Genomic DNA, 56,636 nt, shown 5'->3' on the forward strand with positions numbered 1-56,636 from the left:
AGGGACACACGGTGGCGATGGTCGGCGATGGCGTCAATGACGCACCGGCTCTCGCTACGGCCGATATCGGCGTCGCCATGGGTGCTGCCGGATCCGCGGTGGCGGTGGAGACCGCCGACATCGCCCTCATGGGCGACAACCTACTGAAGCTCCCCGAGGCGATTCAGCTGGCCAGGCGCACAGTGAACGTGATGAGGCAGAACATCGCCATCGCTCTGATCACCGTCGTGCTGCTACTCATCGGCGTCTTCACCGGTGGTGTGACCATGGCACTCGGGATGCTCGTGCACGAGGGCTCCGTGCTCGTCGTCATCCTCAACGCGATGCGGCTGCTCCGCAATGCTCAGGGAGCTGCGGCGATGCCCAAGAGTGAGCGATCCATTGCCATACTGAGTGACGATCGAGTGGAGCAGCGATAGGAGTGCCGATGTCGGAGGCCGCAGAGGACCTGTGCGTGAGTCGAGTGCCGCTGTTCCAAGGGCTGACCTACGAGCAGCAGCTGGAGGTCGCCGGCGTCGCGCGCCCGACACACGTCGATCGTGCAGAGCAGGTGTATTCCGCAGGCGGCGACGTCTCGCAGCTGACGGTCGTGCACACCGGACGCGTCAAGATCTCCCGCACGAGCACTGAAGGGCACGAGCAGATCATCCGCGTCCTCGGGCCAGGCGACTTCATCGGCGAGTCGGCTTTTCTCACCGGCATCCGCCCGGATCATTCCGCCAGCGCGCTGGAAGACGCGCAGCTGTGCGTGTTCGACCATGCTGATCTCGAACGACTCGTCGAGAAGCACGCGAGCATCGGCCTGCGAATGCTGCAAGGCGTGAGCAGGCGACTGGGCGAGGCCGAGGCGCGTCTGGCCGCGGTGATCTCGGGAGATGTGAGCTCGCGGGTGGCGAACTATCTGCTCACCCTTCCCGCTCACCACGGTGCGGGCAACAGAATGGAAGTCGTGCTGCCGCTGGCGAAGAAGGACATCGCCTCGCTGCTCGACACCACGCCGGAGTCGCTCAGCCGTCAGCTGCGGGCACTCAGCGACGCGGCGGTGATCGCGCAGGCAGCGCGGGGTCGCATCACCATCCTGGATGCGGATGCGCTCAGCGCGCTGGTAGCAGATTCCGCTCAGTGAGCGGTTTCAGGCTCCGCGCCGCCGGCTTCGGTGACAGGGGCTGCTTCCATCTCGGCAATCGCTGAGGCGACCTTCTCGGCCAGGTAGCGATGGCCCTCAGTCGACGGATGCTTGTTTCCGAGGTCGACGTCGATCACGTCGAGGTAGTTCAGCTCGGTGATCCAGCTCTGCTGAATCGGGGAGATGTACCACCAGCCGCGTGCACTCGCGAGTGCGGCGAGATCCTCATCGATTCGCGCGGTTCCCGCGCCGACTGGAAGCTCATGGGGCGCGGGACCGAGGACGACGATCGATGCCTCCGGGTAGGTCGCGGCCAGAGCATCCCATGCGGCATTCACCGCCTCGCGATATCCCGCAGCGCCTTCGCGGCGGTCGTTGATGGAGCCCTGGATGATCACGAGATCGGGTGCGAGAGATGCGTCGAGCGCTGTGATGCGCTCGCCGACGTCGGGGCCATCGATGCCGGGCTTGAGATACCCGCTGCCGCGGACACCATCGACGATGGTCTGACCGTTCAGCAGGTCGGCGAGCACATAGGCGTACCCGAGCGTCGGGTCGCTTGCGGCTGCCCCGTAAGTCCACGAGTCTCCGAACACGAGAACCTGCGGGTGCTCCGGTAGCACGATCGGTGTCGGAGCCACGGTGACGACCTTGCTGGATGCAAGAATCGGAGCGTCGACGGTCGGGGGTACCCATGGACGCCACACGCCCAGAACCGCCGCGGAGACGGCCGCGGCCAGCACCGCCGTCAGCACCATCGCGCGACCGTGCCGCCGCGTCATTCCCCAAGCCATGGGATGAGGGTAGGCGATCGGAAGGCAGTCACCAACTCGCGCCCTAGAATTGAGGGGATATGAATCCCGATACTCTCGCCGAAGCCATCCTCGCCGTCGTCACACCGATCGCCGCGTCTCTGCGACCGGACGAGGTGCTCGACCTCGACATCACTGATGTTGTGCTGGAGCGCCCCCGTAACCGCGACCACGGAGACTGGGCATCGAACATCGCGATGCGCCTCGCGAAGAAGCTGGGCACCAACCCGCGCGAGCTCGCACAGCAGATCGCCGATGAAGTGGCCGAAGCCGAAGGCGTAGCCAGCGCAGAGGTCGCGGGCCCTGGCTTCATCAACTTCCGTCTCGACGCCGCAGCGGCAGGCGTGCTCGCCAAGACGATCGTCGACGCCGGCGACGCATACGGCACCAACGACTCGCAGGCCGGCGTCAGCGTGAACGTCGAGTTCGTCTCTGCGAACCCCACAGGTCCTCTTCACATCGCTCACACGCGTTGGGCAGCCCTCGGCGATTCGATCGTGCGCCTGCTGCTCGCCAGCGGTGCGCACGCCGTCCGTGAGTACTACATCAACGACGCCGGCTCCCAGATGCAGCGCTTTGCAGCATCCGTTCTCGCGGCCGCAAAGGGCGAGCCGACCCCGGAGGGCGGCTACCCCGGGGAGTACATCACCACCCTCTCGTCGCGCGTGCTCGACGCTCGCCCTGACCTGCTCGAGCTGCCTGAAGCCGAGCAGATGCAGGTCGCAGAGGACCTCGCCTACGAGTATCAACTCGCCGAGATCAAGAGTTCCCTGGCGCGATTCAACGTGCCGTTCGATGCCTGGTTCTCGGAGCGCACGCTGCACGCCGAGAACGCCGACGGCGTCAGCCTCATCGACCAGGCGGTCGACCGTCTCCGCGAGCAAGGACACGTCTTCGACGAAGAGGGCGCCGTGTGGGTGCGCACGACCGATTTCGGCGATGACAAAGATCGCGTCATCCGCCGCTCCAACGGCGAATACACCTACTTCGCCGCCGACGCCGCGTACTACCTGAACAAGGGCGACCGCGGTTTCCAGAACAAGATCTACCTGCTCGGCGCTGACCACCACGGGTACGTTCACCGGCTGAAGGCCGTAGCCGGCGCGGCGGGCGAAGACCCGGAGAAGAACGTCCAGGTGCTCATCGGGCAGATGGTGTCGATCAATGGCGCGCGTCTGTCCAAGCGCGCGGGGAACATCATCGAGATGGATGACCTTCTCGAGTGGCTCGGCACAGACGCGCTGCGGTACTCACTCGAGCGCTCACCCGCCGACTCGCCGCTCGACCTCGACCCCGAGCTGCTGCAGAAGCGCACCAACGACAATCCGGTCTTCTACGTGCAGTACGCGCATGCCCGCACGCACAATGTGGGACGCAATGCCGCAGATTCCGGTGTGGACCGCTCGGAGTTCGCTCCTGAGACCCTCACGCACGAGACCGAGTCGGCGCTGCTCGGAGCCCTTCAGGAGTTCCCGCGCATCGTCGCCTTCGCAGCCTCCGTGCGCGAACCGCACCGGATCGCGCGCTACCTCGAAGAGCTCGCGGGGCTCTACCACCGCTGGTACGACAACTGCCGTGTGACGCCGCTGGGCGATGCCCCGATCGAGAGTGTCCACCGCACGCGCCTGTGGCTGAACGACGCCACCGGCCAGGTGCTGCGCAACGGTCTCGACCTGCTCGGAGTGTCCGCTCCCGAGCGGATGTAGTCGTACGCATGAACGGGGAGTCCATGAACCAGAAGCGCCGTGTGCGCTGGCCGTGGGTTCTCCTGGTGATCATCCTGATTCTTGCGGCCCTCGCAGTGGCTGCAGAGCTGGTCACTCGTGCAGTGCTGCCCGGTATCGCTCGAGGCATCGTCATCGAACAGCTCGCGCTGCCTGCTGACCAGCAGCTCGACGTCGAGGCATCCGGAGTCCTGCTGCCGCAGGTGATCGGCGGTCGCCTGGATGAGCTGCATCTCTCGACTGATTCGGTCACGATCGGCGGCATTACTGGCTCAGCGGATGTCACCGCCATCGGAGTCCCGCTGCGCGGCGGCGACCTCACGGATGCGTCAGGCACAGTGCGTATCGACCAAGAGCAGTTCACTCATCTGATTGCCGCATCCGATCTGCTGATCGATGAGATCCGCTTCTCGGAACCCGACGTCACCGCCTCTGGCAGCTTCTCGGTCTTCGGGGTGCCGGTGCCGATCTCGGCGACAGTGACACCAGCAGCGGATGACGGTGAGCTCCTGCTCACCCCGGTGGGGGCGCAGATCGGCGGTGTGACGCTGAACGCCGCCGAGATCGCCGACCGCTTCGGTACGGCTGCTGCGTGGATCACTGAACCGCAGCGCATCTGCATCGCCGATCAGCTGCCAGCCGGTCTCACGATGACGGGGCTCGAGATCGACGGAGCAGAAGCCGTGATCGACATCGATGTGGATGGCGCGATCGTCACCGACCCCGCGCTCCAGCAGAACGGCGTCTGCAGCTAGCGCGATGTGCGCTCGGCGGCCTCGGCCTTCTCCGCGGCGCGCAACGCCCTCGTCGCGATCACGACGTCCTCCTGAGCGCGTTGCACCCGTCGCTGCGCGAACGTGCGCACACTCTCGGTCGATGAGATCCGATCGTGCGCTTCCTGGGCGCCAGTGGTGATGTAGGCGCAGGCGATGAGGATGACCTGCGATGACAGGTTCATCCAGATCAGCAGCGCCAGCAGCGAGGCGAACGATGCCAGCAGTGGATTGGAACGGGCGCCTCCCACGAACAGGGTCGACAGCTCTTGGAGGACGAGCAGGCCCGCCCCGCCGAGCAGCACGCCAGGCCAGACCGCCCGTGCAGGTGCGCGCACTCCGGACAGCAATCGGTAGATGCCGAAGATCAGCAGCATGTCCAGTGCGAACACGACCAACAGCGAGATGATGCGCAGTGCCCAGCGCGAACCGACCGATTCAGCTGGCAGGCCGAGAAGATCGCTGAGGAACTCGAGTCCGATGCCGGCGACGAAGGTCACCGCGGCTGCGGCGACGAAAGCGAGGGCGATTCCGATCGCGAGCAGAATATTGCGCAGAAGCACCCAGACGAACAGTACGTCTTCGAGCATCGTGCCAGCGATGCTGCGCACCGCGATGCGCAATGATCCGATCGCGCCGAGCGCGGCACCTATCAGCGCGACCAGCGAGATAATGCCCGTGATGGAGAGCCCGACGGGGGCATCGAACTCTGTGGGATCCTTCACGACGCCGTTCGGTCCGATGAGGCCGGGGACAGCCGCGTCGATCGCCTTGAGGATCGCCTGCCACGCTTGCGGATTGCCCGCCAGCCAGATCGAGGCGATCGAGAATCCGAGCAGGAGGCCGGAGAACACGCTGAACAGTGCGCGGTACGTGACGCTGTCTGCGAGCATCGGACCTCGTCGTTCGGAGTAGAGCAGATACGCGCGCACCGCTTTCAACTTCAGCACCCAGGCGATCACAGACTTCACGATCTTCATGCCCTCACCGTAATGAATGGTGATGTTCGCGCGGGAAGGGCTTGCCGAATATGGGCCATCTGTGCGGGTGCCATAGAATCGGGGCAGTCTCGCTCGGCCCGTTTCTGCCGAGGTTTCCCTCCACGATTGGTGCTGTGTGCTTTCACCTGCAGATTCCCTCGCTCCGGACTGGCTGGCCATTCCCGACGATGCGAACACGCTGGCTTCTGGAGTATGGCCCGCGTCCGCGCAGCGCGATGCTGACGGGGAGATCGTTCTCGGCGGGATGCCGGTGAGCGAGATCGTGCGCACGCACGGCACTCCGGTGCTCGTGCTCGATGAGAACGAGGTGCGTGGGCGCGCCAGAGCCTTCCACGACGCTTTTGCCGCTGCCGCAGCGCAGCATTCGACGAGTGCCAGGGTCTACTACGCGGGCAAGGCCTTCCTTTCCACGACGATCGCGCGCTGGGTGACCGAAGAGGGCCTGAACGTCGACGTGTGCACCGGTGGTGAGCTCGAAGTCGCACTCGCAGCGGGAGTCGATCCTGCACGCCTGGGCTTTCACGGCAACAACAAGTCGGTGAGCGAGATCGAGCGGGCGGTATCGGCCGGCATCGGCACGATCATCGTCGACAGCAGGATCGAGATCGAGCGCATCGCCGTCGCGGCCGAGCGGGCAGGCACCGTCCAGCGGGTTCTCGTGCGGGTGAACAGCGGCGTGCACGCCGAGACGCACGACTTCCTCGCGACAGCGCATGAAGACCAGAAGTTCGGTATGCCCTTCGCGGATGCCGAGACCGCAGTGGCGCGAATCCGCGAACTCGCGTCGCTCGAGTTCGCAGGCCTGCACTGCCACATCGGTTCCCAGATCTTCGGCGTCGCTGGTTTCCGCGAGTCGGCCTCACGCGTGCTCGCACTGCACGAGAAGCTCCTTGCGGGCGGAGACATCCCGATCCTCAACCTCGGCGGCGGATTCGGTATCGCGTACACGAGCGTCGACGATCCGACGCCGATCGCGCAGCTCGCTGCCGAGATCGTCGATGCGGTCGCGGCAGGATGCGCTGAGCGCGGCATCCCGCTGCCGATCCTCGCCTTCGAACCGGGCCGTGCGATCGTCGGCACCGCCGGCGTCACTCTGTACGAAGTGGGCACGACGAAGCCCGTCACGCTCGAGTCCGGCGCGAGCCGGCTGTACGTGAGCGTCGACGGCGGAATGAGCGACAACGCCAGGCCGGCCCTCTACGGCGCCCAATTCTCGGCTCGCATCGCTTCTCGCACGAGCGATGCGGCTCCCGCATTGGCCCGTGTGGTCGGCAAGCACTGCGAATCCGGCGACATCGTCGTCGACCACGAATACCTCCCTGGAGACGTTGCCCCCGGCGACCTGCTGGCTGTGCCGGCGACTGGCGCGTACTGCGCGTCGCTCTCCAGCAACTACAATCACGTCCCCCGTCCCGCCGTTGTCGCAGTTGCAGACGGCTCATCCCGCGTCATTGTGCGCGGTGAGACCATCGATGACCTGTTGTCACGGGACGTCGGAATCAGCATGAATGAAGGAGCACGATGACTCAGCCCCAATCGAGCGATCAGTACCGCCGTCTCAGGGTCGCACTTCTCGGCGCGGGAGCCGTGGGCTCGCAGGTCGCCGATCTGCTGCTGCGCCACGGCGACGAGCTGGCCGATCGTGCTGGTGCGTCTCTCGAGCTCGCCGGTATCGCGGTGCGCGATGTGGATGCTCCGCGTGATGTGGATCTCCCGAAGGAGCTGTTCACCACCGACGCGGAAACGCTCATTCTCGGCAGTGACATCGTCATTGAGCTGATCGGTGGAATCGAGCCGGCCCGCACCAACCTGCTGCTGGCGCTGAACTCCGGTGCAGACGTCGTCACCGCCAACAAGGCGCTGCTCGCAACGCACGGCACGGAGCTGTTCGAAGCAGCCGATCAGGTCGGTGCATCCGTCTACTACGAGGCGGCGGCGGCCGGGGCCATCCCGATCATCCGTCCGCTGCGCGACTCGCTCGCCGGCGACCGCATCGTGCGCATCATGGGTATCGTCAACGGCACGACGAACTACATCCTCGACCGGATGGACTCCGAGGGCGCCGACTTCGCCGACGTGCTCGCCGACGCGCAGCGTCTGGGATACGCCGAGGCAGATCCCACCGCCGACGTCGAGGGCTTCGACGCAGCGCAGAAGGCCGCGATCCTCGCGTCTCTCGCCTTCCACACCACTGTGCCGCTCGACGCCGTGTACCGCGAAGGTATTACCGAGATCACCCCGTCGATGATCGAAGAGGCCCGCGCAGCCGGATTCGTCATCAAGCTGCTCGCAGTGTGCGAGCGCGTCGACGTCGACGGCACCGAGTCGATCTCGGTCAGGGTCTACCCGGCTCTCGTCGCCCGCACCCACCCGCTCACGTCCGTGCACGGGGCGAACAACGCTGTCTTCGTCGAGGCCGAGGCCGCCGGATCGCTGATGTTCTACGGGGCAGGCGCCGGCGGAGTGCAGACGGCTTCCGCCGTGCTCGGCGACGTCGTCTCCGCAGCACGCAGGCACATCGCCGGGGGAGTCGGAGTGGGCGAATCCACCCGCGCGAACCTTCCGACAGTGCCGATCGGCCACGTCGTCACGCGCTACCAGATCACTCTTGAAGTCAACGACCAGCCCGGCGTGCTCGCCACCGTCGCGGGAATCCTCTCCGACGGAGGCGTGTCGGTCGCGACGGTCGTCCAGACCGCCGGTGAAGAGGCGGATGCTACGGCACGACTCATCATCGGCACGCACAGGGCAGCGGAGCAGGCTCTGAGCGACACGGTGGACGAGCTCGCGGCAAGCGCTGTCGTGGATCGCGTCGTGTCCGTGCTGCGCGTGGAAGGCGAGTGATGGCCGCTGAACCTCAGGAGGCGGTCGAAGGACGAACCGTCCAGGTGCAGGTGCCGGCCACCAGCGCCAACCTGGGACCGGGCTTCGACACACTCGGACTCGCGCTGAGCGTGTACGACGAGCTGACCATTACCGCGCTCGGCAAAGACCGTCTCGAGATCGAGGTCACGGGCTCTGGAGCATCCGAGATCGCGCGCGACGAGTCGAACCTCATCGTCCGTTCGATCGAGCACGTCTACAAGGATGCCGGACGCGAGATGCCGGGCCTGCGGATCGTCGCGCACAACGGCGTCCCCCATGGCCGTGGGCTCGGCTCCTCCGGCGCCGCTGTCACAGCGGGCGTCCTGGCGGCCAAGGGTCTGCTAGCCGGGGAGGTGGAGTTCTCCGATGCTGACCTGCTCCGCCTCGCCACAGAGCTGGAGGGACATCCTGACAACGTCGCGCCAGCGCTCTTCGGCGGTCTGACGATCGCCTGGACCGGTGAGAACGGCCCGCAGCACAAGAAGCTTCTCGTCCATCGCGGCGTCGCGCCTCTCGTGCTCGTGCCGGAGCGGATGATGTCGACGTCGCTCGCACGGTCACTCCAGCCGCCACAGGTGTCTCGTGAGGATGCGGTCTTCAACGTCTCGCGCACCGCGCTGCTGATCGCGGCTCTCATGCAGAGCCCTGAGTTGCTCCTCGACGCGACAGCCGACCGACTGCATCAGGATTACCGCGCAGAAGCCATGCCGGAGACGCACAAGCTGGTCACCGCTCTTCGTGCTGCCGGGTTCGCCGCCGTTGTCTCAGGTGCAGGCCCGAGCGTCCTCGTCCTCGCTGATGGTCCAGGTCGCCGTCAGGACGCCGTTGAAGTCGCCGATTCCGTAACGGACACCCCGTGGGAGGCCCTCATGCTGGCCGTCGACGTGCGTGGTGGTACAGTTAGGGAACGAGCGGAGGGCTCCACGTAATTTCGTGAATCTGGCCCCCATCGCAAATCTGCGAGACCCGCACGCAACCCCCAGAACTGCTTTTCCGGTCCTGGCTGGCGGACGCCGAGCGTCTTCCCGTGCGATCGCGCGCAGCACCCGTTGTGCGCGAGACATGCTCATTTCCCACGACATATGAGGGAGTACTCGTGGAGAATTTCTCCGAGACCCAGAATGATCAGGCAGCATCCGCCGTTCAGGCACCTGCCGTAGAAACCGCCGCTGAGGCAACCGCAGCGCCGCGCAAGCGCGCACCGCGTCGCGCGACGACGGCAACGGCAGCCGCGAAGGCAGAGCAGGCCGCGAAGACGGCTGCCGAGTCCGCACGTGCGGCAGAGGCCGCGCCCGCTGAGGCCGCGCCTGCTTCTGACGCTGCACCTGCCGCCGAGGCTGCGCCCAAGGCGAAGGCCCCGCGCCGCAGCCGTGCGAAAAAGGCTGACGCCGAACCTGCTTCGGCCGAATCCGACAGCGCACCGGCCGCCGCGGCTGACGCGCCCGCGGCTGACGCACCCTCAGCCACGGCTGAGGCACCCGCTGAAGCAGCACCGAAGACCACTGGTCGGGGCCGCCGCACCAAGAAGGTCGAGCAGGCAGATGCCGATTCGACCGGCGAAACGGCCGACAAGACCGCGGGTGAGAAGCCGGCGGACGAGAAGGCTTCTTCCGGAGACGCCGATGTGCAGAGCGACTCCGACGCAAAGAACGAGGCGTCGACCGAGAAGAGCCCGCGCGCCCGCAAGGGTTCCAAGCCTCAGTCAGGCAAGGGCGACAACGCCGACAAGGGCGAGTCCGACAAGGGCGAGTCCGACAAGAGCGAGTCCGACAAGGGCGACAAGTCGTCCTCTGACGTGAACGCGAACGACACCGCCGGTGACAACAGCGATGGCGACGAGACTTCCGGTCGCGGCCGCAACCGCAGCCGCAGCCGCAACCGTGGCCGCAGTCAGAACGGCAACGGCCAGAACGGCAACGACTCGCAGCAGAACAGTGCATCCGAGGATGACGGCAACGGCCGCGGACGCCAGCGCAACAAGCGCCGCAGCGGCACCACGTCCGATGAGTTCGAGACCGAGATCGGTGAGGACGACGTCCTGATCCCGATCGCGGGCGTCCTCGACGTCCTCGACAACTACGCCTTCGTGCGCACCACCGGCTACCTCGCCGGCGCCAGCGATGTCTATGTCTCGCTCGGCCAGGTCAAGAAGTACAACCTGCGCAAGGGCGATGCGATCGTCGGCGCTATCAAGCAGCCTCGTGAGGGCGAGCAGCAGGGGCGACAGAAGTACAACGCCCTGGTGAAGGTCGACTCGGTCAACGGTCTCTCCGTCGACGACGCGGCCACGCGTGTCGAGTTCGGCAAGCTGACGCCGCTGTACCCCCAGGAGCGTCTGCGCCTGGAGACCGCTCCCGAGAAGCTCACCCAGCGCATCATCGACCTGGTCGCACCGATCGGAAAGGGCCAGCGCGGCCTCATCGTCGCCCCTCCGAAGGCCGGTAAGACGATCGTGCTGCAGCAGATCGCAAACGCCATCGCACAGAACAATCCTGAGGTCCACCTCATGGTCGTCCTCGTCGACGAGCGCCCTGAAGAGGTCACCGACATGGAGCGCACGGTGAAGGGCGAGGTCATCGCCTCGACCTTCGATCGTCCCGCCGAAGACCACGTCACCGTCGCCGAGCTCGCGATCGAACGTGCCAAGCGCCTCGTCGAGCTGGGCCGCGACGTCGTCGTGCTGCTCGACTCGATCACTCGCCTCGGTCGCGCGTACAACATCGCCACGCCCACCTCGGGCCGTGTGCTCTCCGGTGGTGTCGATGCGGCAGCACTCTACCCGCCGAAGCGCTTCTTCGGCGCCGCCCGCAACATCGAGAACGGCGGATCGCTCACGATCCTCGCCACCGCTCTCGTCGAGACCGGCTCCAAGATGGACGAGGTCATTTTCGAGGAGTTCAAGGGCACCGGAAACAGCGAGCTTCGCCTGTCGCGCTCGCTCGCTGACAAGCGCATCTTCCCGGCCGTTGACGTGAACGCCTCGTCCACACGCCGCGAAGAGATGCTGCTGTCGGCCGATGAGGTCAAGATCACCTGGAAGCTGCGTCGTGCCCTGGCGGGCCTCGACCAGCAGCAGGCTCTCGAGGTCGTGCTCGGCAAGCTGAAAGAGACGCAGTCGAACGTCGAGTTCCTCGTGCAGATGCAGAAGTCGATGCCCGCTCCCGCGGCCGGTGGCTCCAGCCACAGCCACGAGAACAGCATTCGCTGATCTGACGCGGATCGGAGCAGAGGCGTGTTGGATTCCGTTCAGGCGCTGATCGACGAACACCGCCGGGTGCAGGAGGAACTCTCCGACCCGGCGGTGCACGCCGACGCCGCACGTGCGAAGCGCGTGAACCGACGCTACGCCGAGCTCAGCCGGATCGTCGCAGCCTACGATGCGTGGGCCGGGGCAACAGACGACCTCGCCGCAGCGCGCGAACTGGCCAAGGAAGATGACGCCTTCGCCGAGGAAGTCCCCGCCCTCGAAGAGGGTGCGTCCCAGGCCCAGGAGCGTCTGCGCCGCCTGCTCATCCCTCGTGACCCTGACGATGCCCGTGACGTGATCATGGAGATCAAAGCAGGAGAGGGCGGTGCGGAGTCCGCGCTGTTCGCCGCCGATCTGCTGCGGATGTACATCCAGTACGCCGCCCACAGGGGGTGGAAGACCGAGCTCCTCGAGCGCAACGAGTCCGACCTCGGCGGCTACAAAGACGTCCAGATCGCGATCAAGGGTTCATCCTCCGACCCTGCCCAGGGCGTATGGGCGCATCTCAAGTACGAGGGCGGGGTGCACCGGGTGCAGCGTGTTCCCGCGACCGAGTCGCAGGGCCGCATTCACACGTCCACCACCGGCGTGCTCGTCTTCCCCGAAGTCGACGAGCCAGAAGAACTGCACATCGATCCGAACGATCTGAAGATCGATGTCTACCGCTCTTCCGGCCCAGGCGGTCAGTCCGTGAACACGACCGACTCCGCGGTGCGCATCACGCACGTACCCACCGGGATCGTCGTCTCGATGCAGAACGAGAAATCCCAGCTGCAGAACCGCGAGGCCGGAATGCGTGTTCTGCGAGCCCGACTGCTGGCAAAACAGCAGGAAGAGCTGGATGCCGCGGCATCCGACGCTCGCAAGTCGCAGATCCGCGGCATGGACCGTTCAGAGCGGATCCGCACCTACAACTTCCCGGAGAACCGGATCGCCGACCACCGCACCGGATTCAAGGCGTACAACCTCGATCAGGTGATGGACGGCGCACTCGACCCGATCATTGAGAGCGCGATCACCGCCGACGAAGAGGCGCGCCTGGCCGCGGTCGGTCAGGACTCCTGAGACCGAGGCTTCTCAGACCGGCGGAGAGCGGACTCAGATCGAATAGTCCGAAGCGAGCCGCAGGTCGCTGAAGTCGTCGTGCGGGCGGCGCGTGCGCGCGTGCGCGGGGACCCCGGTGAGAGTACTGTTCTCCGGTGCGTCCTTCGTGACGACGGCTCCGGCGCCGACCACGGCATTGCGGCCCACGGTGATGGGGCCAAGGATCTTGGCCCCCGCGCCGACGATGACGCCGTCGGCGAGCGTGGGATGCCGCTTCCCGCTGTCATTGCGCGTGCGCCCGCCGAGCGTGACGCCGTGGTAGAGCATCACGTCGTTGCCGATCTCGGCGGTTTCGCCGATCACGATGCCAGAGCCGTGGTCGATGAAGAACCGCCGCCCGATCTGCGCACCGGGGTGGATCTCGATGCCAGTGATCGCGCGGGCGATCTGGGAGTTCGCCCGCGCGAGGAACCGCAGACCGCGTCGCCACAGCGCGTGTGAGACACGATGTGCCCAGAGTGCGTGCAGCCCCGGGTACAGCAGTGCGACCTCGATGCTGCTTCTGGCGGCAGGATCTCGAAGGCGCGCGGCCGCGATGTCCTCGCGTACGCGAGCGAACATACCCATCTTTTCGTCGCTCTCTGCGGGCTCAGCTCTCTCGCAGGTCTTCGAACAGCGCGGTGGAGATGTAACGCTCACCGGTGTCGGGCATCACAGCAACAATGATCTTTCCTGCGTTCTCGGGGCGGGCAGCCACCTGCAGTGCGGCGGAGAGCGCCGCACCCGAAGACATGCCGACCAGCAGGCCCTCCTTGGCAGCGAGCTCGCGCGCCAGGCGCAGCGATTCGTCGAACTCGACGGCGATCACTTCATCGAGGATCTCGCGGTCGAGAACATCGGGAACGAAGTTCGGGCCGATGCCCTGGATCTTGTGCGGGCCAGGGTGCCCCTCGGTCAGCACGGGGGAGTCCTTGGGCTCAACGGCGATGACCTTCACTTCGGGCTTCGCAGCCTTGAGTGCCTGTCCGGTTCCGGTGACGGTGCCGCCGGTGCCGATGCCGGCAACGAGGATGTCGACTTTTCCATCGGTATCGCGCAGGATCTCCTGAGCCGTGGTCTCACGGTGGATGCGCGGGTTCGCGGGGTTCTCGAACTGGCGGATCCAGACAGCGCCAGGAGTCTCCGCGACGATCTTCTTGGTCTCTTCGATGGCACCGCTCATTCCCTTGGTCGGGTCGGTGAGCACGATCTCGGCGCCGAACGCCTTCAGCAGCACGCGTCGTTCCTTCGACATCGAAGCCGGCATCGTGAGGATGACCTTGTAGCCGCGAGCAGCTCCTACCATCGCGAGGGCGATGCCCGTATTGCCGCTGGTGGATTCGACGATCGTTCCACCGGGCTTGAGCTCGCCGGACTCCTCTGCGGCATTCACCATCGCGATGCCGATGCGGTCCTTCACGCTGGAGGCGGGGTTGTAGTACTCGAGCTTCGCGAGAACGGTTGCGCCGACGCCCTCGGTGACGCGGTTCAGCCGCACCAGCGGCGTGTTGCCGAATGCGGTCGTGATGTCGTTGTGGATGCCGGGCATGGCTGGCCTTTCGTTCGCGTAACGTGCCGTTCCAGCCTATTCGAGAGGATGCTCTCTCGGGTCATTGTGACGCGGAACAATGCGCACGCACGTACGCTGAGGGGATGTCTGAATCCACCCTCGCTGCCTCTGTTCGAGCCGCCGCAGAGCGGCTCGCCGCCGCGGGCATCTTCGATCCGCTTGTGGATGCTGAACTGCTCGCAGGACACGTGCAGGGCCGCGGACGCGGCGAAGTGCAGGCTGCGATCGTGCGAGGCGATGCCATCAGCGAGGCAGACGCTGGGGCTCTCGATGCTCTGATCACACGACGAGCGGCTCGTGAGCCGCTGCAACATCTCACGGGAACGGCGCCGTTCCGCCACCTCGAACTGGCAGTCGGACCCGGAGTCTTCGTGCCGCGGCCCGAGACCGAGACAGTGGCGCAGTTCGCGATCGACGCGCTTCTCATGGACGCGGACCCCGCTCCCATCGGCGTCGACCTGTGCACGGGCAGCGGAGCGATCGCGCTCGCGATGGCCACTGAGGTGCCCCACGCGCGAATTCACGCGGTAGAGCTGTCTGCGCAGGCACATGCCTGGGCCGCGCGGAACACGGCGGATGCGGAGAACCTCTCACTCGTTCTCGGCGATCTCGCCGACACACTCGACGAGCTCGACGGCACAGCATCCGTCGTGATCTCGAATCCGCCATATGTGCCGGACGACGCGATCCCCAGGGACCCGGAGGTCCGGCTGCACGATCCGGCGATGGCACTGTACGGCGGACCGGACGGGCTCGACATCATCCGCATCCTCAGCACGCGGGCTTTGCGGCTTCTGCGTTCAGGCGGGTTGCTGATCATCGAACATGGGGAACTGCAGGGCGCACAGATCCGTGCTCTGCTGGAAGCCGATGGCTGGCGGGCGCCGACGACCCACCCCGACCTCACGCACCGCGACCGTGCGACCACGGCGCTCAAGCCCTGAGGGCGCTCTGGCTTCTCGCGGATGTCGTGCACGTAGAATGTGAAGGTCATGACCCCTCTCTTCGACTGCCGCGATGAGGCCCAGCTGCTCGCCGGAATGCGGCACGCCCGCCAGGCGATCGCGCGCGGTGAACTCATCGTGCTGCCCACCGACACCGTTTACGGCGTCGCCGCAGACGCATTCACACCCTCGGCGGTGCAGCGGTTGCTCGATGCGAAAGGACGCGGGCGCAATCAGCCACCACCCGTGCTCGTTGCGAGCCAGGCGGCACTGACCGCGCTCGTCGAAGAGGTTCCCGAACCCGTTCAGCGCCTGGTCGATGAGTTCTGGCCGGGAGGCCTGACGATCATCCTGCCCGCTCAGCCCTCGCTCTCATGGGACCTCGGTGACACCCTCGGCACGGTCGCAGTGCGGATGCCGGACCAGCGCGTGGCCCGCGAACTGCTCGAAGAGACCGGACCCCTTGCCGTCTCCAGTGCCAACCTCACCGGCAAAGCGGCGGCGACCTCGGCGCAGATCGCCCAGGAGATGCTGGGCGACAGCGTCTCGGTGTATCTCGATGGCGGGTTCAGTGACACAGGCATCGCCTCGACCATCATCGATGCCACATCGCTCGTGCGCCGCGGTGCTGACGATGCTTCTGAACAGCGCGTACGGGTGCTGCGAGAGGGGGCGGTGACCCGCGCGCAGCTGCAGAGCGTTCTGGGCGATCTGCTGGAGCCAGAGGAATCGCCGGAGGGCGCGGCGGACGGCGCGGCGTGAAGCAGTACCTCTTCACGATCATCTTCACGGCGACGATCACGTTCGTCTGTTCGTGGGCGGTCTGGCAGCTCAGTCTGCGGTTCAAGCTCTATCCCGGTATCCGGGAGCGCGACGTTCACACCACTCCGACACCGCGTCTCGGGGGAGTGGCGATGTTCCTCGGCATCGCCGCCGCCATCGGCGTGTCCGCAGCGAACCCCTTCTTCAGCATCATGTGGATTCCTCCGCAGACGATGTGGGCGGTGCTCGGCGCCGCTCTGATGATCGCCGTCATCGGCGTCATCGACGATCTTCTCGACCTCGATTGGATGATCAAGCTCGGTGCACAGTTCCTCGCCGCTGGAATCATCACCGTCGTCGGCGGATTGCAGATCCTCGCCCTTCCGCTCGGCGACATGATCATCTTCTCGAGCTGGCTGAGCATCGCGGTCACCATGTTCGCGATCGTCATCGTCATGAACGCGGTGAACTTCATCGACGGTCTGGACGGGCTGGTCGCCGGAGTGTGCTTGATCGCCAACGGAGTCTTCTTCGCCTACTCCTACATCCTCACGCGTGACACCGGAGCGAGCAGCTACTTCAACCTCGCTTCCTTCCTCGCCGCTGTCGCGATCGGCGCCTGCCTGGGCTTCCTCCCGTTGAACTGGAGTCCTGCCAAGCTCTTCATGGGTGACTCCGGCGCGCTGGTGATGGGGCTGCTGATGGCGACCTCGGCGATCGCGCTCACCGGCCAGATGTCGTCGGCTGCGATGGACCCGGAAGAATTCGGGCGTTCTCAGCTGCTCGGTGCATTCATCCCGATCCTGCTTCCGCTCGTCGTGGTGATGCTGCCGCTGCTCGATTTCGGGCTCGCGGTTTTCCGTCGCATGAGGGCTGGTCGCTCTCCCTTCGCGCCTGACCGCAAACATCTGCATCACCGCATGCTGGATCTCGGTCATCGTGACCGCGACGCCGTGCTGATCTTCTACGCGTGGACGGCGATCATCTCTCTCGCCGTGCTGCTGATGTACGTCGGCTCGCGTGAGGACTGGCCAGGGCAGTATCTGCCCGGTGTGGCCTTCGGCATCATCGGCGCCGCCGCCTGCCTTGTCGTGACACTTCTGCCCACCAGACGCGCCCCGAGCGCGCCCACCCAGCCCACCGAACCGGCCCCACCCTTGGAGACCCGATGAGCGACATCCCCGAACCTGTAGCCGCACCGTCCATCAACCCTGTGCTGCGGACGGTACTCGCCTGGACGGGGATCGCCGCTGTCCTCCTGATCATCCTCGGAGGAGGGATCGGGTACCTCGTAGCTGGGGTGAATGGACTCTGGAGCGGCCTCGCGGGCGTCGGTCTCGCCGTGATCTTCCTGGCGCTCACGCCGATCAGCGTGCTGATCGCGAACCGCTGGTACGGGCGCGAGATGTTCGCGACGGTCTTCTTCGGGATCGTGATGGGCGGTTGGCTGCTCAAACTCGTCATCTTCATCGTCGCGATCGTGATTCTGCGTGGTCAGGACTGGATCGTGCCTCCCGTGATCTTCCTGTCGCTCGTCGCCGGCATCGTGGTGAGCCTGGTGATCGATGCGGTGGCCTTCAGCAAGCTGCGCGTGCCGCATGTCTCGGACGTCGTGCTGCCCACGAGAAACCCCGAGGAAGAGAACGATTCGTGAGCCTGAAAAAATCTTGATAGTCTGATTCCGGATTCGCTGAACGGTCTCTTGCGTCGTGCGAAAAGATCTGATTCAGCTTGAAATCCGTCACCCAATCTTCGCGTCGATTCTCATCGATGCCCAGAAGCTGGAGCAACGTTGACTCACGCCGCGAGCCTCCTCGTCCGTTTCGCATCGGATGAATTCCACCCACCCTCGATTTCAGAGTTCTTCCCGGAGATCCTCTTCAGCATCGGGCCGCTCTCGGTGCACCGCATCCATCTGGTGCAGTTCCTCGCGACGATCGTCGTGGTCCTGATCCTCTGGCTCGGCACCCGCAAGCTGAAGCTCGTCCCCGGCCGCGGTCAGGGCGTCCTCGAGATGCTCTTCGACATCGTGCGCGTCAACATCGGCCACGACATGATGGGCAAGAAGGACGGCGACCGGTTCCTGCCGTTGCTGACCACGATCTTCTTCATGACGCTGATCTTCAACATCACGGGAATCATCCCGTTCCTGAACATCGCCGGAACCTCGATCATCGCGGTGCCCCTGATGCTCGCTGTGATCTCCTACGTCACGTTCATCTACGCAGGGCTCCGCAAGAGCCCGTGGGGCTTCATCCGCAACTCGCTGTTCCCCCCCGGGGTTCCGCCGGCGCTGTACATCATCGTCGCGCCGCTCGAGTTCATCTCGACGTTCATCGTCCGTCCCGTCACGCTGACGCTGCGACTTCTGATGAACATGATGGTCGGTCACCTCATGCTGGTGCTGTTCTTCGCAGCGACCCAGTTCTTCATCTTCTCGATGGGCGGGTTCTGGACGGTGCTCGGTGCGGGAACGCTCGCATTCGGTTTCGCCTTCACGGCCTTCGAGATCCTGGTGGCATTCCTCCAGGCGTACGTCTTCACCATCCTCACCGCGGTCTACATCCAGCTCGCAGTCGCGGACGAACACTAAGCAAAGCTAACGGGGCGCTCCGGTGCCCCAACAATGAAAGGAAGATCCAGTGGATCCCATCTCTGTTCTCGCTTCGATCAACGTCGACATCACCGGCTCGATCGCGAACGTCGGCTACGGTCTCGCCGCTATCGGCCCGGCCATCGGCGTGGGCATCGTCGTCGGCAAGACGATCGAGGGCGTTGCTCGCCAGCCTGAGCTGTCCGGCAAGCTCCAGGGCACCATGTGGATCGGTATCGCCTTCACCGAGGCACTCGCGTTCGTCGGCATCGGCGTGGCGTTCCTCTTCGGCTACTGATCCGACCGACCACACGTAAGGAGACAGGATGCTGAACGCTCTTGTCACGCTCGCAGCCGAGGAGGCGGAGCACAACCCGCTTCTCCCGGCGATGTACGACATTGTCTGGTCCGCGGTCTGCTTCGTTCTCATCCTGATCGTGGCGTGGAAGGTTGCACTCCCGAAGGTGGCGAAGATGCTCGATGAGCGCTCCGCCGCGATCGAGGGAAACATCGCCAAGGCCGATGAGGCACAGAAGCAGGCTGAGGCCGCGCTCGAGGAGTACACCCGCCAGCTGGCTGAAGCACGCACCGAGGCCGGTGAGATCCGCGACGCCGCCCGTGAGGACAGCAAGAAGATCGTCGCCGAGGCCAAGGAGACTGCAACCGTTGAGGCTGCACGCGTCACCACCGCAGCGCAGGCACAGATCGAGGCAGAGCGTCAGTCGACGCTCGTCGCCCTCCGCTCTGAGGTCGGCACTCTCGCGATCGACCTCGCCGGTGGCGTCGTCGGAGAGACGCTGTCGGATGATGCTCGTGCCAACGCTGTCGTCGATCGCTTCCTTGCAGACCTCGAAGCTTCAGAGAAGGCGGCGAAGTAATGGGCAGCGCGACCACTCAGGCACTCGTGGCTTCGACGGCGGCTCTCGCTCAGGCGAAGGGCGTCACCCTCGGTACGGCCGGTGAGCTGTTCACCGTCGCACGACTAGTGGGCGAGTCCGGGCAGCTGAGCGGCGCGCTTGCCGATCCTGCCGCTCCGGTCGAGCTTCGCCAGAAGGTCGTCACGACGGTGTTCGCCTCGATGTCTGAGACTGCGCAACAGGTTGTTTCTGTCGCAGTGGCTCAGCGCTGGTCGGATGCTCCGGGCCTCGTCGCGGGGATCGAGGAGCTGGCCATTCGTGCGGCAGCGATCGCCGAACCCGCAGCCGACATCGAGGGCGAGCTGTTCGCGTTCCTGCGCGTGATCGCGGGCAACGCAGAGCTCGAGCTCGCACTCGGCGGCCGACTCGGAGACAACAATGCCAAGGGCACGCTCGTCGAGACGCTGATCGGTGGTAAGGCAAGCGCCCCTACCGTGCTCATCGTCTCGTCCCTCGTGCGCCAGCCGCGCGGGCGTCGCGTGCGTCAGTTGCTGAACCGGGCGATGAAGATCGTCTCGGCACAGCGCGGCCGCATCGTCGCCACAGTGCACACGGCGGCTCCGCTGTCGGATGCCCAGCGCAACCGACTCAGCGCCGCACTGACCGAGCGCTACGACGGTCAGGTCTCGGTGAATGAAGTGATCGACCCCCTCGTCGTAGGCGGACTGCGTGTGCAGATCGCCGACGACGTCATCGACGGCAGCATCTCCGCGCGGCTCGCCGATCTTCGACAGAAGCTCGCGGGCTAATACGACTTCGCGCGGGCAACCGCGCACCCAGATACAAAGGGAAGACAATGGCAGAACTTTCGATCAGCCCCGACGTCATCCGTGACGCGCTGAAGGACTTCGCCGCTGCGTACGAGCCCACCGGCGCGGCAGCGACCGAGGTCGGCACCGTCGTAGACGCTGCGGACGGCATCGCCCACATCGAGGGTCTCCCCGGTGTGATGGCGAACGAGCTCCTTACGTTCGCGAACGGCACACAGGGCCTCGCGCTGAACCTTGACGAGCACGAGATCGGAACGGTCGTCATGGGCGACTTCTCCGGTATCGACGCCGGACAGGAAGTTCGCCGCACAGGCGAGGTTCTGTCGGTCGCCGTCGGCGACGGCTACCTCGGCCGCGTCGTGGACCCGCTCGGCAACCCGATCGACGGCCTTGGCGAGATCGCCTCCGAGGGTCGTCGTGAGCTCGAGCTGCAGGCCCCCGGTGTTATGCAGCGTAAGAGCGTGCACGAGCCGATGCAGACCGGCATCAAGGCCATCGACGCCATGATCCCGGTCGGCCGTGGTCAGCGTCAGCTGATCATCGGTGACCGCCAGACCGGTAAGACCGCGATTGCGATCGACACGATCATCAATCAGAAGGACAACTGGGACTCGGGCGACGTCAACAAGCAGGTTCGCTGCATCTACGTCGCTATCGGTCAGAAGGGGTCGACGATCGCATCCGTGAAGGGTGCTCTCGAGGACGCTGGCGCGATGGAGTACACGACGATCGTCGCGGCTCCCGCCTCTGACCCGGCCGGCTTCAAGTACATCGCTCCCTACACGGGTTCGGCGATCGGTCAGCACTGGATGTACGGCGGCAAGCACGTCCTGATCATCTTCGATGACCTCTCCAAGCAGGCCGAGGCATACCGCGCGGTTTCGCTTCTTCTTCGTCGTCCGCCGGGCCGCGAGGCTTACCCGGGCGATGTCTTCTACCTGCACTCCCGCCTGCTGGAGCGTTGCGCGAAGCTGTCCGACGAGCTCGGTGCTGGTTCCATGACGGGTCTTCCCATCATCGAGACCAAGGCGAACGACGTCTCGGCCTACATCCCGACCAACGTGATCTCGATCACCGACGGCCAGATCTTCCTGCAGTCCGACCTGTTCAACGCCAACCAGCGTCCTGCTGTCGACGTGGGCATCTCGGTCTCGCGAGTCGGTGGTGACGCTCAGGTCAAGTCCATCAAGAAGGTCTCTGGAACGTTGAAGCTCGAGCTGGCGCAGTACCGCTCGCTCGAGGCCTTCGCGATGTTCGCGAGCGACCTCGATGCAGCATCGCGTCGTCAGCTCGACCGTGGCGCGCGTCTGACTGAACTGCTCAAGCAGCCGCAGTACTCGCCGTACCCGGTCGAGGACCAGGTCGTCTCGATCTGGGCTGGTACCAACGGCAAGCTCGACACCGTGGCGGTTTCTGACGTGCTGCGTTTCGAGCGCGAGCTGCTCGACCACCTGCGTCGCAACACCAAGATCCTCGACAACCTGCGTGAGACGAACGTCCTCTCCGACGAGATCGTCGCCGAGCTTGAGAAGCAGGTCGACGCTTTCGTGCTGGAGTTCCAGGGCGGCAAGGGCCAGTCCATCGGAGCTGTGGGCAACGAAGAGCACGCAGCTCAGGATCTGGACGACGTCAACCAGGAGAAGATCGTCAAGGGTCGTCGCGCCTAACGCGCGGGTACTGAAATATGGGCGCTCAACTCAGGGTCTACAAGCAGAAGATCTCTTCTGCTCAGACGACCAAGAAGATCACGAAGGCGATGGAGCTCATCGCGGCTTCGCGCATTCAGAAGGCGATGGCGCGCGTGCGCGCGTCGTCGCCGTTCGCGCGAGCTGTGACGCAGGCCGTGTCGGCTGTCGCGACGCACTCCAACGTCGACCACCCGCTCACGCGTGAACCAGAGATGATCCGTCGGTCAGCCGTCGTGGTCTTCTCCTCGGACCGCGGCCTTGCCGGTGCCTTCAACTCGCAGATTCTTCGCGAGGCGATGGAACTTGGTGAGCTCATCCGGTCGCAGGGCAGTGAACCGGTCTACTACCTCGTCGGCCGCAAGGCTGTCGGGTACTTCCAGTTCCGAGGCATTGCTTCGGCTGCGGAGTGGATCGGAGATACCGATACGCCGCACTTCAAGACCGCAGAAGAGATCTCGGCAACACTGCTCGAGGCCTTCAACCGCGATTCTGAAGACGGCGGAGTGGACGAGCTTCACCTCGTCTACAACCGGTTCGTCAGCATGATGACGCAGGAGCCCGAGACAGTGCGACTGCTGCCGCTCGAGATCGTCGAGAACGATGCAACGGTCGAGAACTCTGGCGCGGTTTATCCGCTCTACGAGTTCGAGCCTGACGCTGAGACCGTGCTTGACGCGATTCTGCCGGTGTACCTGCAGAGTCGCATCTTCAACGCACTGCTGCAGTCGTCCGCCGCGAAGCAGGCTGCGACGCAGAAGGCTATGAAGTCGGCGAGCGACAACGCTGACAAGCTCATCACCGATTACACCCGCCTTCGCAACAACGCGCGTCAGGCGGAGATCACGCAGCAGATCGCTGAGATCGTCGGCGGCGCCGACGCCCTCTCGTCGAGCAAATAGACCATCAAGAAAGAGACGAAGATATGACCCCCACCGCCACAGCTGAGGCTGGGACCGCGGTCGTCGGGCGCGTCGCACGCGTCACGGGCCCGGTCGTCGACATCGAGTTCCCCCACGACTCGCTTCCAGACATCTACAACGCCCTGAAGACGACGATCACCATCGGCGAAGAGAAGACCGAGATCACTCTCGAGGTTGCTCAGCACCTCGGCGACGACCTCGTTCGCGCGATCTCCTTGAAGCCGACGGACGGCATGGTTCGCGGCCAGGAAGTGCGCGACACCGGTGAAGCCATCTCGGTTCCGGTCGGAAACGTCACCAAGGGCCGAGTCTTCAACGTCATCGGCGAGGTTCTCAACGCCGAGCCCGGCGAGCAGATCGAGATCACCGAGCGTTGGCCGATTCACCGCCAGGCTCCGAACTTCGACCAGCTCGAGTCGAAGACCCAGATGTTCGAGACCGGCATCAAGTCGATCGACCTTCTGACCCCCTACGTGCTGGGTGGAAAGATCGGTCTGTTCGGTGGTGCAGGTGTCGGTAAGACGGTCCTCATCCAGGAAATGATCCAGCGTGTTGCGCAGGACCACGGTGGTGTGTCCGTGTTCGCCGGTGTCGGTGAGCGTACGCGTGAGGGCAACGACCTGATCGCCGAGATGGAAGAGGCGGGCGTCTTCGACAAGACCGCCCTCGTCTTCGGCCAGATGGACGAGCCGCCGGGAACGCGTCTGCGCGTCGCGCTTTCTGCTCTGACGATGGCGGAGTACTTCCGTGACGTGCAGAAGCAGGACGTGCTGCTGTTCATCGACAACATCTTCCGCTTCACGCAGGCAGGTTCCGAGGTTTCCACGCTTCTGGGCCGTATGCCTTCTGCTGTGGGTTACCAGCCGAACCTCGCCGACGAGATGGGTGTGCTCCAGGAGCGCATCACCTCGACGCGTGGACACTCGATCACCTCGCTGCAGGCGATCTACGTGCCTGCCGATGACTACACCGACCCGGCGCCGGCAACGACCTTCGCGCACCTTGATGCAACGACCGAGCTCAGCCGTGAGATCGCGTCGAAGGGTCTGTACCCCGCTATCGACCCGCTGACCTCGACGTCGCGCATCATGGACCCCCGTTACTTGGGCGAGGACCACTACCGCGTGGCGACCACGGTCAAGCAGATCCTTCAGAAGAACAAGGAACTGCAGGAGATCATCGCGATCCTCGGTGTCGACGAGCTCTCCGAAGAGGACAAGATCGTCGTGTCACGCGCGCGTCGCATCCAGCAGTTCCTTTCGCAGAACACCTACATGGCGAAGAAGTTCACCGGTGTTGAGGGTTCGACGGTTCCGCTCAAGGAGACCATCGAGTCGTTCGACGCGATCGCCAAGGGCGACTTCGACCACGTGGCCGAGCAGGCCTTCTTCAACGTCGGCGGCATCGGTGACGTCGAAGAGAAGTGGGCGCAGATCCAGAAGGAGAACGGCTGATCATGGCATTGCAGGTCAGCCTTGTCTCCGCGGACGCGGAGGTCTGGACGGGAGAGGCGTCGCTCGTTGTCGCCAAGACCGTCGAGGGCGAGATCGGCATCATGAGCGGTCACGAACCGATCCTGGCGATCCTCGCCGAGGGAGAGGTCCGCATCACGAAGCTCGATGGCACGAAGGTGCTCGCGAACGCTCAGGACGGCTTTCTCTCGATGGAGGGCAGCACTCTGACGATCGTCGCGGGTAACGCGGCGCTCATCGCCTGAGTCGACTCTCGAGAACGCGCTCGCCCCTCGTCAGCTCACACCGATCTCCGGTCCCTGAGCCTGTCGAAGGGCGGGCGCGTTCTCGCGTGAAGAGGTATGAATGAAGATCCTCCTCCCTCCATCTGAGACCAAAAAGCGCGGTGGCTCCGGCGCTGCGCTAGATCTTGCCTCGCTCAGCCTTCCTTCCCTCGCCCCGCAGCGCGAGGAGGTTGTCAGTGCTCTTGTGGCGCTGGCGGGCGACACTGCTCTTTCGCGACGTGTGCTCAAGCTCAGCGAACGGCAGCTCGGCGAGATCGAGCACAATCGTGCACTGCGCGTGGCGCCGACGATGCCCGCTGTCGACCGCTATACCGGAGTGCTGTACGACGCACTGGATGCCGTGTCTCTGAACGCAGCATCCCGACGCTGGCTGGGGCGGCACGTGTGGGTGCATTCCGCGCCGTTCGGACCAGTGGGCGCGCTGGAGCGCATCCCGACATATCGTCTGGCGGCGGGGACTGCGCTGCCGGGTGTGCCCCCGCTGCGACGGCACTGGGCGAAGGGCGTGACCTCTGCCATCGAATCCGAGCAGCCAGAATTCATCCTGGATCTGCGAAGCGAGGCCTACGTCGCGCTCGGACCGATTCCGGCATCCGTTCCCTCGGTCTACGTGCGCGTCGTGACCGAGCACGGGCGCGCCCTGAATCACTTCAACAAACGAGCGAAAGGCGAGCTCGTCCGGGCACTGGCTGAGCAGAAGCCGCGGGTTCGGACCCTCGCAGCGCTGGTGGAATGGGCCTCTTCGCAGGACATCGAATTCCGTTCGGCAGAGAAGCCCGGAACCGTGGATCTCGTCGTCGGGTCGTGACAGTGACCGCGTGTGCCTGTTGCGCTGGTTCTCTGGCACGCTAGTGTGTGTCACGCGATGCGAGAATGCGTCGTTCATTCCATGGAGGGGTAAATGGATAACTACTATTACGACACAGGTGCTGCAATAGCGGCGCTTTTCGCGTTCATCGCGGTGGGGTTGATCTTCGCAGTCGCAGCCTATGTCGTGACATCTATATTCATGATGAAGGTCTTCGAAAAGGCTGGAGTCCAGGGTAAGTGGCGCGCGTGGATCCCCATCTACAACAGCATGATCTTCACCAAGCTCGGCGATCTGTCGCCCTGGTTGATCCTCTACTCGTTCGGCGGAGCGATCGTGCTGTCGTGGATCCCGGTCCTCAACATCTTCGCTGGCCTGCTGAGCCTTGCCGGTGGTGTCGTCATGGTGATGGCCGCATACCGTGTGGGCCAGAAGCTGCAGAAGGAAGGCGCATGGGTCGTCCTTTACATCTTCCTGTCGATCGTGTGGCTCGGCATCATGGCCTTCGACAAGTCGCGCTGGAACACGCAGGTCGCACCCGCTCCATGGGCCGGTAACGGCTTCTTCGCGGATCGTACGGTCTGGGACGGGATTCCCGTGCAGTCTTCGGCCGCGGCCGCACCCGGTTACGGCGCACCGCAGGGCTACGCGGCACCGCAGCAGCCCGACTACCCGCAGCAGCAGGCTGGCCAGCCCGGCTACCCGCAGCAGCCTGCCCCTGGCTACCAGCCTCCGGCAACGCCTCCGGCTGCACCGGCTGCACCGTCCGTGCCTCCGGCCGCACCGGCCGCACCGGCGACCCCGCCGACTACGCCGCCTCCGGCTGCACCCCCGGCTCCGCCTGCACCTCCGGCGGACCCGAACCAGCCTCCCGCATGATGTATGACGAAGGACCCTCGAGAAATCGAGGGTCCTTCGTCGTTCATACGCCGTTGCTCCGCTAGCGTAGAGGGATGGATATGTCCCGCGCCGCCGCGCAGACTCACAGCGTCGCCGTCACCGATCAGGATGAGATCGTCCTGACGTGGGCCGGCGCAACCGATACCGGGCATCGGCGCGACAACAACCAGGATGCTCTCCTCGCGCAGTTCCCCCTGTTCGTCGTCGCAGACGGGATGGGCGGTCACGCCGGCGGCGAGATTGCGAGCCAGAGCACGATCGAACGGCTGAAGGAAGTCGTCGATTCGGGCGAGGTGACCACTGACGCGATCGAAGACGCACTCGAGCGCGCGGTCGCGGATATCGCGTCTCACCCCGAGACCACCGATGAGGGCACCGGAACCACGCTGACAGGCGTGTTCTTCGAGATCGTCGATGGCGAACCGCGTTGGGTCTCGCTCAACATCGGTGACTCACGCGTATACCTGCTGCGTGAACAGCGCCTTGTTCAGGTGACGACTGATCACTCCGTCGTGCAGGAGCTCATCAGCTCTGGTCGGTTGAGCCCCGAAGAAGCAGAGAGCCACCCTTACAGCAACGTGATCACTCGCGCCGTGGGTGCGAGCGAGCTCACGCCGCCTGATTATCTCGGCATCGAGGTCTTCGACGGGGATAAATTCGTCATCTGTTCCGATGGCCTCACCAAAGAGCTCACCGACTACGGCATTCAGCACTTCCTTCGCGAGAAGAGCGACCCCGCAGAGGCGGTTGATGCGATGCTCGCTGCGGCGCTCGAGAACGGCGGCCGCGACAACGTCACGCTCATCGTCGTCACAATCGCACGCACCGGCGGGTTCGATGAGGCAGTGGCCGATACGGTGTCGATCCCCACGGTCACTGACTCCTCCTCCACATCAGACGAGTCCTGACCGTTCACGCGATCTGCTGGGGATAAGCGTTCACCGCGAGTGTTCGTGCCCTCCAATAGGGGGATGGATCTCGAACCACTGACGCTGCCCGTCGCACCCGAAGAACCCAAGCGCCAACCCATCCCCGTCCTCGCGGCGGTCGTGCCGATCGCTGCGGGCGTGGTGCTGTGGTTGATCACCGGTTCGATCTTCTCGCTGTGTTTCGCCGCTCTCGGCCCGCTGATGATCGGGGCGTCTCTGCTCGACGGCATCCGAAGCAGACGTCGCGCGCGTCGCGCGGCATCAGAACAGCAGGCGCAAGGCTGGCGCCGCGTTGAACAAGAACTCAGCCGGCGGCATCGTCGTGAGCGGCGCGAACTGCAGTCGGCGCATCCGGATGCCGCGTCATGCGTGCAGGACCCACCGCTGCGTGATCTGCGAGCGATTGATGAGACCACTCAGATCGTGGTCGGTTCCGGTGCTCGCCGCAGCAGTCTGCGCGTGACTGGGGATGACAGCGATCGTGCCAGGGGGTTTCGCGAGAAGGCATCGCAGGTGATGGATGCTCCAGTTCTCACTCCTCTCGGGAGGGGCGTGTGCTTTCGCGGGCCGCTGCCGGTCGTCGCAGCTGCGGCGCGCGCGTTGATCGTGCAGCTGTGTCTGCGGTACTCGCCTTCGCAACTGGCGTTGTGCGGGGGCGGCCTTGAGGCGCTGGGAGTCCATGGCTTTCCGCACGCGGGACGACCCAGGCGCGGCGCGCTGCGAGTGGCGGTGGTCATCGGTGATGGCGACGCTGACGATGGCGTCGCGCAGATTCGCCTGCGCTCATCAGACGGTGAAGTCCCGGAAGGGGTCACCACCGTGATCGATTGCGCTGACCCTATGCACGCGCGACTGCGCACGACGGGGGAATCGACAGATATCGCCGTCGAGTGTCTGTCCAGGCCTCAGGCGGTCGCGATCGCGGCGTCGGCCACAGAGCGGGAGGGCGAGATCGCGCAGCTGCCGGATGTCGTCGCGCTGGCGGAGATCACCGGACAAGATCAGCAGCGTGATGGGCTCGGAGCGGTCATCGGTCGGACGGAGAGCCGAGATGTCATGCTCGATCTCGTCGAAGATGGCCCGCACGCGATCGTCACCGGAATGACGGGGTCCGGCAAGAGTGAGCTTCTGGTCACCTGGATCGCTGCCATGGCGCTCGCGCACAGCCCGGAGCACGTGGCGTTCGTGCTCGCCGATTTCAAGGGTGGGACGGCTTTCGACCCGCTGCGTGATCTGCCGCACGTGTCGGCAGTCATGACTGATCTCGACCAGGAGGGTGCCAGGCGCGGTGTGGAGAGTCTGACGGCAGAGCTGAGGCGACGCGAAGCCGTGCTGGCGGGGGTCGGCGCCCGCAACATCGGCGAGGCGAGAGGTGAGCTCGGTCGCCTGGTCATCGTCGTCGACGAGTTCGCAGCTCTTCTGCAAGAGCATCCGCATCTTGGCGTCGTGTTCACCGATATCGCAGCCCGAGGCAGAGCGCTCGGCATGCATCTGATCCTCGGGACCCAGCGCGCCGCCGGAGTGATCCGTGACGCCCTCGCGGCGAACTGCCCGCTGCGGGTGAGTCTTCGCGTCACAGACGCTGCCGACAGCAGACTGGTCATCGGCTCTGACGATGCCGCGGAGCTCCCAGGAGGGGCCCGTTCGCGCGGGATGGCATTCGTGCGACGCCCCCAGGACGCTGATCCCGCTGCCGTGCGCATCGCGCTGACCGGCGCGGGTGATCTCCGCCGAGCCGGCTCCCGATGGACGGATGCTGAGCGGCCGACGAGTCCATGGCTGCCGCCGCTTCCGCGACAGCTTCCCCTTGAGGGCCTCGCGACGAATGCGGCATCCGGTGGACAGGGCGGCCTGCTGCTGGGGTTGGCAGACGAACCAGAGCGGCAGAGCCAGACACCGTTCGTGCTGCGTCCGGGCCTCGATCGCGGGATCGCTGTTGTGGGCGGAAGCGGCTCTGGCCGCTCGAGTGTGCTGCGGGTGCTTGCTGTACAGCGTCCCGATGCGGCGCTGATTCCCGCTGACCCCGAGCAGGCCTGGGACGTGATCGCCGCTCTCGATGGCGCAGATGCTGTCGGAGGGGAACTGGTGCTCTGCGACGATCTCGACCAGTTGGTGGGATCATTCTCCGTGGAACACGGTCAGCTCCTGCTCGAACGGTTGGAGAAGCTGGTGCGCACTGCGGCGGCACGGCGCCGAACCGTCGTGATCACGACCGGACGCGTGTCAGGGCAGATCGCGAGAGTGCTCGAAGCACTTCCGGTGCGCATGCTGCTGCGCACGGGAACGAAGCTCGAGCACCTGGCTGCGGGCGGAGACAACGACGGATACCACCGTGACCGTCCGGCAGGCCGCGCGCGCGTCGACGGGACCGAGATCCAGGTCGCGTGGACGGAGTCACCGCTTCGCCCGGCCACGGTGGCCGGGGCACCCACGTGGGAACCTCGGTCAGACCTCGTAGGAGTCGTGGCACCTGGGGTGCGCCGTATTGCGCAGGCACTGCGCGCAGCGCACCCGGAACACGGGGTGATCGCGCTGGGAGACAGCCATCCTGAGACCTCAGCTCTGACGCGAGGCATCCTCGTCGGAGACGCCGAGAGCTGGCAGCGCCAGTGGACGCTGTGGCAGCGCATCAGAAGCGATGGCGAGATGCTGGTGCTCGCTGAGTGCGCGGCGGAGCTGCGTTCGCTCGCTGGATGCCGGGAGATCCCGCCCTACTCGGAGACGCACAGGGGGAGGGCCTGGAGCATCCATGACGGGAGCGCGCCGCGTCGCGTCGTCATCGCTTCGCTGGATCCGCTCGCGGTGCGGTGAGGGCGCTGGAGGTCAGAGGACGGACTCGAGTGTCTCTCTGCTCATTCCGTGAGCCACCGCGACGCCCTCGTTGATCACGGCTCCGGCAGCGACGTTCAAGCCACCGGAGAACGCCGTGTCAGTGCCGAGGGCGGTGCGCCATCCCTGAGCGGCGATCCTCCGCACATACGGCAGCGTGGCATTGGTGAGTGCGGAGGTCGAGGTGTTCGGCACTGCACCGGGCATGTTGGCGACGCAGTAGAACACCGTGTCGTGCACAGCGAAGGTCGGGTCAGCGTGGGTGGTGGGATGCGTGTCCTCGAAGCATCCGCCCTGGTCGACGGCAATATCGACCAGAACGCTGCCAGGGCGCATCTGCGCGACCATCTCGTTCGTGACGAGTTTGGGTGCGCGCGCACCGGGGATGAGCACCGAACCGATCACGAGATCGGAGTCCAGCACAGCGCGGCGCAGATCCAGAGGGTTGGATGCTGCGGTCTTCACCCGCCCGGCGAAGTGATCATCGAGCATCCGCAGGCGGGGGATATTGGTATCGAAGACCGTGACGTCCGCGCCCATGCCGCTGGCGATGACTGCCGCGTTCGCTCCGGCCACACCGCCGCCGATCACGGTGACGGTCGCGGGGCGAGTACCCGGCACCCCGGACATCAGGAGCCCTAGACCACCGTTCGAGCGCATGAGAGTGTTCGCGCCGACGAGCGGCGCCAGCCGGCCCGCGACCTCGCTCATCGGAGCCAGCAGCGGAAGGCTGCCGTTCTCGAGCTGCACGGTCTCGTATGCGATCGCGGTGATTCCACTCGCAACGAGGCTCTCGGTCAGCGGCCGATCCGCGGCGAGATGCAGATAAGTGAAGAGCACGAGGTCCTCACGGAAGTAGGCGTACTCGCTCGCGACCGGTTCCTTGACCTTGAGGAGTAGCTCGGCACGTGCCCAGACCTCTGCGGCATCGCTCAGCAGCGTAGCGCCAGCCTCGGCGTACTCGGCATCCGGCATTGACGAGGCGATACCCGCGCCTTCCTGCACGAACACCTCATGGCCTGCAGTAACCAGATCATGCACACCAGCCGGTGTCAGGGCGACGCGGTACTCGTTGTTCTTGATCTCACTGGGGACACTGATCCTCATGGTGATCTCCTCTCTGCCCTCATCGTTGAGGGAGTGCGCGGCCCCGGGGTCAGGGCATCAGATTCCGGCGCCGGGACGGATCATCCCGACGTTGTTCCCCCCGCCGAGGACGGCGAGCGGAAGTATTTGAGTCAGCGCTGCGACATCCGCTTCGCTGAGTGCGCCTGCGCGTGCGAGCAGGGTCGCAGCGACGACCGTCGAGGCCCGACCTGCGCCATCGAGCATCTTGAGAGCAACGGTCGCTCCGTTCGGCGCGACCATGACCATGATGCCCTCGGCTCCGCCCTTCGCGAAGACACCGAGCGTCTCAATGGCGAGAGTGTCTGGCCTGCCAGGGCCCTCGATGGTCCACGGGTTCTCTTTGACCGCACGCACCAGAGCGCCCGCCACGCGATGCAGAGCGAACGGCGACCGCTCGGAGGCCGCGCCGATGCGGTGGATGCTTCGCGCGAGCCCTGCGAGCGTGAGGGCATGCACTGGAGCGCCGCAGCCATCGATCGACGTGTGTGCGATCTTCTCTCCGGTCAGTCGCTCGACGACCTCGCGGATGTGCAGCTGAAGCGGATGCGACGGTTCGAGATAGCCGTCGGTCGGCCAGCCGGACGCGACGCAGGCGCGCAGCATGACCGCGTGCTTTCCGGAGCAGTTCATCCGAATCCGCGTGGGCTGCCCGTGCTCGCGCACCAGTTCATCGCGCGTCGGGGTGTCGCCGGGCCAGGCCGGGGGACAGGCGAGGGCATCCTCGGTCAGCCCACCGGCTGTCAGCACATCGCGCACGACGTCGGCATGCCGGTCCGTACCCGAGTGGCTCGCGGTGGCCATGGCAAGCTGTTCGCCCGCGAGCTCAGCGCCTGCGGTGACGCACGCGATCGCCTGCAGCGGCTTCAGGCTGGAGCGGGGGAGGAAGAGCGCATCGGGGTTGCCGAGTCTGCGGACGACGTCGCCCTCGGGGGAGAGGACGATCGCGGCTCCCGAATGTCGGGATTCGACGAAGCCGCTCCGTTCGACGACAGCGAGTTCTACAGCATCCGCGACAGTGAGAGTCTCCAGCACCAGACAAGCCTATCTCTGTCACACTTGCCCCATGGGTCTCGGCGAACACGAATACGCGCTCACAGCAACCTGGACGGGCGACCGGGGGACCGGCACGAGCGGGTACCGCGAATACGCCAGGGATGTCACCCTCGCCGTCGAGGGAAAGCCAGATCTGCTGGCCTCCGCTGACAAACCGTTCCGTGGGGATCCGTCGCGGTGGAACCCCGAGGACATGCTGCTGGGAGCGCTAGCCGAGTGCCACCTGCTGTCGTACCTGCATGCGTGCGTGACGGCCGGTGTCGTGGTGGTGTCCTACCGGGACCACGCGACCGGTGTGATGACCGAGGACGGCAGAAGCGGTGGGGCGTTCACCGACGTGCTGCTGCGGCCAGAGGTCGTTGTCGCCGACGCATCCATGATCGAGGTGGCCACGAGCGCACATGAGGATGCGCATCGGATGTGCTTCATCGCGAATTCGGTGAACTTCCCGGTACGCCATGAAGCGATCGTCACCGCGAGATGAGCCCTAACGGCGCTCGTGCGGAAGCGCCTGCTTGATCTTCTCGATGGCGCCCTGTGCGGGTGGCTCGTTGTAGACGCCCGCCAGCTGCTGACCGCTGAGCGCGTGGATGCCGGCCATGATCTCGTCCGTTGCCAGACGCCGGGCCCTGCCGCTCGTGGCAGGACCGTGCACCGAGACATCGATCGGTTTGCCGAAGCGCACGGTGGCACGCTCTTTCATCGAGGGGATCTTGGCGCCCTTGGGCATGACCTTGTCCGTGCCGATGAGGCCGACCGGAACAACCGGTGCTCCCGTCTGCAGCGCGAGGAACGCCACCCCGGTGCGGCCCTTGTAGAGCCGCCCGTCGGTCGATCGTGTGCCTTCGGGGTACAGCGCCACTGTGAGCCCCTCGTCGAGCAGCTGTCGCTGCTGGTCCAGTGCATCCAATGCGGCTTGACCTGCTCCGCGGCGCACGGGGATCGCGCCGATCGATGTGAAGAAGGTGCGCTTGAGGGTTCCGGCGAATCCCTTCCCCTCGAAGTACGACGACTTCGCGAGGAAATGCACGCGGCGCGGTGCGGCGACGGGGATCGCGATCGAGTCGATGAACGACAGGTGATTGCTGGCGAAGATCACGGGTCCGTCGGTGGGGACGTTCTCGCGCCCCTCGACCTTCGGCCGGTAGATGAGCCGGGCCAGCGGAGCGATGATCGCCCGACCGAGGGCGTACGCCGCGCCGGCATGGCGTGGGGAAGCGCCTGATGATGCGGCCTCGGTGGAATCTTCCGAACCTGCCTCAGGAGTCGACTCAGGGGTGTCGGACAGCGCAGAGGTCATCAGATCAGGCTACCCCTGGTTCTATTCCTCTTCGGGAATGGGGCCAGAGCGCCCTGCCGCGCGACGGTGCGCTCATTCAGCAGGAGCAAAGGCGCGTACGGCAGTATTGAGAGGTTCCCGCTTCCGATCAGAGGTATCCCTGTGCGCACACGCTCGCTCCTGGCCCTGTCCACACTCACCGCTGCCACCCTGCTGTTGGCCGGGTGCTCTGGGACGGCCGGTGACACCGGCGACAGCACCGATGGCGCAGCCGCTGACTTCTGCTCAGCGACAGTCGCATCAGGTGCGGCTTCCGACGGCGTCACCGTCGATGGCGATTTCGGGACGGCATCCACTGCGGAATTCGAACTCGGCCAGAAGGTCGAAGAGGCGCAGCGCACCGTGCTCGATAAGGGCGACGGCAAGGCCATCAACGATGGGGATTACGTCAGCTACGCGCTGAGCGCCTTCGATGGCGACTCCGGCGAGCGTCTGGGAGACGCCGGTTACGCCGCGGGTGAGCTGCTTCCTGCGCAGCTGACGGCAGACGCGCCAATGGGCCAGCTGATCGGTTGCGCCACGGTGGGCTCGCGCCTGTCGGTCGTGTTCCCCACGACGGATGCTGCCGCCGCTCAGTACTACATTCTCGACGTCCTCGATGTCGTTCCTTCTGCCGCATGGGGCAAGGACCAGGCGCCGGTCGAGGGCATGCCGAAGGTCACCCTGGCAGACGACGGTGAGCCGAGCCTCGAGATCCCGGATGGCGATGCGCCGACCGAACTGCAGATCTCCGTCCTCAAGGAGGGCGACGGCATGCCCGTCGAAGACGGAGACACGACGTTGCTGCAGTACTACGGCGTCGACTGGGCGACCGGCGAGAGCTTCGACTCCTCGTGGGCGAAGGGTGAGCCGATCTCGATCGAGGGCAACACCTACGTTCCCGGGTTCGTTCAGGCGCTCGCAGGGCAGAAGGTCGGCTCGCAGGTGCTCGTGGTCATTCCTCCGGCACTCGGCTACGGCGAAGAGGGCTCCAGCGATCACGAGCTCGCCGGCAAGACGCTGGTCTTCGTGATCGACATCCTCGCCACGATGCACCCGGCTGTCGCCGCCGGATAGCACTTCCCGCGGGGCATAGGCTGGCGGTATGCGTCGCATCATCGTCCTCGGCTCGACAGGTTCCATCGGTACGCAGGCGCTGGATGTGATCCGTGCTAATCCACGGCGGTTCGAACTCGTCGGAATGGCTGCAGGCAGCAACGCCGAGCTCCTGGCCGATCAGGCCCAGCAGTTCCAGGTCGAGCACACGGCGCTGGGCGCTGAGCAGGCCGAGCAGCTCGTCCGCGATGTCGAGGCCGACGTCGTGCTCAACGCGATCACCGGATCGATCGGGCTCGGGTCGACGCTTGCCGCGCTGAAGGCCGGGCGCACGCTCGCGCTCGCGAATAAGGAATCACTCATCGTCGGTGGCGAGCTGGTGACTTCGGCAGCATCCGAAGGTCAGATCGTGCCCGTGGACTCAGAGCACTCCGCGCTCGCTCAGGCGCTGCGCTCAGGGACTCATGATGAGATCCGACGCCTCGTCGTGACGGCATCGGGTGGGCCCTTTCGAGGTCGCAAGCGGGATCAGATGCAGAACATCACACCCGCGGAGGCGCTCGCGCATCCGACGTGGGACATGGGGCGCGTCGTCACGACGAACTCGGCAACTCTGGTGAACAAGGGGCTCGAGGTGATCGAGGCCCACCTGCTCTTCGATGTCGACTACGACGACATCCAGGTCGTGGTCCACCCGCAGTCGATCGTGCACTCGATGGTCGAGTTCATCGACGGATCCACGATCGCGCAGGCATCGCCGCCCGACATGCGGCTGCCGATCTCGCTCGCGCTGGACTGGCCGCACCGCATCGGCGGCGTCGGACGCCCCCTGGACTGGACCCAGGCCTCGAGCTGGGACTTCGAGCCGCTCGACGACGAAGCCTTCCCCGCGGTCACCCTCGCCAAGAGCGTCGGCCGGGCGGGTGGCACGTTCCCCGCCGTCTTCAACGCAGCCAACGAGCAGGCGGTCGAAGCGTTCCACGAGGGCCGGCTGCCGTTCCTCGGAATCGTTGACACGATCGCCCGCGTCGTCGACGCGCACGATGCGCCGGGCACCTTGACGATCGAGTCCTTGACGCATGCTGAGGACTGGGCGCGTCGGACCGCCGACAGCCTGATCGCGTCGGCGTGATCCATCCGTCATAGCGCGAGGCGAGGGGTGCGCCGGGCAGCCGTCCGGCGCACCCCGAGCGATCAGTTCGTGCTTTCGCTTCGTCCGCGTCGCGCGGTGCGGATCGCGATCACGAGCGCGATGATCCCGGCGGCGAGGCCTGCTGAACCGAGAGCCGTTCCGATCGCGGGCAGCGGACCGGATGCGTCGGGCGCACTGGCATCACCGGTGCTCGCCCCGTGCTCGGCGTGCCCGGCGTGCCCGGCATCCGACCCCCCGATCGCAGAGGTACCGACGGTCACGACCGGTGCAGGCGCCTCGAGATCGTGCGGATCCTCGCCGTCCTCTGCGATCTGGACCCACTCGTTCGTCCCTGTTTCGCAGTTCTGCTCGACGGGGAACACGAGAGTGTCTGGAGCCTCCTCGCCGAGTCGAACGGCCATCGTCACCGCTCCTCGCAGATCATGCGCAACGGGCGCTGCCGCGGTGTAGGTCACCGCAGAGACGAGGCCGTTGTCTGCTCGTTCGACGGCGATGTCCCACAGTGAGTCTGCTGTGGGGGAGACCGAGGCGAGCCCGTCCGGCATGGTGATGCGCAGGGATGTGGTGGGCGAGTTCTCGCATCCGTGGGTGAACGAGAACGAGAGGACCGCAGAGCCTTCTGGCGCTATGGAGTCCGGACTGACCCCGACGTGCGCTTGTGCGGCGGCGGGGGCTGCGAGCACGAGGCCTGCGGCGAGAGCGGCGATGAGGGCGCCACGATGTGTTTTGCGCATGTTCTTCTCCTGGAACGTATTGCAGAGTGTTCTGCATGCGGGCACGCCGACGAGACGCGCAGCCGCGGGAATGATCGATACGTGTGCGGCAGTTCAGCCGCGGGAGAAGACCGGTGGACCGCGTCGGGAGAGGTCTCCGACTCGGATGGCCTGGATGATCGTGCGAGCGGTGACCGCGATGGATGCGGGCACCGGCCAGGTGGTCTGCAGATGAGGCACGCGTGCGCGCAGTGCGCTGCGCATCCATCGAGCGATGGCGCGCAGAAGGCTCTCGCCGCGCCACAGCAGGGCGATCGTGAAGACAGCGGCGATGATGTGCGCGCCGAGCATCCCGGCATCCGCGGCGACGGTGTCTGTGGGGGGCCCGAGTGCGAGCACGTGGTTGTGGCCTGCGCCCGCGATCGTGGGGGTGGCGGTTGCGTTCAGCGCGACGAAGAGCGTGTGGAAGACCGTCTGCGAGAGCAGCACGGTCGCGCTGAGGCGAACAAGGCTCGGACGGCTTCCGACCAGCAGCGCGGCGATCGGGGTGACGAAGACGCCCAGCGCCACGATCAGGAGCGGGTGAGGTGCTGTTCCGCCGCCGATGGTGTGTGAGACCGCGGCGAGGATAGTCGCGACCGATGACGCAGCGGCGCCGCGAACCAGTCGGAGCTGCCGGGAAGTCACCGCCTCAGTTTATGCGGCAGATTCCTAGTCCGTGCGCAGTAGCGTTGGGGCGTGGAAATCCTCCTCTACGTCATCGGCATCGTCTTCATGCTGATCGGGCTCGGCCTCTCGATCGGGCTGCATGAGATCGGGCACCTCGTGCCCGCGAAGCTGTTCGGCGTGCGCGTAGGACAGTACATGATCGGTTTCGGGCCGCGCGTGTGGTCCAAGCGGATCGGTGAGACCGAATACGGCATCAAAGCACTGCCGGTCGGTGGCTTCATCTCGATGTCGGGGATGTATCCCGCATCCGATGGCAAGCCAGTGCGAGGACTCTTCGCATCGCTCGTCCAGGACGCCCGCTCGGCGAATGATGAGACGATCGCTGAGGGCGCCGAGGGCCGTGTGTTCTACCGCCTTCCCGTCTGGAATCGCGTCATCGTCATGCTCGGCGGTCCCGTGATGAATCTCATCCTTGCGGTGGTGATCTTCACCGTGCTGGCATCCGGCATCGGTCTGCAGCAGGGGACGACGACGATCGCCGGTGTCACGGAGTGCGTCCTGCCCGCTGGGACGACGCAGACCGAATGCGAGCCCGGTGACCGCGCCTCACCCGCCGCTGAAGCAGGGGTCCTGCCCGGCGATGTTCTTGTATCGGTCGATGGGATCTCCGTTTCGGATTTCGCTGCCGCCACGGCGATCGTGCAGGCCTCTCCTGGAGACGCACTCGACATGGTCGTCTCGCGTGACGGCGAGAACGTGCACCTCTCGATCACCCCGATCGCTGCCGAGCGCGCGCTGACCGATGCCGGTGGTCAGCCGAAGCTCGATGCGGACGGAGAGCAGATCATCGCTGAAGTGGGTTACGTCGGCATGAGGGCCCAGATGGGGTTCGTGCCGCAGCCGATCGGCACGGGTGCTGTCATGGCCGGTGACAACGTCGTGCGGGTCGCGGAGCTGATCGTGCAGCTCCCGGTGAAGCTGTGGAACATCGGCGCCTCAGTCGTGACCGGCAGCGAGCGGGATCCGAATGGCCCGCTCAGCGTTGTCGGCGTCGGGCGCCTCGCCGGCGAGGTGGCGGCGACGGATGCTCCGATCCTGAACCGCTTCATCTTCTTGCTGAGCCTGCTCGGATCATTGAACATCGCGCTGTTCGTGTTCAACCTCATCCCGCTGCTTCCGCTGGACGGCGGTCATGTCGTGGTCGCGCTGTGGGACGGCATCCGTCGTGCGTGGGCGAAGCTGTTCCGCCGCCCGCCTCCGCCGCCCGTGGATGCGACCAGGCTGGTCCCGCTGACCATCGTCGTCGCCGTGCTGCTCATCGCGATGGGCGCGCTGCTGATGATCGCGGACGTGGTGAACCCGATCGATCTGCTTCAGTAGGCGCGCTCCGCGCGAGCGACCGCGTGCTACGCGAGCGCGTGTGCGGTTAGACGCTCGAGAGTGCGGATGCCGTCGCGCGAGAGGATCGACTCGAGGTGTCCCTGCACGCTCGCGAATCGCTCGCCGCGCAAGGCGTAGACATCACCGGTGATCGGGTCCGCCGAGACCTCACCCGCGCCCACCGTCACCGTTCCAGGGGAGACCCGGGCGGTGAAGGTGTTGTAGAAGCCGATCGAGGCGTTCTCGCCGAAGACCGGAACGCTCTTCTGCAGACCCTGGTGCGGGCTGCTCAGCGGAGCCAGATCGATACCGAGCGAATCCGCGAGGATCTGATGGCTCAGGCATACCGCCAGTAGAGGCTCGCGGCGGTCGAGTCGGCGTGCGACGATCTCACGCATGCGTGCAATGCGCGGTGATTCGCCGTCGCGCGGGTCGCCGGGGCCAGGGCCCGCCACAAGCAACGCTGCGGCATCGACGTCTGCGTCCGTAGCTGCGTGCCACGGCATGATTTTCACCTCGAGACCGAGGTGGTGCAGCTGGTGGGCGAGCATCGTCGTGAAGCGGTCCTCTGCGTCGACGACGAGTGCGGTGCGACCGGCGAACGGCCCGCTCGATCCGTCGTCCTGAGGGTTGAGCCAGAACTCTGCCAGACGCGAATTGCGCGATGCGAGGAGCTCTGCGACCTCGACATCATCGGCGAGGTTCGTCGGCGTCGCCGGTTGGTCAGGATCTGCGGCATCGACCGGCGGTGCAGATGCGGTATCTCGCTCGATGGCGCCGATGGCGCCGAGCACTCCCGCGGCCTTGCCGTGGGTCTCGCCCACCTCGCCGTAGGGATCGGAGTGACGCACGAGGGTCGCGCCGACCGGCACGCGCAGCTGGCCGTTCTCGAGGTACACAGCGCGGATCAGAATCGGCGCATCGAGGTCGTGACCGCCGTCTTCGTTCGGGGTGAACAGCGCGGCGACACCAGAGTAGTAGCCACGTGGCTTCGTCTCGTGGCGACGGATGACCGAGCAGGCGTTCTGCATGGGCGACCCGGTGACGGTGGGAGCGAACATCGTCTCGCGGAGGATGTCGCGCGGATCAAGGCGACTGCGGCCACGCAGCATGTACTCGGTGTGAGTGAGGCGAGACATCTGCTTCAGATGCGGGCCGGTGATGCGACCGCCGTCCGAGCAGACCGCGCTCATCATCTTGAGCTCCTCGTCGACGACCATGAAGAGCTCTTCGGTCTCTTTCGTGGAGGAGAGGAACTCCACCAGCGTCTCTTTCGTGGCCCCGCCTGCCGGGTGACGGAAGGTGCCAGAGATCGGATTCATCGTGACGATGCCATCACGTGCCACGACGTGCGCCTCGGGGCTGGCGCCGACCGCGATGTGCCCGGGGGTGACGACGGCGAAGGTCCAGTAGGCGCCGCGTTCGTGCTCGAGCAGAGCCCGGAACCAGGTCAGGGCGGTCAGACGCTCGTCCGCGTCGACAGTAGCGGTGTAGTCGCGACGGATGACGAAGTTGGCGCCTTCGCCGCGTCCGATCTCGTCGGAGATGACTCGCGTGACGATCTGGGCATAGTCTTCGTCACTGATGTCGAAGCCGGCGCCTTCGAGGGGCACCGGGTCAGCAGGAAGCGCTGCGATGACGTCATCGAGTGCCAGGTGGCGATGCTCTTCGACTACGAGGCAGCGCAGCGGCGCGCCGTCGTCGGTGGCTTCGAACCCGCGCTCGCGCACCTGGCGGTACGGCACCATCGCGAATACTTCCTGAGCGGAGCCGTCGACCGTGAGCGGGATATCGGCGAGCAGATCGACGTCCTGGATCGGGCCGGTGAGCAGTTCGACGCTGGCAGTGCCGTCGCGTGCGATCAGCACGAATGATGCGTCAGCATCCTGTGCCAGAGTGGCGAGCAGGGCGGCGGTATCCGTCATCGATGTCTCCTGTGCAAATGCTCCGGCTCGGGCATACGAAAAGACCGCCCCGGAGGCGGTCTGAATTCGTGGATCGCGAATGCACCGCCTAGAAGACGGGCCACCACGAGGTTGTGCGCATGCGCTGAAACTATCACAGTGCGACGTGCCGCCTGTGCCACTTCCAGCCGTCGTTGATCAGAGCCGCGTAATCTGGAGGTGTGCCTGCAGTCAATCTTGGGATGCCCCGCGTCCCCGAAGTTCTGAGTCCTCGTCGCAAGACCCGTCAGATCCGGGTCGGCAAGGTTCTTGTCGGCGGTAACGCCCCCGTGAGCGTCCAGTCGATGACCACCACCAAGACCACGGACATCAATGCGACTCTGCAGCAGATCGCCGAGCTGACGGCATCGGGCTGCGAGATCGTTCGTGTCGCCGTGCCTCACCAGGACGACGCCGATGCTCTGAAGATCATCGCGATGAAGAGCCAGATTCCGGTGATCGCCGACATCCACTTCCAGCCTCGCTACATCTACACCGCCATTGATGCGGGATGCGGCGCTGTGCGCGTGAACCCGGGCAACATCCGCGAGTTCGACGGAAACGTCGGCAAGATCGCGGCTGCAGCAAAGGCCGCTGGCGTCTCACTGCGCATCGGGGTCAACGCAGGATCCCTTGACAAGCGCATCCTGCAGAAGCACGGCAAGGCCACGGCCGAGGCGCTCGTCGAGAGCGCGGTCTGGGAAGCGTCGCTGTTCGAAGAGCACGACTTCCACGACTTCAAGATCTCGGTCAAGCACAACGACCCGATTGTCATGGTCAAGGCCTACCGCCAGCTCGCCGAGCGAGGCGACTGGCCGCTGCACCTCGGTGTGACCGAGGCGGGGCCCGCTTTCCAGGGCACCATCAAGTCAGCCACGGCCTTCGGGATCCTGCTGTCAGAGGGCATCGGAGACACCATTCGCGTCTCGCTGTCTGCGCCGCCGGCCGAAGAGGTCAAGGTCGGTCACCAGATCCTCCAGTCGCTCAACCTCCGTGAGCGCAAGCTCGAAATCGTGTCGTGCCCGTCGTGCGGCCGCGCACAGGTCGACGTGTACACGCTTGCCGATGACGTCACCGAGGGGCTGAAGGATCTCACGGTTCCTCTGCGCGTCGCGGTGATGGGCTGCGTCGTGAACGGACCCGGCGAGGCTCGCGAGGCGGACCTCGGTGTGGCATCCGGAAACGGCAAGGGCCAGATCTTCGTCAAGGGCGAGGTCATCAAGACCGTTCCCGAGGCAGATATCGTCGCCACCCTCATCGAGGAAGCGAACCGGATCGCCGCTGAGATGGGACCGGACGCGCAGCTCGGCACCGCACAGGTCATCACCGCCTGATGTCCGCGACCGTCGTCACGTTCCCTGCCGGTGAGACTCGAGGACAGGGCGTTGTATCGCGCGTTCATGCAGATGACGGCGGTGCGGTCGTCGTCGTGGATGCCACCTCGTTCCACCCTGTCGACCACACCTGGCCGGATCAGCCGGGGGATGCCGGAACGATCCGTCTCGGTGACGATGCGGTCCGGGTGACCGAGGCTGTCATGGCCGCTGTCGGCGATGACGGTGTCTTCGCCGTCGGTGCGGACATCCCCGTCAAACGAGGCGTCGAAGGATGGACGTGGCTCGTCGGGCACCGGGTCGAAGCTGCGGAAGCGCCAGAATGGCTCACCGCAGGCGTCACTGTGGACCTCGAGGTCGATGGATCTCGCCGCCATGCGCTCAGCCGTGGGCACAGCGCGTGCCATCTGGCATCGCTGGCGTTGGATCTTGCCGTCGCGGACCTGTGGCGCAAAGATGCTGGTGCTGATGCGCTGGGCAATCCTGACTTCGAGGGTCGGGCGAACCAGTCCAGCCGCATCCACGAAGACGGTGCTGTCGACGAGTACCGCCTTGGCAAGAGTCTGCGCAAAGCCGGGTTCGATACGGAGGCTTTCACAGTCACCCTCGCCGAGCGCGAGGCGCGTATCAATGCACAGCTGGCGGTGTGGACAGCGGCGAACTCCGCGAGCATCATTGAGGTGGATGGTCCGATGATCATCGATCGGCGCCGGTGGCGGTGCTCGCTTCCGGACGGTGACGCCGTGATGCTCTGCGGCGGCACGCACGTCTCGTCGCTGGCGGAATTCGCCTCGATTGCGGTCACGCTCGAGTTGACCGATCCGCAGACTCTCGTGATGACGACGAGCGTCGTCGGCGCTGAGGCCTGACCACGCGCAGCTGACGCGGTGAGGCCTCAGAAACCGTAGTTGGTCAATGGCTGCAGAGTGCTCTCGGCGAAAGCATCCAGCACGACGCGCTCGTACGCAGGCATCGCGTCGGGAAGCCCGCGCAGCGGGAACCATGCGATCTCGGCACACTTGCCCGGCTCCATGATGCGCGGGGTGCCACTCCACGATGATGCGGTGAAGAACCAGTCCACGCGCTGCTCGATCGCGGCCGCAGTTCCGTCAGTGCGCTGCATCACGGTGAGGGGCGTGAGCGCTGCTTGGGGAATCGTGATGTCCAGTTCTTCTGCGGCTTCGCGTGCTCCGGCCGCCGCCGCGGTCTCTCCGAGCTCGACATGGCCCGCGGCCGCGGCAGCCCACGTGCCGTCCATGTATCCGGTGTTCTGGCGACGTTGCAGCAGAACGTCGTCGCCGCGACGCAGGTAGACATATGCCGCCGGGACGACGGCGAACCTGTGCGCACTCACGGGTGTGGATTCGGGTGAATGACGACGCAGCAACGACCGGCGGCAGGTGAGAGTTCCGCGCGGTCCGGATCGGCGTGGGCCCCTTCGAGCGCACCCCGGACGAAAGCACGATTGAGATTGCAGGCGAGCTCGCTGTGCTCCTGGACGACGCTGTGGAACGGGCAGTTGCACAAGACGATGTCGTCGTTTTCAGCGGTCACCGGTTCGAACCCGGCGCTGCTCAGTGCCGCAGTGATGTCACCGGTCTGCGCACCCAGGGCGATGCCCTCCTGCGTGGATGCGCTCTCGAGGGCGTCCCGGAACTCGCTTGACGGGGCCGCGTCGGCGGCAGTGGCCAGCAGCTTCGCGAGCAGGCTGTAGTTGCGTGGCGGAACGTTCACGGCGATCTCGCGGCGCCCTCGCGCGTAGCGTTTGGCCGGCCGTCCCGATCCGGGTCCGGTGCGCCCATCGGGACGAGCGAAAGTCACATCGAGCAAGCCGACGGAGGCGAGTTTGTCGAGATGGTAGGCGGCGAGACTGCGCGTGATGCCGATTGCGGCGGCAACCTCTTCACGCGTCACACTGTCGCCGTGCTGCGTGATGAAGTCGTAGAGGCGCTGGCGGACGTCATCGGAGAGCAGCGCGAGATCTTCCAGATCTCTCTGGTAGTCAGTCGAGTTCATCCGCGGTGTCCCTTCTAAAATCAGATTACCTTGACGAAACCTCATTCTGGTGTCACTCTAAAAATAAATCAACTAGTTTTTAGATCGGTGGCGGAAATGTCTGAATCGGTTCTCACCCGTGAAATCGCGCCTCTCCATGTCAGCAGCACGATGAGCAAGCCGGATCTCGCTCGCGCAGAGCTCGCAGCAGGGGACTTCCTGCGGGCGCTCGGCATGTCGCTGGACTCCGAACATCTTGCCGCGACGCCGCAGCGGATGGCTCGGGCGTGGGCTGAGCTGCTCGCGCCGCGCGAATTCGATCTGACGACCTTCCCGAATGACGAGGGCTACGACGAGATGGTCATCGTGCGCGAGATTCCCGTGCGATCGATCTGCGAGCACCATCTGCTGCCCTTCACCGGTCGCGCCACCATCGGCTATCTTCCTGGCGAGCGCATCGTCGGGCTGTCGAAGCTCGCACGCGTCGCCGAGCACTTCGCCTGCCGCCCGCAGACACAGGAGCGACTCACGAAGCAGATCGCCCAGTGGCTGCAAGATCACCTCAGCCCGCAGGGCGTGGGCGTCGTCATCGAAGCAGAGCATTCCTGCATGACCCTGCGCGGAGCGCACGCCACCGGTGCGAGCACGCGAACCTCGACTCTTCTCGGCCAGCTGCGTGAGGATCCGGAATCCCGAGCGGAGTTCCTCTCGCTCGCAGATCGTCGCGCATAGAACACCGATCCGCATTTCAGAACAGGAGCACTGATGAACACCGTCAACAACGTCGTCGTGGTCGGCGGAGGGCTCGCAGCGGCCAAGACCGCAGAGGCACTCCGTGCGAAGGACTACACGGGCACCGTCACCCTGGTCGCCGCGGAGATGCATCTGCCGTACGAGCGACCGGCCCTGTCCAAGGACTACCTGGCAGGCAAGGCCTCTTTCGACGCCTCCCTCGTGCACCCCGCGGATTGGTACCGCGACAACGACATCGTCGTGCGCGAAGGTGCGACCGCCGTATCGCTCGATACAGCAGCGCACAGCGTCACCCTCGATGACGGATCGCAGCTTCCGTACGACAAGCTCGTCCTCGCGACGGGGTCGGTGACACGCCACCTCCCGATCGAAGGGGCGGATGCTGACGGTATCCACTACCTTCGCACCGTCGAAGAATCAGACGCCATCCACGCGGCTTTCGGTGCAGACAAGAAGCTCGTCATCATCGGTGGCGGGTGGATCGGGCTCGAGGTCGCGGCAGCGGCCCGCGCAGCGGGAACGACGGTGACCATCCTCGAGGGCGGCGCCCTCCCGCTGCTTCGGGTGCTCGGGGAGGAGGTCGCTCAGGTCTTCGCGGATCTGCACACTTCGCACGGGGTGGACCTGCGCACGGACGTCAAGGTCGAAGCCATCACGACGCAGGACGGGCATGCCACCGGCGTTCGGCTCGAGGGCGGTGAGGTCGTGCCGGCAGATGCGATCGTGATCGGCATCGGCGTCACCCCGGTGGTGGGAATCGCCGCGGATGCCGGCATCGTCGTCGACAACGGTGTGCTCGTGGATGCTTCGCTGCGAAGCAGTGACCCAGACGTCTTCGCCGTCGGCGACATCGCCAATCATCAGCATCCGGTTCTCGGCCAGCGTGTGCGCGTCGAGCACTGGGCCACCGCCCTCAACCAGCCCGCAGCGGCGGCAGCCGCTCTGCTGGGAGAGGACGTCCAGTACACCGAGCTGCCCTACTTCTACAGCGACCAGTACGACCTGGGCTGCGAGTACATCGGGAATGCCGCCCCGGGCGCCTACGAGCAGGTCGTGATCCGTGGAAGCCTGGCGGACCGAGAATTCGTCGCCTTCTGGCTCGACGGAGAACACCGTATCCTGGCGGCCATGAACGTGAACGTGTGGGACGTCATCGACGAGATCAAGCCGCTCATCGCCGGTCACACCGTCGTCGACCCCGACAAGCTCGCCGACTCGGAGGTCGCGTATGCTCAGCTCTGAATTACTCCTAGGCGCGCCTCGGAAGATCGGTCGCCGCATGTTCGACTTCGATACCCAGGTTGCCGTCATGGCCGTCATCAACCGCACCCCCGATTCGTTCTATGATCACGGCGCCACTTTCGCGCTGGACCGCGCGGTCGAAGCCGCATTGGCGGCCGCGCGACACGGGGCGGACTGGGTCGATATCGGCGGGGTCCCCTTCGGCCGCGGGGCGCCGGTCTCCGTCGGCGAGGAGATCGACCGCATCGCACCGGTCATCGAAGCGATCGTGCAGGCGAGCGACGTGGTCGTCTCGGTCGACACGAACCGGGCGGCGGTCGCACGTGCTGCCATCGAGGCCGGGGCCGCCGTCATCAATGACACGAGTGGACTCGGGGATCCGGAGATGGCAGGGGTCGTCTCCGCGAGTGACGCGCAGATCGTCATCACGCACAGCGTCGGTCCGCCCCGGATCGAGAAGCCGGCCGCGCATTTCGATGATGTTGTGGGGGAGGTGCAGGCTTTTCTTCAGGAGCGGGTCTCCGTGGCGGAGGCGGCCGGTGTGCCGCGCGACCGGATCATCATCGATCCAGGGCACGACCTCGACAAGAACACCCTGCACTCGCTCGAGCTGACCCGTCGATTCGGTGAGCTCGCGACGATGGGACTACCAGTGCTCGCGGCGGTGTCGAACAAGGACTTCATCGGAGAGTCGATCGATCGCGAGCAAGGACGCCGGCTCGCGGGTTCTCTTGCCGCCATGGTTCTGTGCATCGAGCGCGGAGCTCGCATCGTGCGGATGCACGACGTGGAGCCTGCCGTCGATGCGGTGCGTATGGTGGAGAGCATTCTCGGGATGCGCACGCCTGCGCGTCTCGAACACAACATGCACCCGACGGGGAACGTATGAACGCGGCAATCGACAGACTCTGGCCCCACCCGGCCGCACAGATCGACGACGACACGATCCTTGCGACCTACGAGTTCCCCCCTGGTGCGTGGCTCCGGATGAACTTCGTTTCGAGCATCGATGGCGCAGCCACTCGGGATGGGCGTTCGGGCGGGCTCGGCGGGGACGCTGATCGTCGGGTGTTCGAGCTGCTGCGCCGCCAAGCCGACGTCATTCTCGTCGGCGCAGGCACCGTCCGCGCCGAAGAGTACGGTGCGATGCGGCTCCAGGATGACGCAGTCGCGTGGCGCCTCGTGCGCGGGATGCCGGAGCATCCGGTGTTCGCCCTCGTTTCGGGGAGCCTCGATCTCGACCCTGATTCGGCGGTGTTCACCGATGCGCCCCGTCGGCCGATCATCTACACAGTCGGCACGGCACCCCTGGATCGGCGAGAGGCGCTCGCCGCGGTCGCAGACGTCGTCGATACCGGGGTCGAAGCGCTCGATCCGAACGCAGTGCGCGCGGACCTGGTCTCACGCGGCCTGCTGCGGGTGCACTCCGAAGGCGGTCCGGGCCTGTTCGGGTCGTTCACTGCGGCCGGAGCAGTCGACGAGATGTGTCTCACCCTCGCGTCGTCACTGGAGGCAGGGAATGCCCGCCGCATCTCCCACTCGGCGCAGGCGGCTCCCACCGATATGGACGTCGCTGCGGTCCTGAAGGGAGAGCGCGAGCTCTTGCTCCGTTACGTGCGCAGCGAGGCGTAGCTCTCCTCGGCCGAGCAGCTCACATCAACTCACAGCTCGAACTCGACCTCGCCCTTGGCGATATCGGCGCGCACCAGCGTCACAGAGACCGTGTCGCCTGGCTTCGCGCCTGCGGGGACGGGCGCGGATGCCGTGACGGCAGGATCTGCGATCTGAATCTCTGCACGGGTGCCTTCATCGCCGCGCAGTTCGATCACGGTGGCGTCGATGCGCGAGCCCACGAGCGGGGTGAGCAGGGCTGCTTCAACCCGGTTGACCGTGTCGGCGTTCAGGCGAGAGGCGCGCTGCGATGAGGACTGCATGAGGGCGGGCAGTTCGCTCAGCGACTCGCGTGCCCATGCCGGCACCTCCGAGCCTTCGGAGATCGCAAGGCAGATGGCCAGAGACCAGCGGTCGACGAGTCGGCGCAGGGGAGCGGTCGCGTGCGCATAGGGGGCCGCGATCGCCGCCTGTTCGATGTCTTCGGGCACCGAGCCATCGAAGGCGACGTAACCCGCTCCGCGGAACAGCGATGCCGCAGCCTCCAGCACCGGAAGCGTCAACGGATCCTCGCGGTCGAGGCTCCGGAGATACTCGCCGTACTCGCCGGTCTTCCACGGCCTGCCGAGCGCTTCGGTCTGATGGCGGAACGTGTCGAAGGCCGCCTCGTCTGGTGCGGGCATGGTGCGCAGAATGCCGACCTTCGCGCCGATCATGAGCTCGGCAGCAGCCATCCCCGTCATCAGCGAGAGCTGAGCGTTCCATTCCTCGACCGGCAGCGGAGTTCCCCGGATGATCGAGTAGGTGCCGTCTTCATTCTGGATGACCTCTTCGTCGGGCATGTTCAAGCTCGCGCCTCCGCGCTCCTGCTCCTTGACGATGCGCAGTTCGCCGATCTCACGCAGGAGCGACGCAGGGGATTCATCGCCGCGATCGAGCGTCTGCTGGGTCGTTATGTAGTCGAGCTGAGTGCGGGAGCGGATCAGCGCTCGTTCCAGACGAAACTTCGCAACGGTCCCGTCGGAGGTGAGATCGAATGTCCAGACCAGGGCGGGACGATCCACATCGGGAAGCAGCGAAGCGTGGCCCTCGCTGAGGACCGGCGGATGCAGCGGAATGCGCCCGTCCGCCGCATAGAGCGTCTGACCGCGTTCACGGGCCGCCGCATCGACGGCGCCGCCCGGTGTGACAAACGCAGGCACGTCAGCGATCGCATAGCGAACGACATACCCCGAATCGCTCTTCGTCAGGTGGAAGGCCTGATCGAGGTCCTGGGAGCCCTGAGGGTCGAGCGTGGCGAACGGCACATCGCGCAGATCGAGCCCGGGTGCGGGCGGTGACGCGGCGGCGGCCTCTGCCTCGGCGGCAGGCGAGAACTCCACCGGCACATCCAAGGCGGCGCGCAACGCGGCAAGCGCGGTTGCAAGCTCGCTCTGAGCGGCGGATGAGGCGACATGGGCGCGACGCTGAGGCATGTCCTCAGCCTAATCACGGCTACCGTGGATGCTGCGGCACAGGCCGCGCGGAGAGCGGAGGACCGGATGAGAAAGCTCGCACTGCTTCTCGTGATGATGCTGGCATTGGCCGGCTGCGCGGCGTCACCAGCGGGTGATGCGGATGCTCCGGTGCAGACCGTTCAGGTCGACGCCGCGAACATGCGCTTCACGCCGGATGTCATCGAGGTTCCAGCAGGCACGCGTCTGGTGATCGAGCTGAAGAACACCGATCCCTCGATGATGCACGACCTCGTCTTCGACAACGGCGCAGCGGGCACGCACCTCGCGCCCGGCGCATCCGAGAAGATCGATGTCGGTGTCATCACCGAGGAGCTCGATGGCTGGTGCTCGATCTCGAACCACCGCGAGCTGGGGATGACGCTGACGGTGGTCGCAACCGAGTGATTTCGTGCGGGGAGCGCCGGATCAGGCCGTCTTGCGGATCAGGATGCGCCAGCGCTCGGGCCCCTGGTCCAGGTGCCTCGTGTGGTACGCGTCGCCGTGACGTGTCTGCAGCTGCGTGAGCAGCGGTACCGGGTCGTGCGTGGCAGAGATGATCAGGGCCGAGCCCGGCTTCAGCGACTCGATCGCGCCGAAGATCGACGCATGCCGGATCGCATGGGGGATGGTCTGCACGTCGAGTTCGGGAAGCTCTTCATCCGCCTCCCCGCAGGTGCATCCCGCGGTGGGGTTCTGGTCGACGGCTTCTTCTCTCGAACGCTGAATCTCGATGTGGCCCATGGTTGCTCCCGTTGATGGCTGACTGCTGGATATTTAACTATAATCAATCCCGTGGAAAAGCATCACGACGAACCTCGGCGCACCGCCGAAGGACGGGCGCACTCATCGACCAGAGAGCGGCTGCTTCGCGAGGTCGAGGCACACCCTGAGGCGACGACTTCGCAGCTCGTCGAAGCCACGGGTCTCCACGAGAACACGGTGCGCGGACACCTGGAGCGTCTGCGAGCGGACGGCCATATCAGGCGCGAACGCGACAGGGCGCCCGGCCGCGGACGTCCGGCGTGGCGGTGGCGGACGGTGCCTCCTGCACAACTCGGCGCGTACGCCGGTCTTGCGGCGACGCTGGCATCCGCGCTCGGCGAGGTCTCTGCAGAACCTTCGGTACCCGCACGGCGTGCTGGCCAGTCTTGGGGCAGACAGCTCATCGCGGAGCGGCAAGGCGGCGAAGACGCAGGCGACACCAGGGGCGTGATCATCGAGATCATGCGCGAGCAGGGGTTCGCGCCAGACGACGGCGGAGACACCGTGCGGCTTCGGGCCTGCCCGCTTCTGGCGGCAGCATCCCGCAACGCTCAGGTGGTCTGTGCGGTGCACGAGGGGATGATCGAAGGAATTGCTCGCGCGAGCGCATCCGATCTGCAGAGCACGCTCGTCCCGTTCGCGTTGGATGGCGCCTGTGCGCTGCATCTGCGAGCTTCCGCGTGAGCGCCCTGGCGCAGCGGCGCCGGCCTTCGTTCCGGTTGATCTGGATGCTGCCGGCGGGCGTCGCTCTGCTGGCAGGGCTTGATGCGGGCCTTCTCCTGCTCGGGCTTCCTGCGCCGATCAACGGCAGCAGGCTCCCAGAGGTGCACGGCATGCTGCTCGTGCTGGGATTCGTCGGCACGCTGATCTCACTCGAGCGCGCCACGGCGCTTCGACGTTGGTATGGGTATGCGGCCCCGATGTTCCTCGGCCTCGGCGGACTCCTTCTGGTGGTACCGGCTGTTCCTCTGATCGTCGCGAAGTCCGTCCTCATCGCGGGGGCTGCGGCGTTCGTCGTCCTGTACATCCCGCTGTGGCGCCGGCAGTACGACGCCGCACTGCTGACACAGCTGCTGGGCGCAGGCCTCGCACTGGTCGGTGCGATCCTCTGGCTGGTACCCGAGAGCATGACTTTCGTGTTGCCGTGGATCATCGGTTTCGTCGTGCTCACGATCGCCGCAGAACGGGTGGAGCTCGCCCGCATCACGATGGGCCCGCGGGCAGGCCTCTGGCTGCTCGTGCACGCCTGGGCGATGGTCGCAGCCCTGGTGGCCGGGATCGTGCTGCCCGACGCCGGTGCGGTGTTGCTCGGGCTCGTGCTCATCTCCTTGACAGCGTGGCTGGTCACTCATGACGTTGCGCGCCGCACAGTGCGATCGACGGGTGTCACGCGGTACATGGCGGCCTGCATCCTCGCGGGGTACGTCTGGCTTGCGCTCGCCGGAGTGGTGCTGCTGCTCGGAAGCCCCGACACGCAGCCGCAGTATGACGCCGTCGTCCATGCGGTCTTCCTGGGCTACACGTTCTCGATGATCATGGCGCACGCGACAACGATTCTCCCGGCCGTCCTGGGCATCTCGCTGCCGTATCGTCGGGCATTCTGGATACCGGCGGCGCTGCTGCATGCGGCGCTGATCGTGCGCATCTTCGTCGGGGACGCATGGGGCATTCCCGCCGGCTGGAAGATCGGCGGCGTGATGGGCGTGATCGCCCTCATGCTGTTCGTGCTCACTGCGCTTTTCAGCACCATTCGCGGGACCCGAACGAGAGAGACGCACCGATGAGAATGTCCACTGCGCCACGCGCAGATGCCGAGAAGGCCCCAGGGCGCGGATTCTGGGCGGCGCGCGACCTTCCCACCGCGATCTGGCTGATCCTGACCGTCATCGCCGTGATCGCGCATCGAGCATTGCCAGAGCCGCGGTGGCTGATGATCCACCTGCTCCTTCTGGGGGCGATCACGCACGCGATCATGGTGTGGAGCCAGTACTTCTCCTACGCACTGCTGCGCAGCGCTGCGACGGTGCGGGACCGCCGTAGGCAGAGCATCCGTCTTCTGCTCTCCAATGGCGGTGCGGCTCTCGTCTTCCTCGGCGTGCCCCTGGGTATCTGGCCACTGTCCATCGCGGGTGCGGCGCTGCTCATCATCGCGGTGAGCTGGCATGGGGTGAGCCTGCACATCCGGGCGAAGAAGAGCATGCCCGGCCGGTTCGGGCGCACCATCCGGTTCTACATCGTGGCCGCCGCAATGCTCGTTGTCGGTGCGGGGCTCGGAGGCTGGCTCGCACGTGGAGGTGCGCCGTCGAACCTCGTCCTGGCGCACGCGCTGCTGAACGTGCTCGGGTGGATCGGGATCGTCGTGGCCGGCACCGTCGTCAGTCTGTGGCCGACGATCCTCCGCACGCGCGCCGACGAACGCGCACCGCTGGGAGCCGCACGCGCGCTTCCGCTGCTCGCGGCCGGTGTGCTGATCGCTGCGGGGGGAGCCGTCGCCCAATGGCTGCCGGTGCTGGCTGCGGGACTTGCCGCCTACTTCGCCGGGCTCCTCCTCATCGGAATCTCGCTGTGGCATGCCGCACGGCAGGCGCCGCCGAAGAGCTTTGCCGCGCTGTCCGTGGGAATGGCCCTGCTGTGGTGGGCGGGCTGCATCGCCGTCCTCATCGTGGGAACGATCGTCGTGAGCATCGAGGGCGGCGGCATCGCGGGCATTGCGCCTCTGTTCGACCAGACCGTGCCGTACCTCGTCGCAGGTTTCGCCGCTCAGGTGCTCCCTGGAGCACTCAGCTACCTCATCCCGGTGGTGCTCGGCGGCGGGCCCACCCCGGTGCGAGTCGGAACCGCGGCCTTCGACCGCCTCGGCGTGCTGCGGATCGCTACTGCGAACGCCGCACTCGTCGTGTGCGCACTTCCGGTGTCGAGTCTGATGCGAGTCGCGGCATCCATGCTCTATCTGGTGGCCATGGGTTCCTTCCTGGTCATCATGTTCGTCGCGATGCGCGCACAGCGCCGAGCCAAGGCCGAAGGCCAGACGCTGGGTGAGGCAAGGCGCGGCCCCATCGTGCCCGAGGGAGAAAGCCCCGCCGGACACCGCGCAGGACAGGCGGTTGCCGGGCTGCTCGCGGTGCTCCTCACTGTCGCCGTGTGCGCGGTGATCGATCCGATCGGGCTCGGGTGGGGCGCGCAGGCGGGAGGCGATCCGGATGCTCCGGTGCAGGTCGTCCAGGTCGAAGCAGCCGACATGCGCTTCACCCCGAATGTCATCGAGGTTCCGGTCGGCACACGGCTTGTGGTCGAACTGACGAACACCGACGATGAACTCGTCCACGACCTCGTCTTCGCCAACGGCACAGGGGGGACGCGCCTGTCTCCCGGTGACTCCGAGCGCATCGACGTCGGTGTGATCACCGAGGACGTCGACGGCTGGTGCTCGATCATCGGACATCGCCAGATGGGGATGACGCTCACGATCGTCAGCGTCGGCGGGCCAGACGGCGCCACCGGCGACGACGCAGCCCACGATCATGAGAGTGCGGATGCATCCGGTGATGCCAGCATGGACATGGGGATGGATATGGGCGCAGAGCCCGGTCCAGACTTCTCGCCCTACGAAGCGGTGCTTCCACCGCTTCCGGCAGCAGACGGCCCGACCACGCACGAGATCACGCTCACGGTAGAAGACACCGTCACCGAGGTCGCTCCAGGAGTGGAGCAGACGCTCTGGACCTATAACGGCACAGCCCCCGGTCCGACGCTCCACGGACGAGTGGGCGACACGTTCGAGGTGACCCTCGTCAACGATGCGACGATGGGACACTCCATCGACTTCCACGCGGGTGCGCTCGCTCCTGACGAACCCATGCGCACGATCGCGCCGGGGGAGAGCCTCACCTACACCTTCACGGCGACTCGCTCCGGCATCTGGATGTACCACTGCTCGACCATGCCCATGACCGCCCACATCGCCAATGGAATGTTCGGCGCTGTCGTGATCGAGCCCGACGACCTCCCGGCCGTCGATCGCAGCTACGTGCTCATCCAGAGCGAGTACTACCTCGGCGCGGACGGCGGTGAAGTGGATGTCGATGCGCTCGCCGCAGAAGAACCGGACCTCGTCGTCTTCAACGGATATTCGAATCAGTACGACCATGCGCCCCTTCCCGCGACGACAGGCGAGCGAGTGCGCATCTGGATGCTCGATGTCGGCCCGAACCGGGCGTCCAGCTTCCACGTCGTCGGCGGCCAGTTCGACACCGTGTGGTCGGAGGGTCGCTATCTCATCGAGCGTGCAGTCGACACAGGATCACAGGCGCTCGCACTGCAGCCGGCACAGGGCGGCTTCGTCGAGCTGGCGTTCCCCGAAGCCGGTCACTATCCGTTCGTCTCCCACATCATGATCGATGCCGAACGCGGCGCCCACGGCATTTTCGAAGTAACAGACTGACCTCATCGCCCACAACCACTCACAGAGAGGTAGCGTGAAATCATGACCGCTGCACAGAAGGCACAGAAGCTCCGTTCGCTCTACGAGGCCCCAGAGATCCTCCGCGTCGTCAACGTCTGGGATGTCGTCTCAGCGAAAGCGATCGCAGCCCTTGATCAGACCACCGCTCTCGCTACCGCCGGGCACTCGATCGCCGCGACCTTCGGCTACCCGGACGGTCAGATCCCTCGCGAGCTCATGATCGACATGGTCGGGCGCATCGCAGCATCCACTGAGCTTCCCGTCAGTGCCGACCTCGATGATGGATATGACGACGCGGGCGAGACGACGCGTCTCGCGATCGCTGCCAGCATCGTCGGGGCGAACGTCGAAGACCGCCTGAAGCCGCTCGCAGAATCCGTCGCCGTCATGGAATCGATCGTGAAGGCGGGTGAGGCAGAGGGCGTGCCCTTCGCACTGAACGCCCGCACCGACGCGTTCGTACGCGCGAATGGTCGCCCCGTAGAAGAGAGCATTGCGGATGCGATCGAACGAGGCCGCGCGTTCCTCGATGTCGGAGCGACATGCGTGTTCATCCCTGGCATCCTGAGCGCTGACGTCACCCGCCAGCTCGTCGAGGGCATCGGCCAGCGCAAGATCAGCGTCATCGGGCTCCCGGGTGCGCTGACGGCTGCCGAGTACGAGGCACTCGGCGTCGCACGCATCTCGTACGGCCCCACCACGCAGCGGGTCGCATTGACGGCTCTTCAGGACGTGGCGACGAGCCTCTACGCAGACGGAGTGATTCCCGAGGGAACGCGGGCGCTGAACTGACACGTCACGCGTCAGTAGACTTGACCCGTGGTCACTCGTCTTTCGAACTTCTTCCTTCGTACGCTCCGTGAAGACCCGGCAGGTGCCGAGGTCGCCAGTCACAAGCTGCTGATCCGCGCCGGGTACATCCGACCGCAGGCGGCGGGCATCTTCGCCTGGCTCCCGCTCGGGCTCAAGGTCAAGGCGAAGATCGAGGCGGTCGTTCGCGAAGAGATGGCGGCAGCGGGTGCACAGGAAGTGCACTTCCCCGCTCTCATGCCTCGTGCGCCCTATCAGGCCACTGGCCGCTGGGACGAGTACGGGGACCTGCTGTTCCGGTTGCAGGATCGCAAGGGCGGTGACTACCTTCTCGCGCCTACGCACGAAGAGGCATTCACCCTGCTGGTGAAGGACCTGTACTCCTCGTACAAGGACCTTCCGCTGACGATCTACCAGATCCAGGACAAGTATCGTGACGAGGCGCGTCCGCGCGCAGGTCTGCTCCGCGGCCGCGAGTTCACGATGAAGGACGCGTACTCCTTCGATTCCTCCGACGAGGGGCTCGACACGAGCTACATGGCGCAGCGTGATGCGTATGAGCGCATTTTCCAGCGTCTCGGACTCGAGTACGCGATCGTGCAGGCGGATGCTGGTGCCATGGGCGGTTCGCGCTCAGAGGAGTTCCTGCACCCGACACCGGTCGGCGAAGACACCTTTGTTCGCACTGACGGCGGCTATGCGGCGAACGTCGAAGCGTTCACGACTGCTATCCCCGACGCCATCGGCTTCGACGACGCGCCCCAGGCGACGATCTTCGACTCCCCGAACACGCCCACGATCGAGACGCTCGTAGCGCACTCGAATGCGGTGCTCGAGGGGGAGTACACCGCTGCGGACACTTTGAAGAACGTCGTTCTCGCGCTGACGCACCTCGACGGCACTCGTGAGCTCGTGATCGTCGGAATCCCAGGCGACCGCGAGGTCGACGAGAAGCGCGCCGAGGTCGCTTTCGCGCCCGCAGAGGTCGCCACCGCCACAGAGGACGACTTCGAGAAGAACCCGCTGCTGGTCAAGGGATACATCGGACCGTGGTCACCGACCGGGGCAGTGCTCGGCGAGGAGTCGGCCACCGGAATTCGTTACCTCGTGGACCCGCGTGTCTCTGAGGGCACCCGCTGGATCACCGGCGCGAACATCGACCAGAAGCACGCGCACGGTGTGATCGCCGGCCGTGACTTCGAGGCCGATGGAATCATCGAGATCGCGAACGTTCGAGACGGCGACCCCGCACCAGACGGATCTGGACCCGTATCGCTTGCGCGCGGTATGGAGATCGGTCACGTGTTCCAGCTCGGACGCAAGTACGCCGAAGCCCTCGGGCTGAAGGTGCTCAACGAGAACGGCAAGCTCGTCACCGTGACCATGGGTTCCTATGGCATCGGTGTGACCCGAATCCTCGCGATCATCGCCGAGCTCAACAACGACGAGAAGGGCCTTATCTGGCCAGCATCCGTCTCGCCCTTCGACGTCCACGTCGTCGCCGCTGGACGCGATCAGATCGCTTTCGACGTTGCAGAGAAGGCCGCCGCTGACCTGGAGGCCGCTGGTCTCGATGTGCTCTACGACGACCGTCCTAAGGTCTCTCCCGGTGTGAAGTTCGGCGATGCCGAGCTCGTCGGAATCCCGCTGGTGCTCGTCGTCGGACGCGGCGCGGCTGATGGCCAGGTCGAGCTGTGGGATCGCCGCACGGGTGATCGCGATGCACTTTCGCTCGCGGATG

At 65.5% G+C, this 56,636-nt stretch carries 55 protein-coding genes (2 of these 55 cut by a window edge); 41 read left to right on the top strand and 14 right to left on the bottom strand.

Annotated features, from left to right (window positions below; translation table 11 throughout):
- Nucleotides 1–419, top strand: partial view of a heavy metal translocating P-type ATPase gene (locus ACN0RC_RS02100; RefSeq protein ID WP_417508394.1) — the end only. The gene continues 1,588 nt to the left of window position 1, outside the view; 419 of the gene's 2,007 nt are visible here — the last part of the coding sequence; its start codon lies off the left edge, out of view; the stop codon is at nt 417–419.
- Between the two features lie 8 nt (nt 420–427).
- Nucleotides 428–1,126 carry a Crp/Fnr family transcriptional regulator gene (locus tag ACN0RC_RS02105; RefSeq protein WP_417508395.1) on the top strand — a complete coding sequence of 233 codons (699 nt, stop codon included), beginning with the start codon at nt 428–430 and terminating at the stop codon, nt 1,124–1,126.
- Here the strand turns inward: ACN0RC_RS02105 and ACN0RC_RS02110 are convergent.
- Entirely contained in the window at nt 1,120–1,920 is an 801-nt protein-coding gene (locus ACN0RC_RS02110; RefSeq protein WP_417508396.1) for an SGNH/GDSL hydrolase family protein, read from the bottom strand. The genes ACN0RC_RS02105 and ACN0RC_RS02110 overlap by 7 nt on opposite strands.
- A gap of 59 nt (nt 1,921–1,979) precedes the next feature.
- On the opposite strand from ACN0RC_RS02110, the gene argS reads away from it, so the two are divergent.
- Nucleotides 1,980–3,644: an arginine--tRNA ligase gene (argS, locus tag ACN0RC_RS02115; RefSeq protein WP_417508397.1), complete on the top strand. Its 1,665-nt coding sequence runs from the start codon at nt 1,980–1,982 to the stop codon at nt 3,642–3,644.
- Between the two features lie 23 nt (nt 3,645–3,667).
- Nucleotides 3,668–4,417: an LmeA family phospholipid-binding protein gene (locus ACN0RC_RS02120; RefSeq protein ID WP_417508398.1), complete on the top strand. Its 750-nt coding sequence runs from the start codon at nt 3,668–3,670 to the stop codon at nt 4,415–4,417.
- Here the strand turns inward: ACN0RC_RS02120 and ACN0RC_RS02125 are convergent.
- Nucleotides 4,414–5,415 carry a YihY/virulence factor BrkB family protein gene (locus tag ACN0RC_RS02125; protein WP_417508399.1) on the bottom strand — a complete coding sequence of 334 codons (1,002 nt, stop codon included), beginning with the start codon at nt 5,413–5,415 and terminating at the stop codon, nt 4,414–4,416. The two genes, ACN0RC_RS02120 and ACN0RC_RS02125, sit on opposite strands and share 4 nt — an antisense overlap.
- Before the next feature lie 136 nt (nt 5,416–5,551).
- Here ACN0RC_RS02125 and lysA point away from each other — a divergent pair, with 136 nt between their 5' ends.
- The 5 genes from lysA (at nt 5,552) to prfA (ending at nt 12,613) form a co-directional block, all read left to right on the top strand.
- The gene (gene lysA, locus ACN0RC_RS02130; protein ID WP_417508400.1) at nt 5,552–6,961 is read left to right on the top strand and encodes a diaminopimelate decarboxylase; all 1,410 of its coding nucleotides are present in this window, start codon (nt 5,552–5,554) and stop codon (nt 6,959–6,961) included.
- On the top strand, nt 6,958–8,280 hold the full coding sequence (locus ACN0RC_RS02135) for a homoserine dehydrogenase (protein ID WP_417508401.1): 1,323 nt from the start codon (nt 6,958–6,960) through the stop codon (nt 8,278–8,280). Before lysA ends, ACN0RC_RS02135 begins: the two co-directional genes overlap by 4 nt.
- Complete coding sequence (thrB, locus tag ACN0RC_RS02140) at nt 8,280–9,230, top strand: homoserine kinase (protein WP_417508402.1); 951 nt, start codon at nt 8,280–8,282, stop codon at nt 9,228–9,230. The genes ACN0RC_RS02135 and thrB overlap by 1 nt, the downstream gene beginning before the upstream one ends.
- 167 nt (nt 9,231–9,397) lie before the next feature.
- Complete coding sequence (gene rho / locus ACN0RC_RS02145) at nt 9,398–11,509, top strand: transcription termination factor Rho (RefSeq protein WP_417508403.1); 2,112 nt, start codon at nt 9,398–9,400, stop codon at nt 11,507–11,509.
- 24 nt (nt 11,510–11,533) lie between these two features.
- On the top strand, nt 11,534–12,613 hold the full coding sequence (gene prfA, locus ACN0RC_RS02150; protein ID WP_417508404.1) for a peptide chain release factor 1: 1,080 nt from the start codon (nt 11,534–11,536) through the stop codon (nt 12,611–12,613).
- A 33-nt stretch (nt 12,614–12,646) separates the two neighbouring features.
- Here prfA and epsC read toward each other — a convergent pair whose 3' ends face one another.
- Both epsC and cysK read right to left on the bottom strand, forming a co-directional pair.
- Nucleotides 12,647–13,219 (bottom strand): serine O-acetyltransferase EpsC, encoded by a 573-nt coding sequence (epsC, locus tag ACN0RC_RS02155; protein ID WP_417508405.1) that lies wholly within the window; start codon nt 13,217–13,219, stop codon nt 12,647–12,649.
- A gap of 22 nt (nt 13,220–13,241) precedes the next feature.
- Nucleotides 13,242–14,180: a cysteine synthase A gene (gene cysK, locus ACN0RC_RS02160; RefSeq protein WP_417508406.1), complete on the bottom strand. Its 939-nt coding sequence runs from the start codon at nt 14,178–14,180 to the stop codon at nt 13,242–13,244.
- 104 nt (nt 14,181–14,284) lie between these two features.
- Here cysK and prmC point away from each other — a divergent pair, with 104 nt between their 5' ends.
- The 16 genes from prmC to ACN0RC_RS02240 all read left to right on the top strand — a co-directional run bounded on the left by prmC (nt 14,285) and on the right by ACN0RC_RS02240 (nt 29,999).
- Nucleotides 14,285–15,145 (top strand): peptide chain release factor N(5)-glutamine methyltransferase, encoded by an 861-nt coding sequence (gene prmC / locus ACN0RC_RS02165; protein ID WP_417508407.1) that lies wholly within the window; start codon nt 14,285–14,287, stop codon nt 15,143–15,145.
- 48 nt (nt 15,146–15,193) lie between these two features.
- A complete protein-coding gene (locus ACN0RC_RS02170; RefSeq protein WP_417508408.1) occupies nt 15,194–15,907 on the top strand; it encodes an L-threonylcarbamoyladenylate synthase in 714 nt (237 codons plus the stop codon).
- Entirely contained in the window at nt 15,904–17,079 is a 1,176-nt protein-coding gene (locus ACN0RC_RS02175; RefSeq protein ID WP_417508409.1) for an MraY family glycosyltransferase, read from the top strand. Before ACN0RC_RS02170 ends, ACN0RC_RS02175 begins: the two co-directional genes overlap by 4 nt.
- Nucleotides 17,076–17,561 (top strand): hypothetical protein, encoded by a 486-nt coding sequence (locus tag ACN0RC_RS02180; protein ID WP_417508410.1) that lies wholly within the window; start codon nt 17,076–17,078, stop codon nt 17,559–17,561. Before ACN0RC_RS02175 ends, ACN0RC_RS02180 begins: the two co-directional genes overlap by 4 nt.
- 138 nt (nt 17,562–17,699) lie before the next feature.
- Nucleotides 17,700–18,500, top strand: a complete 801-nt coding sequence (atpB, locus tag ACN0RC_RS02185) for a F0F1 ATP synthase subunit A (RefSeq protein WP_417508411.1) — start codon at nt 17,700–17,702, stop codon at nt 18,498–18,500.
- Nucleotides 18,501–18,549: 49 nt separating this feature from the next.
- On the top strand, nt 18,550–18,798 hold the full coding sequence (gene atpE / locus ACN0RC_RS02190) for a F0F1 ATP synthase subunit C (protein WP_417508412.1): 249 nt from the start codon (nt 18,550–18,552) through the stop codon (nt 18,796–18,798).
- A 28-nt stretch (nt 18,799–18,826) separates the two neighbouring features.
- The gene (locus tag ACN0RC_RS02195) at nt 18,827–19,378 is read left to right on the top strand and encodes a F0F1 ATP synthase subunit B (protein ID WP_417508413.1); all 552 of its coding nucleotides are present in this window, start codon (nt 18,827–18,829) and stop codon (nt 19,376–19,378) included.
- The gene (locus ACN0RC_RS02200) at nt 19,378–20,166 is read left to right on the top strand and encodes a F0F1 ATP synthase subunit delta (protein WP_417508414.1); all 789 of its coding nucleotides are present in this window, start codon (nt 19,378–19,380) and stop codon (nt 20,164–20,166) included. The genes ACN0RC_RS02195 and ACN0RC_RS02200 overlap by 1 nt, the downstream gene beginning before the upstream one ends.
- 47 nt (nt 20,167–20,213) lie before the next feature.
- Nucleotides 20,214–21,854 (top strand): F0F1 ATP synthase subunit alpha, encoded by a 1,641-nt coding sequence (gene atpA, locus ACN0RC_RS02205; RefSeq protein ID WP_417508415.1) that lies wholly within the window; start codon nt 20,214–20,216, stop codon nt 21,852–21,854.
- Between the two features lie 17 nt (nt 21,855–21,871).
- Nucleotides 21,872–22,774, top strand: coding sequence for a F0F1 ATP synthase subunit gamma (locus ACN0RC_RS02210; RefSeq protein ID WP_417508416.1), 903 nt, complete (start codon nt 21,872–21,874; stop codon nt 22,772–22,774).
- A gap of 23 nt (nt 22,775–22,797) precedes the next feature.
- Complete coding sequence (gene atpD, locus ACN0RC_RS02215; RefSeq protein ID WP_417508417.1) at nt 22,798–24,249, top strand: F0F1 ATP synthase subunit beta; 1,452 nt, start codon at nt 22,798–22,800, stop codon at nt 24,247–24,249.
- Between the two features lie 2 nt (nt 24,250–24,251).
- A complete protein-coding gene (locus ACN0RC_RS02220) occupies nt 24,252–24,512 on the top strand; it encodes a F0F1 ATP synthase subunit epsilon (RefSeq protein WP_417508418.1) in 261 nt (86 codons plus the stop codon).
- A gap of 100 nt (nt 24,513–24,612) precedes the next feature.
- Nucleotides 24,613–25,359 carry a YaaA family protein gene (locus ACN0RC_RS02225; RefSeq protein WP_417508419.1) on the top strand — a complete coding sequence of 249 codons (747 nt, stop codon included), beginning with the start codon at nt 24,613–24,615 and terminating at the stop codon, nt 25,357–25,359.
- Nucleotides 25,360–25,452: 93 nt separating this feature from the next.
- The gene (locus tag ACN0RC_RS02230) at nt 25,453–26,238 is read left to right on the top strand and encodes a large exoprotein (protein ID WP_417508420.1); all 786 of its coding nucleotides are present in this window, start codon (nt 25,453–25,455) and stop codon (nt 26,236–26,238) included.
- An 80-nt stretch (nt 26,239–26,318) separates the two neighbouring features.
- The gene (locus ACN0RC_RS02235; protein ID WP_417508610.1) at nt 26,319–27,167 is read left to right on the top strand and encodes a PP2C family protein-serine/threonine phosphatase; all 849 of its coding nucleotides are present in this window, start codon (nt 26,319–26,321) and stop codon (nt 27,165–27,167) included.
- Between the two features lie 63 nt (nt 27,168–27,230).
- Nucleotides 27,231–29,999, top strand: a complete 2,769-nt coding sequence (locus ACN0RC_RS02240; RefSeq protein ID WP_417508421.1) for an FtsK/SpoIIIE domain-containing protein — start codon at nt 27,231–27,233, stop codon at nt 29,997–29,999.
- A 12-nt stretch (nt 30,000–30,011) separates the two neighbouring features.
- Here ACN0RC_RS02240 and ald read toward each other — a convergent pair whose 3' ends face one another.
- Entirely contained in the window at nt 30,012–31,124 is a 1,113-nt protein-coding gene (gene ald, locus ACN0RC_RS02245; protein WP_417508422.1) for an alanine dehydrogenase, read from the bottom strand.
- A gap of 57 nt (nt 31,125–31,181) precedes the next feature.
- Nucleotides 31,182–32,177: an asparaginase gene (locus ACN0RC_RS02250; protein ID WP_417508423.1), complete on the bottom strand. Its 996-nt coding sequence runs from the start codon at nt 32,175–32,177 to the stop codon at nt 31,182–31,184.
- 31 nt (nt 32,178–32,208) lie between these two features.
- On the opposite strand from ACN0RC_RS02250, the gene ACN0RC_RS02255 reads away from it, so the two are divergent.
- Nucleotides 32,209–32,682, top strand: a complete 474-nt coding sequence (locus tag ACN0RC_RS02255; protein ID WP_417508424.1) for an OsmC family protein — start codon at nt 32,209–32,211, stop codon at nt 32,680–32,682.
- A gap of 3 nt (nt 32,683–32,685) precedes the next feature.
- Here ACN0RC_RS02255 and ACN0RC_RS02260 read toward each other — a convergent pair whose 3' ends face one another.
- The gene (locus ACN0RC_RS02260) at nt 32,686–33,498 is read right to left on the bottom strand and encodes a lysophospholipid acyltransferase family protein (RefSeq protein ID WP_417508425.1); all 813 of its coding nucleotides are present in this window, start codon (nt 33,496–33,498) and stop codon (nt 32,686–32,688) included.
- 141 nt (nt 33,499–33,639) lie between these two features.
- Here ACN0RC_RS02260 and ACN0RC_RS02265 point away from each other — a divergent pair, with 141 nt between their 5' ends.
- Nucleotides 33,640–34,593 (top strand): FKBP-type peptidyl-prolyl cis-trans isomerase, encoded by a 954-nt coding sequence (locus ACN0RC_RS02265; protein WP_417508426.1) that lies wholly within the window; start codon nt 33,640–33,642, stop codon nt 34,591–34,593.
- Between the two features lie 28 nt (nt 34,594–34,621).
- Nucleotides 34,622–35,704, top strand: a complete 1,083-nt coding sequence (dxr, locus tag ACN0RC_RS02270; protein ID WP_417508427.1) for a 1-deoxy-D-xylulose-5-phosphate reductoisomerase — start codon at nt 34,622–34,624, stop codon at nt 35,702–35,704.
- Between the two features lie 62 nt (nt 35,705–35,766).
- On the opposite strand, the gene ACN0RC_RS02275 is transcribed toward dxr, so the two are convergent.
- Entirely contained in the window at nt 35,767–36,459 is a 693-nt protein-coding gene (locus ACN0RC_RS02275; protein ID WP_417508428.1) for a YcnI family protein, read from the bottom strand.
- 93 nt (nt 36,460–36,552) lie between these two features.
- Nucleotides 36,553–37,125 carry a hypothetical protein gene (locus ACN0RC_RS02280; protein WP_417508429.1) on the bottom strand — a complete coding sequence of 191 codons (573 nt, stop codon included), beginning with the start codon at nt 37,123–37,125 and terminating at the stop codon, nt 36,553–36,555.
- A 51-nt stretch (nt 37,126–37,176) separates the two neighbouring features.
- Here ACN0RC_RS02280 and ACN0RC_RS02285 point away from each other — a divergent pair, with 51 nt between their 5' ends.
- Nucleotides 37,177–38,487, top strand: coding sequence for a M50 family metallopeptidase (locus tag ACN0RC_RS02285; RefSeq protein WP_417508430.1), 1,311 nt, complete (start codon nt 37,177–37,179; stop codon nt 38,485–38,487).
- A 26-nt stretch (nt 38,488–38,513) separates the two neighbouring features.
- On the opposite strand, the gene ACN0RC_RS02290 is transcribed toward ACN0RC_RS02285, so the two are convergent.
- Nucleotides 38,514–40,412 (bottom strand): anthranilate synthase family protein, encoded by a 1,899-nt coding sequence (locus ACN0RC_RS02290; protein WP_417508431.1) that lies wholly within the window; start codon nt 40,410–40,412, stop codon nt 38,514–38,516.
- Nucleotides 40,413–40,612: 200 nt separating this feature from the next.
- Between ACN0RC_RS02290 and ispG the strand changes: the two genes are divergently transcribed.
- Together ispG and ACN0RC_RS02300 are read left to right on the top strand one after the other, a co-directional pair.
- Nucleotides 40,613–41,764, top strand: a complete 1,152-nt coding sequence (ispG, locus tag ACN0RC_RS02295) for a flavodoxin-dependent (E)-4-hydroxy-3-methylbut-2-enyl-diphosphate synthase (RefSeq protein ID WP_417508432.1) — start codon at nt 40,613–40,615, stop codon at nt 41,762–41,764.
- Nucleotides 41,764–42,633 carry a hypothetical protein gene (locus ACN0RC_RS02300; RefSeq protein ID WP_417508433.1) on the top strand — a complete coding sequence of 290 codons (870 nt, stop codon included), beginning with the start codon at nt 41,764–41,766 and terminating at the stop codon, nt 42,631–42,633. Before ispG ends, ACN0RC_RS02300 begins: the two co-directional genes overlap by 1 nt.
- A 26-nt stretch (nt 42,634–42,659) precedes the next feature.
- On the opposite strand, the gene ACN0RC_RS02305 is transcribed toward ACN0RC_RS02300, so the two are convergent.
- Nucleotides 42,660–43,118 carry an NUDIX domain-containing protein gene (locus ACN0RC_RS02305; protein ID WP_417508434.1) on the bottom strand — a complete coding sequence of 153 codons (459 nt, stop codon included), beginning with the start codon at nt 43,116–43,118 and terminating at the stop codon, nt 42,660–42,662.
- Nucleotides 43,115–43,780 carry a helix-turn-helix transcriptional regulator gene (locus ACN0RC_RS02310; RefSeq protein WP_417508435.1) on the bottom strand — a complete coding sequence of 222 codons (666 nt, stop codon included), beginning with the start codon at nt 43,778–43,780 and terminating at the stop codon, nt 43,115–43,117. The genes ACN0RC_RS02305 and ACN0RC_RS02310 overlap by 4 nt, the downstream gene beginning before the upstream one ends.
- Nucleotides 43,781–43,930: 150 nt before the next feature.
- On the opposite strand from ACN0RC_RS02310, the gene folE reads away from it, so the two are divergent.
- The 4 genes from folE to ACN0RC_RS02330 are packed head-to-tail and all read left to right on the top strand — an operon-like array spanning nt 43,931 to nt 47,386.
- Entirely contained in the window at nt 43,931–44,491 is a 561-nt protein-coding gene (gene folE, locus ACN0RC_RS02315; RefSeq protein WP_417508436.1) for a GTP cyclohydrolase I FolE, read from the top strand.
- A 33-nt stretch (nt 44,492–44,524) separates the two neighbouring features.
- Nucleotides 44,525–45,754: an NAD(P)/FAD-dependent oxidoreductase gene (locus tag ACN0RC_RS02320; RefSeq protein WP_417508437.1), complete on the top strand. Its 1,230-nt coding sequence runs from the start codon at nt 44,525–44,527 to the stop codon at nt 45,752–45,754.
- 37 nt (nt 45,755–45,791) lie between these two features.
- Nucleotides 45,792–46,643 carry a dihydropteroate synthase gene (gene folP, locus ACN0RC_RS02325; protein WP_417508438.1) on the top strand — a complete coding sequence of 284 codons (852 nt, stop codon included), beginning with the start codon at nt 45,792–45,794 and terminating at the stop codon, nt 46,641–46,643.
- Nucleotides 46,640–47,386 carry a pyrimidine reductase family protein gene (locus ACN0RC_RS02330; RefSeq protein ID WP_417508439.1) on the top strand — a complete coding sequence of 249 codons (747 nt, stop codon included), beginning with the start codon at nt 46,640–46,642 and terminating at the stop codon, nt 47,384–47,386. Before folP ends, ACN0RC_RS02330 begins: the two co-directional genes overlap by 4 nt.
- Nucleotides 47,387–47,415: 29 nt before the next feature.
- On the opposite strand, the gene ACN0RC_RS02335 is transcribed toward ACN0RC_RS02330, so the two are convergent.
- Nucleotides 47,416–48,840, bottom strand: coding sequence for an RNB domain-containing ribonuclease (locus ACN0RC_RS02335; RefSeq protein WP_417508440.1), 1,425 nt, complete (start codon nt 48,838–48,840; stop codon nt 47,416–47,418).
- A 66-nt stretch (nt 48,841–48,906) separates the two neighbouring features.
- On the opposite strand from ACN0RC_RS02335, the gene ACN0RC_RS02340 reads away from it, so the two are divergent.
- The gene (locus ACN0RC_RS02340; protein ID WP_417508441.1) at nt 48,907–49,266 is read left to right on the top strand and encodes a cupredoxin domain-containing protein; all 360 of its coding nucleotides are present in this window, start codon (nt 48,907–48,909) and stop codon (nt 49,264–49,266) included.
- Nucleotides 49,267–49,287: 21 nt separating this feature from the next.
- Here the strand turns inward: ACN0RC_RS02340 and ACN0RC_RS02345 are convergent, their stop codons facing one another.
- Nucleotides 49,288–49,602, bottom strand: a complete 315-nt coding sequence (locus ACN0RC_RS02345; protein WP_417508442.1) for a DUF2249 domain-containing protein — start codon at nt 49,600–49,602, stop codon at nt 49,288–49,290.
- Between the two features lie 51 nt (nt 49,603–49,653).
- Between ACN0RC_RS02345 and ACN0RC_RS02350 the strand changes: the two genes are divergently transcribed.
- The 5 genes in view from ACN0RC_RS02350 to ACN0RC_RS02370 are tightly spaced (at most 42 nt apart) and all read left to right on the top strand, a layout consistent with a single transcriptional unit that may run on beyond the window.
- Nucleotides 49,654–50,307, top strand: a complete 654-nt coding sequence (locus tag ACN0RC_RS02350; protein WP_417508443.1) for a helix-turn-helix transcriptional regulator — start codon at nt 49,654–49,656, stop codon at nt 50,305–50,307.
- Nucleotides 50,304–51,407: a hypothetical protein gene (locus ACN0RC_RS02355; RefSeq protein WP_417508444.1), complete on the top strand. Its 1,104-nt coding sequence runs from the start codon at nt 50,304–50,306 to the stop codon at nt 51,405–51,407. The genes ACN0RC_RS02350 and ACN0RC_RS02355 overlap by 4 nt, the downstream gene beginning before the upstream one ends.
- On the top strand, nt 51,404–54,064 hold the full coding sequence (locus ACN0RC_RS02360; RefSeq protein ID WP_417508445.1) for a multicopper oxidase domain-containing protein: 2,661 nt from the start codon (nt 51,404–51,406) through the stop codon (nt 54,062–54,064). Before ACN0RC_RS02355 ends, ACN0RC_RS02360 begins: the two co-directional genes overlap by 4 nt.
- A gap of 42 nt (nt 54,065–54,106) precedes the next feature.
- Nucleotides 54,107–54,877: an isocitrate lyase/PEP mutase family protein gene (locus ACN0RC_RS02365; RefSeq protein ID WP_417508446.1), complete on the top strand. Its 771-nt coding sequence runs from the start codon at nt 54,107–54,109 to the stop codon at nt 54,875–54,877.
- 27 nt (nt 54,878–54,904) lie between these two features.
- Nucleotides 54,905–56,636: the 5' portion of a proline--tRNA ligase gene (locus ACN0RC_RS02370; protein ID WP_417508447.1), read on the top strand. The gene runs 26 nt beyond the window's last position; only the first 1,732 of its 1,758 coding nucleotides appear in the window; the start codon lies at nt 54,905–54,907; its stop codon lies off the right edge, out of view.

Origin of the sequence: Microbacterium sp., from assembly GCF_048259935.1 — a bacterium.
GTDB lineage: Bacteria > Actinomycetota > Actinomycetes > Actinomycetales > Microbacteriaceae > Microbacterium.

Excerpts from the sequence above, each read along its gene's own strand:
- ACN0RC_RS02105 (WP_417508395.1), top strand. The coding sequence starts at position 428 with ATGTCGGAGGCCGCAGAGGACCTGTGCGTGAGTCGAGTGCCGCTGTTC.
- ACN0RC_RS02110 (WP_417508396.1), bottom strand. The coding sequence starts at position 1,920 with ATGGCTTGGGGAATGACGCGGCGGCACGGTCGCGCGATGGTGCTGACG.
- argS (WP_417508397.1), top strand. The coding sequence starts at position 1,980 with ATGAATCCCGATACTCTCGCCGAAGCCATCCTCGCCGTCGTCACACCG.
- ACN0RC_RS02120 (WP_417508398.1), top strand. The coding sequence starts at position 3,668 with ATGAACCAGAAGCGCCGTGTGCGCTGGCCGTGGGTTCTCCTGGTGATC.
- ACN0RC_RS02125 (WP_417508399.1), bottom strand. The coding sequence starts at position 5,415 with ATGAAGATCGTGAAGTCTGTGATCGCCTGGGTGCTGAAGTTGAAAGCG.
- ACN0RC_RS02135 (WP_417508401.1), top strand. The coding sequence starts at position 6,958 with ATGACTCAGCCCCAATCGAGCGATCAGTACCGCCGTCTCAGGGTCGCA.
- thrB (WP_417508402.1), top strand. The coding sequence starts at position 8,280 with ATGGCCGCTGAACCTCAGGAGGCGGTCGAAGGACGAACCGTCCAGGTG.
- epsC (WP_417508405.1), bottom strand. The coding sequence starts at position 13,219 with ATGGGTATGTTCGCTCGCGTACGCGAGGACATCGCGGCCGCGCGCCTT.
- cysK (WP_417508406.1), bottom strand. The coding sequence starts at position 14,180 with ATGCCCGGCATCCACAACGACATCACGACCGCATTCGGCAACACGCCG.
- prmC (WP_417508407.1), top strand. The coding sequence starts at position 14,285 with ATGTCTGAATCCACCCTCGCTGCCTCTGTTCGAGCCGCCGCAGAGCGG.
- ACN0RC_RS02170 (WP_417508408.1), top strand. The coding sequence starts at position 15,194 with ATGACCCCTCTCTTCGACTGCCGCGATGAGGCCCAGCTGCTCGCCGGA.
- ACN0RC_RS02180 (WP_417508410.1), top strand. The coding sequence starts at position 17,076 with ATGAGCGACATCCCCGAACCTGTAGCCGCACCGTCCATCAACCCTGTG.
- ACN0RC_RS02195 (WP_417508413.1), top strand. The coding sequence starts at position 18,827 with ATGCTGAACGCTCTTGTCACGCTCGCAGCCGAGGAGGCGGAGCACAAC.
- ACN0RC_RS02200 (WP_417508414.1), top strand. The coding sequence starts at position 19,378 with ATGGGCAGCGCGACCACTCAGGCACTCGTGGCTTCGACGGCGGCTCTC.
- atpA (WP_417508415.1), top strand. The coding sequence starts at position 20,214 with ATGGCAGAACTTTCGATCAGCCCCGACGTCATCCGTGACGCGCTGAAG.
- ACN0RC_RS02210 (WP_417508416.1), top strand. The coding sequence starts at position 21,872 with ATGGGCGCTCAACTCAGGGTCTACAAGCAGAAGATCTCTTCTGCTCAG.
- atpD (WP_417508417.1), top strand. The coding sequence starts at position 22,798 with ATGACCCCCACCGCCACAGCTGAGGCTGGGACCGCGGTCGTCGGGCGC.
- ACN0RC_RS02220 (WP_417508418.1), top strand. The coding sequence starts at position 24,252 with ATGGCATTGCAGGTCAGCCTTGTCTCCGCGGACGCGGAGGTCTGGACG.
- ACN0RC_RS02225 (WP_417508419.1), top strand. The coding sequence starts at position 24,613 with ATGAAGATCCTCCTCCCTCCATCTGAGACCAAAAAGCGCGGTGGCTCC.
- ACN0RC_RS02230 (WP_417508420.1), top strand. The coding sequence starts at position 25,453 with ATGGATAACTACTATTACGACACAGGTGCTGCAATAGCGGCGCTTTTC.
- ACN0RC_RS02235 (WP_417508610.1), top strand. The coding sequence starts at position 26,319 with ATGTCCCGCGCCGCCGCGCAGACTCACAGCGTCGCCGTCACCGATCAG.
- ACN0RC_RS02240 (WP_417508421.1), top strand. The coding sequence starts at position 27,231 with ATGGATCTCGAACCACTGACGCTGCCCGTCGCACCCGAAGAACCCAAG.
- ald (WP_417508422.1), bottom strand. The coding sequence starts at position 31,124 with ATGAGGATCAGTGTCCCCAGTGAGATCAAGAACAACGAGTACCGCGTC.
- ACN0RC_RS02255 (WP_417508424.1), top strand. The coding sequence starts at position 32,209 with ATGGGTCTCGGCGAACACGAATACGCGCTCACAGCAACCTGGACGGGC.
- ACN0RC_RS02260 (WP_417508425.1), bottom strand. The coding sequence starts at position 33,498 with ATGACCTCTGCGCTGTCCGACACCCCTGAGTCGACTCCTGAGGCAGGT.
- dxr (WP_417508427.1), top strand. The coding sequence starts at position 34,622 with ATGCGTCGCATCATCGTCCTCGGCTCGACAGGTTCCATCGGTACGCAG.
- ACN0RC_RS02275 (WP_417508428.1), bottom strand. The coding sequence starts at position 36,459 with ATGCGCAAAACACATCGTGGCGCCCTCATCGCCGCTCTCGCCGCAGGC.
- ACN0RC_RS02290 (WP_417508431.1), bottom strand. The coding sequence starts at position 40,412 with ATGACGGATACCGCCGCCCTGCTCGCCACTCTGGCACAGGATGCTGAC.
- ACN0RC_RS02300 (WP_417508433.1), top strand. The coding sequence starts at position 41,764 with ATGTCCGCGACCGTCGTCACGTTCCCTGCCGGTGAGACTCGAGGACAG.
- ACN0RC_RS02310 (WP_417508435.1), bottom strand. The coding sequence starts at position 43,780 with ATGAACTCGACTGACTACCAGAGAGATCTGGAAGATCTCGCGCTGCTC.
- folE (WP_417508436.1), top strand. The coding sequence starts at position 43,931 with ATGAGCAAGCCGGATCTCGCTCGCGCAGAGCTCGCAGCAGGGGACTTC.
- ACN0RC_RS02320 (WP_417508437.1), top strand. The coding sequence starts at position 44,525 with ATGAACACCGTCAACAACGTCGTCGTGGTCGGCGGAGGGCTCGCAGCG.
- folP (WP_417508438.1), top strand. The coding sequence starts at position 45,792 with ATGTTCGACTTCGATACCCAGGTTGCCGTCATGGCCGTCATCAACCGC.
- ACN0RC_RS02330 (WP_417508439.1), top strand. The coding sequence starts at position 46,640 with ATGAACGCGGCAATCGACAGACTCTGGCCCCACCCGGCCGCACAGATC.
- ACN0RC_RS02335 (WP_417508440.1), bottom strand. The coding sequence starts at position 48,840 with ATGCCTCAGCGTCGCGCCCATGTCGCCTCATCCGCCGCTCAGAGCGAG.
- ACN0RC_RS02340 (WP_417508441.1), top strand. The coding sequence starts at position 48,907 with ATGAGAAAGCTCGCACTGCTTCTCGTGATGATGCTGGCATTGGCCGGC.
- ACN0RC_RS02345 (WP_417508442.1), bottom strand. The coding sequence starts at position 49,602 with ATGGGCCACATCGAGATTCAGCGTTCGAGAGAAGAAGCCGTCGACCAG.
- ACN0RC_RS02360 (WP_417508445.1), top strand. The coding sequence starts at position 51,404 with ATGAGAATGTCCACTGCGCCACGCGCAGATGCCGAGAAGGCCCCAGGG.
- ACN0RC_RS02365 (WP_417508446.1), top strand. The coding sequence starts at position 54,107 with ATGACCGCTGCACAGAAGGCACAGAAGCTCCGTTCGCTCTACGAGGCC.